Genomic DNA, 56,211 nt, shown 5'->3' on the forward strand with positions numbered 1-56,211 from the left:
CGCTTGGACTGGTGTCGATACTGGATACGATCACTCGGCTTAGCCGTATGACCTGAACCGCCGTATACGGAACCGTACGTACGGTGGTGTGAGAGGACGGAGGCCGCGAGGCCTCCTCCTACTCGATGCTCAACGCCCGCCTTTCACACAGCCGTCCTCGTCGAATGCCACTAGTTGGCCGGCTCCTTTCTTCGCCTTGTAGTGGTACCGGACCTGGCCATTGGTCGCGCTGATGCGGTCGGGCCTGCCCAGCGCGCTTTCGACGTCGGCACGGGTCATGCCCTTGCGAACCTGCTTGCGAATGATCGCCCTGCGCCGTTCCTGCGGCGAAATCAGGTTGCCGCACACTTCTTCTCGCTCACCGACAACTACTATTTCCCTGGCGCGTTCAGGGCTTTCCCAGTTATGGCTCGGAAAGTACCGGCCGCCGATTTCTTCCGCTATCGGCTCGCTGCTCAACAGGTTCGGCGTCCTGGTGCGTTGATGCTCGACCTGGTTGTCCGGCGGGCAGCCATGCTGGTTGAAGCTGATGTTGCCGTCTGCATCGCTGCAGCGAAAGACGGACGCCGCATTCAGTGGGGTTTGCGGCAGGCAGGGCAGGGCAATGAGTGCGAGGATCGAGAGTCGTTTCATGGTGCCTTCTCCTTGGCATGGGCTCTCGAGCGTATCCGGTGATTTTCTTTGTGAGGGCGTGTCCTACAGAGGGTTGCCTTCGTCGCAGCAAAGCAAGGTGAGGGCAATCCCAGCTATGCGATGCAAGCGATTGTTCTTTCCACGATTTTGTAACGCGTGAGTCGAATGGCGGTGTTATCATTGCGCGGTCAGCCCCGCCGGGGCATTCGGACAACCATCATGGACTTACCCAGTAGTTACTCAGAATCCCGATTGCACAATCGCGAAATGACTGTCTGATCCCTTTCGGCGCGCCCCGCCGCTGGGGGTGGAGCGCGCTATATGACTGAAGTAGAAGCCAAAAAGCCGCAAGAGAGCCTGCAGGACCGCCTGGCCCAGGTAATCGATCTGCTGCATCGCCACAAGCTGGTGGAAGACCTGACCCACCGTCAGGAAGGCCAGCATCGCGACCTCGTTGAAGACCTCGTCCACCGGCAGAACCTTGCCGAGCTTCAGCGCAAGCTGGACGAGTTGCACCCTGCCGACATTGCCCACATCCTCGAAGCCCTGCCGCTGGATGACCGCCTGACGGTCTGGCAGCTGGTCAAGGCAGAGCGCGACGGCGACATTCTCCTCGAAGTATCCGACGCCGTCCGGGAGTCGCTGATCGCCGACATGGACGATCACGAGCTGCTTGCCGCGGCCAAGGAGATGGACGCCGACGAGCTGGCCGATCTCGCGCCGGAGTTGCCGCGGGACGTGATCCACGAGTTGATGGAATCCCTCGATGCGCAGCAGCGCGAGCGTGTTCGCTCGGTGCTGTCCTATGAGGAAGACCAGGTCGGCGCGCTGATGGACTTCGAGATGGTCACCATCCGCGATGACGTGGCCCTGGAAGTGGTGTTGCGCTACCTGCGTCGCCTCAAGGAACTGCCCGGCCACACCGACAAGCTCTTCGTGGTGGATTACGACGGCATCCTCAAGGGCGTCCTGCCCATCAAGCGTCTGCTGGTGAACGACCCGGAGAAGGAAGTGGCCGAAGTGATGGCCACCGACCCGGTGAGCTTCCATCCGGATGAGGACGCCTACGATGCCGCTCAGGCGTTCGAGCGTTACGACCTGGTTTCGGCGCCGGTGGTGGACAAGAACGGCAAGCTGATTGGCCGTCTGACCATCGACGAGATGGTCGACCTGATCCGTGAGGAGAGCGAGAACGAAGTCCTCAACATGGCTGGTCTGCGCGAAGAAGAAGACATCTTCGCCTCGGTCTGGAAATCCGTGGGTAACCGCTGGGCCTGGCTGGCGGTCAATCTGATCACCGCGTTCATCGCTTCGCGGGTCATCGGCCTGTTCGAAGGTTCCATCGAGAAGCTGGTGGCCCTTGCCGCGCTGATGCCTATCGTCGCCGGTATCGGCGGCAATTCCGGCAACCAGACCATCACCATGATCGTGCGCGCCATGGCCCTCGACCAGGTCGGTACGGGCAATACTTCGCGACTCCTGCGCAAGGAGCTGGGCGTGGCACTCATCAACGGCCTGGTCTGGGGTGGGGTGATTGGTCTGGTGGCCTACTACCTCTACGGCAGTTGGTCGCTGGGGGCGGTAATGACGGGCGCCATGACCTTGAACTTGTTGCTAGCGGCGCTCATGGGGGTGCTGATTCCCATGACCCTGACGCGCATGGGGCGCGACCCGGCGATGGGCTCCAGCGTGATGATCACGGCCATGACCGACAGTGGTGGCTTCTTCATCTTCCTCGGGCTTGCCACCCTGTTCCTGCTCTGATCAGCACACAAATGAAGAAGCCGCCTCACAAGGGCGGCTTCTTCGTTTCTGCATCAGCAGAGCATGCAGCCGCGGCTCCGAACCTTGAATCGGAGGCATGAAAAAACCGGCAATTGCCGGCTTCTTCAATCGATGCGGGACAAGCTTACGACTCCTCGGCAGCCAGTTCCGCATCGTGGGCGATCAGCGCAACCAGTGCGTTCTGCTGGCGCCGGGAGAGCTGACGGAAGCGCTGCAACAGCTCGCGTTCGTGCAGGCTCAGCTCCGGGCTGTCCAGGCGCATGGAAACGCCTTCGTCCAGGGCGCCTTCCTGGAGCATGCTCTGCTCGAGGCGGGCAATGATCTCGGAGTTCATGCTGCGGTGGTGGTTGCGAGCCACGACAGCAATGCGCTCGCGCATACCCTCGGGGAGACGAACGACGAATTTGTCAGCCGTACGACTGGAATAGATAGCCTGTTTCATAGGGCGCATACATTCAACCGGTTAGTTCAGGAAAGCGATGCTGGCAATTAGCTGCAAGATTGTCACCGGTTTGACTGTCCTCGGCAGCAATTGTTCAACCAGCTTCGCGATTCGATTCGGTATGACCCTGAGGTCAGTAGAACGGTTCCTTGACGTCAATTTGGTGTCGGATTGTGATTGCTATAGAGGCTTTTGGCCAGCACCAATTATCCGAATTGAGAGTGGCTGAACAATATTCAGACATTTCCTGCATGGGCCTCGGATAGCTCTAGCCTCTTCCTTCATCACGATCTGGCAGCTGCGGAGCAGCACTGCCTACCCGGGCAATGAAGGCGCCGTGATGCTGTGTTGCCATCATGTGCAAGGTTAGTCGCAGTTGTCTGACCACGCCCTTCGCAAAAGAATCCTTTGCGCTGTCATAAAAGCGGTTCAAAATTTTGAACCAGTCCCCACAACGCTCCGTCGTAACCATCGTTCGCAACCCATTTCCTTCAGGTGCATCCATGACAGGCAGGCTCATCTATCTCATCGGCCCGTCCGGTTCCGGCAAGGACAGCCTCCTGAATGCCGTGCGAGAGGGCCTGGGCGGGCAGGGCTGCCGTGTTGCACGCCGGGTCATCACCCGTTCCGCCGAGGCCAAGGGCGAACTGGCCGAAGCCGTCACTCCCGAAGCGTTCGCCGAACGCGAGGCCCGTGGCGATTTCGCCATGAGCTGGTACGCCAACGGACTGTCCTATGGCATCCCCCGAGTGATCGACGACTGGCTCGCTGCGGGCGACGACGTGTTGGTGAACGGCTCCCGTGGCTACCTGCCGGAAGCGCGCCGACGTTATCCACACCTGCTGGCCGTGCTGCTGACAGTGGAAGATGCCGTTCTGCGTAAGCGCCTGCATGTCCGCGGCCGGGAGTCGGCGGAAGAGATCGAAGCCCGCCTGGCGCGCAATGCCGGGTTTGCCGACACCCTGCTGGCGGGCGAGAACGCCGACCTTTGCCTGCTGGACAACTCCGGCTCCCTCGCCGAGACCTGCCAGCGCCTGCTGCAGCTCATGGAAGATCATCGTCCAGATGTGTGGCCGGATTCGGCCTGACTTGGCCTGACTCTCAGTCCAGCGGCAGCTCCGTGGTGCGCTTGACCTCACTCATGGCGATGTTCGAGTGCGCTTCCAGCACGTGGGGGCGCTGCAGCAACTGGTCCCGCAGGAAGCGCTCGTAGCCGGCGATGTCCTTGGCCACCACCTTCAGCAGGTAATCCGAGCCGCCGGCCATGGTGTAGCACTCCAGCACTTCCGGATAGCCGACGATCGCCTCCTCGAATTCCGTGAGGTTGTTGCGACCGTGGGCGGACAGCTTGATGTTGACGAAAACCGTGATCGAGAAACCCAGCAGCCTGGGATTGAGCAGGGCGACCTTGCGCTCGATCAGTCCATCCTCCTGCATGCGGTGAATGCGCCGCCAGCAGGGTGACTGGGACAGTTCCACCTTCTCGGCCACCTCGGCCGCGGACAGGTCGGCGTCGTGTTGCAGCAGGCGCAGGATCTTGCGGTCGATGGGGCTCAGCGGGTTCTGCATGAATCAGTCCGGAATCTTGTTTTTGTTGGAATGGTCATGCACAAGTCTGGCGTTGAAAGGCGAAAATAGAAAGAAAAAATCAGCACCGTCCGGTCATAGTCTTGGCATGTGTCCGGCGCAGCGATCCTGCGTCGGGCTGAACAAGAGATGGCATCCACCGTTGCCATCTAGGTCGCCATAAAAATAAAAGGAGCGCCCGAATGTCTCTGGCCGAGATCCGCCTGGATGACAAATACCGCCTCGAAACCGGTCACCTCTACCTCACCGGCACCCAGGCACTCACCCGCCTGCCGATGCTGCAGAAGCAGCGCGACAAGGCCCATGGTCTGAACACCGCGTGCTTCATATCAGGCTACCGCGGCTCGCCCCTCGGCAACCTCGACAAGAGCCTGTGGGAAGCCAAGGCCTTCCTCAAGGAAAACCACGTCCACTTCCAGCCCGGCGTCAACGAAGAACTGGCCGCCACCGCCTGTTGGGGCAGCCAGCAGACCAGCCTGTTCCCCGGTGCCCGCTACGACGGCGTGTTCTCCATGTGGTACGGCAAGGGCCCGGGTGTGGATCGCTGCGGCGACGTCTTCAAACACGGCAACTCCGCCGGCGTATCGCCCCACGGCGGCGTCCTGCTGCTGGCCGGTGACGACCACGGCTGCAAATCCTCCAGCATCGCCAACCAGAGCGAGCACGCCTTCATCGGCGCATCCATCCCGGTGCTGAACCCGGCCAACGTCCAGGAAATCCTCGACTACGGCATCATCGGTTGGGAGCTTTCGCGCTACAGCGGCTGCTGGGTCGCGCTCAAGACCATCGCCGAGAACGTCGATTCCTCGGCAGTGGTGGAAGTGGACCCGCTGCGGGTCGAGGTGAAGATCCCGGACGACTTCGTCCTGCCTGAAGACGGCGTGCACATCCGCTGGCCGGACCCGCCCCTGGCGCAGGAAAAGCGCCTGAACATGTACAAGATCTACGCCGCCCGTGCCTTCGCCCGCGCCAACAAGCTCAACCAGGTGATGCTGGATTCGCCCAACCCGCGCCTCGGCATTATCACCACCGGCAAGTCCTACCTCGACGTGCGCCAGGCCCTCAACGACCTGGGGCTGGACGAGGAACTCTGCGCCAAGGTCGGCCTGCGGGTGCTTAAGGTCGGCATGAGCTGGCCGCTGGAGCCCGTTTCCGTCCACGAATTCGCCGAAGGCCTGGATGAAATCCTGGTGGTGGAAGAGAAGCGCAGCATCATCGAGGACCAGGTCACCGGCCAGCTCTACAACTGGCCCGTGGACAAGCGCCCGCGCGTCGTCGGCGAGTTCGACGAGAACGGCGAGTCGCTGCTGCCCAACCTCAGCGAACTGACCCCGGCGATGATCGCCCGCGTCATCGCCAAGCGCCTGGCGCCCATCTACTCCAGCGAGCAGATCGAGTCCCGCCTGGCCTTCCTCGCCGCCAAGGAAAAGGCCCTGGCCGCGCCCAAGCACACCACTACCCGCACGCCGCACTTCTGCTCCGGCTGCCCGCACAACAGCTCCACCAAACTGCCCGAGGGCAGCCGCGCCCAAGGCGGCATCGGCTGCCATTACATGACCCAGTGGATGGACCGCAACACCGACACCTACACCCAGATGGGCGGGGAGGGCGCCACCTGGATCGGCCAGGCCCCCTTCACCGATACCCCGCACATCTTCCAGAACCTGGGTGACGGCACCTACTTCCACTCCGGCCAGCTGGCCCTGCGTGCCGCCGTGGCCGCCGGGGTCAACATCACTTACAAGATCCTCTACAACGACGCCGTAGCCATGACCGGCGGCCAGCCCATCGACGGTGAGCTGCGCGTCGACCAGCTCAGTCATCAGGTCTTCGCCGAAGGCGTGAAACGCATCGCCCTGGTCACTGACGAGCCGGAGAAATACCCGACCCGCGATACCTTCGCGCCCATCGTCACCTTCCACCATCGCCGCGAACTGGATGCCGTGCAGCGTGAACTGCGCGAGTTCAAGGGCGTGTCGGTGCTGATCTACGACCAGACCTGCGCCACCGAAAAGCGTCGCCGCCGCAAGCGCGGCAAGCTGGTGGACCCGGCCAAGCGTGCGTTCATCAACCCGGCCGTGTGCGAAGGCTGCGGCGACTGCAGCGTCAAATCCAACTGCCTGTCCGTGCTGCCGCTGGAAACCGAGCTGGGGCGCAAGCGCCAGATCGACCAGAACGCCTGCAACAAGGACTTCTCCTGCGTCGAAGGCTTCTGCCCGAGCTTCGTCACCGTGCATGGAGGCAGCCTGCGCAAGCCCGAGGCCGCCGGTGCCAAGGCGCTCTTCGTGGCCTTGCCGGAACCCTCCCAGCCGAGCCTGGAGCGTCCCTGGAACATCCTCCTGCCGGGCGTAGGCGGCAGCGGCGTGACCACCGTCGGCGCGTTGCTCGGCATGGCCGCCCACCTCGAAGGCAAGGGCTGCACCGTGCTCGACCAGGCCGGCCTGGCGCAAAAGTTCGGCCCGGTGATCACCCACATCCGTATCGCCGCCAAACAGGACGACATCTACGCCGTGCGCATCGCCGCCGGCGAAACCGACCTGTTGCTGGGTTGCGACCTGGTAGTGGCCGCCAGCGAGGAAGCCTTGGCCAAGCTCAACGACCACATCGCCCACGCCGTGGTCAACAGCCATGAGGCCGCCACCGCCGAGTTCACCCGCAACCCCGACGCCCAAGTGCCCGGCGCCGCCATGCGTGAAGCCCTGGTGGAAGCGGTGGGCGAGGCCAAGACCCACTTCGTCGACGCCACCCGCCTGGCCACCCGCCTGCTGGGCGACAGCATCGCCACCAACCTGTTCATGCTCGGCTACGCCTACCAGAAGGGCCTGGTGCCCATCTCCGCCGCCGCCATCGACAAGGCCATCGAACTCAACGGCGTGGCCGTCACCCTCAACCAGCAGGCGTTCCTCTGGGGCCGCCGCGCCGCCCACGACCTGCCGGCGGTGGAGAAACTCGCCCGCCCGGCCGAGATCGAAGCGCCGCGCTGCGAAACCCTGGAAGAGATCGTCCAGCACCGCGCCGATCACCTGCGTACCTACCAGAGCGCCGACTACGCCGAGCGCTACCGTGCCCTGGTGGAGCGCGTGCGCCAGGTCGACAGCGGTGAAGACAAGGCGCTGAGCCGCGCCGTTGCCCGCTACTACGCCAAGCTGCTGGCCTACAAGGACGAGTATGAAGTGGCGCGCCTCTACAGCGACGACGCTTTCCGCAAGCAGCTCGAAGCCCAGTTCGAGGGTGATTACCACCTGGAGTTCTACCTGGCGCCGTCCTGGCTGGCCAAGCCCGACCCGGTCACCGGCGAACCGCGCAAGCGCCGCTTCGGACCCTGGATGCTCAAGGCCTTCGGCGTGCTGGCGCGCTTCAAGTTCCTGCGTGGCACCGCCTTCGACCCCTTCGGCCATAGCGAAGAGCGCAAGCTCGAACGCGAACTGATCGCCGAGTACGAAGCCACGGTCGACCTGCTCATCAAGGAACTGAAGCCGAGCAACTACGCCACTGCCGTCGCCCTGGCCGAACTGCCAGAGCAGATCCGTGGCTACGGCCCGGTGAAGGAGCGCGCCCTGGCCAAGGTCCGCGAGCAGGAGAAGCAGCTGCGTAACCGCCTCACCGGCGGCGAAATCAAGGTCCTGAACCTGTTCGACCCGGCTGCCTGAACACAATCACGCCCTCAGACCTCGCCCCTCTCGCGCTTGCGGGAGAGGGGCCGGAGGAGGGCGCTCTTCGACTTGAAACACGCCATCACCGAATCAGAGGAACGTCCATGTCCGTCTTCACCCATGTCGAGTTCGATCATCACGAGCAAGTGGTCTTCGGCCACGACAAGGCCACTGGCCTCAAGGCCATTATCGCCATCCACAACAGCAACCTCGGCCCGGCCCTGGGCGGCTGCCGCATGTGGCCCTACCTGAATGACGAGCAGGCCCTGCGCGACGTGCTGCGCCTGTCCCGTGGCATGACCTACAAATCCGCCCTGGCCAACCTGCCGCTGGGCGGCGGTAAGGCAGTGATCATCGGCGACCCGCATCGCGACAAGAGCGAGGCACTGTTCCAGGCCATGGGCGACTTCGTCGACAGCCTGGGTGGCCGCTACATCACCGCCGCCGACTCCGGCACCGGCGTCACCGAGATGCGCATCATGGCCGAGCGAAGCCGCCATGTGGCTGGCGCCGGTACCCGCGAAGCCCTGGGCGGCGGCGTGCGAGACGGCAACCCGTCGCCGTCCACCGCCTACGGCACCTTCGTCGGCATCCGCGTGGCAGCCAAGCATCGCCTCGGCCGTGACGACCTGAGCGGCCTGCGCGTGGCCATCCAGGGCGTCGGCCAGGTGGGCTTCAGCCTGGCGCAGTACCTCAAGGAAGCCGGCGCGCAGCTGTGGGTCTGCGATATCCACGAAGCCAACGCCCGCCGCGCCGCCGAGCAACTGGGCGCCCAGGTCGTGGGGCAGAACGAGATCTACGGCCTGGACGTGGACGTTTTCGCGCCCTGCGCCATGGGTGGCATCATCAACCCGCAGACGCTGGAAGCCCTGCGTGCGCCCATCATCGCCGGCGCCGCCAACAACCAGCTGGCCGACGCCGGCCTGGCCGAGGAACTGCGTCGTCGCGGTACCCTCTATGCACCGGACTACGCCATCAACGCCGGCGGTATCATCGACGTCTGGTACGAGCGCAGCGGCGGCAGCGAGTCCGAACTGCGCAAGCACGTGGAAGGCATCGGCGAGACCCTGCGGGAAATCTTCGTCCGCGCCGACAGCGAAGGTCGCACCACTACCGCCGTGGCGGACCGCCTGGCCGAAGAGCGCTTCGGACGCTGACGGGAGTGCCTCGCGGGATAACTGTCCCGCGAGGCATGACAAATCGCGCGGACGTCGCTAACATGCCGGCCGTCCTCCGGACCTCGCCATCTCCGGCGAGCCCTCCGCGTCCCAGTAGCTCAATTGGATAGAGCATCCCCCTCCTAAGGGGAAGGTTGGTGGTTCGAACCCACTCTGGGACGCCATTTTTCCTGCATCTTCACCACTCCCCGTCGCTCCATACCGCTTGCCGCCTGTGCTTGCGACGCCTTGTGCCGCGCGCTTGACTGAAAGATGGGGGCTCACCTCACGGGAGAACTCAGATGCTCAAGCGCTTGATCCCCTTGGTAATGGTGGCGTTGTTCATCGCGATCAGCGGTTCGTCTTGCGATGGCGGCAGCGGTGGTAGCGGTGGCTCGCAACAGAGCGAGCCCATGGGCGGCGGCGGAGGCGGCGGCTACTAGTACGAACGAGCCCCGCCTGGTGCGGGGCTTTCGGCTTCAATCCAGCCGCTTGTGCACCCGCATCACTGCCACGCTGAGCATCACCAGGGTGAACACCGCCAGCACCACCAGTTCCAGCCAGAGGTCGGCCAGGCCCGCGCCGCGCAGCATGATGCCGCGGGTCAGGCGCAGGAAGTGGGTCAGCGGCAGAGTTTCGGCGATCCACTGTGCCGCCACGGGCATGCCGGCGAAGGGGAACATGAAGCCCGACAGGAGTATCTGTGGCAGGAAGGTGAAGAAGGCCATCTGCATGGCCTGGAACTGACTGCGCGCGAGGGTGGAGATGAACACGCCCAGGGTCAGGCTGGCGAAGATGAACACCAGCGACGCGCCGTAGAGTTCCAGCAGCGAACCGCGCACCGGTACCTCGAACAGCCACAGCCCCACCAGCAGGATCACCGTCACCTGCACCAGGCCGATGCCGACGAAGGGCAGCACCTTGCCCAGGGTCAGTTCCCAGGGGGAAACCGGCGTGGTGATCAGGAGTTCCATGTTGCCGCGCTCGCGTTCGCGCACCAGGGCGATGGCGGTGAACAGCACCATGGTCATGGTCAGGATCACGCCGATCAGCCCCGGCACCGTGTTCAGCGGCGCCAGGCGTTCCGGGTTGTAGAAATTCACCACCTGCACGCCGGTCAGGTTGGGCCAGCCGGGCAGGGGATAGGCTGCCAGCTGCCGGGCCGAGGCTTGCACCACCTGATCGGAGCCATCCACCACCAGTTGCAGGGGCGGGCGGTCCTTGTGTTGCAGGCGCGCCTCGAAGTCCGGCGGCACCACCAGGGCGGCGCTGATGCTGCCTTCGCGCAGCAGCTTGTCCAGTTGCTGCGGGGTGGCCAGCCGGTAGCGGTAGTCCAGCACCTGGCTGGCGCCGAACTCCGCCACCACTTCGCGGGAGCGGGCGGTATTGGCCTGGTCCAGCACGGCGGCGTGCAGGCCGCGCACGTCCATGTTGATGGCGTAGCCGAAGAGCACCAGTTGCATGATCGGGATGCCGACGATCATGGCGAAGGTCAGGCGGTCGCGGCGCAGCTGGCGGAGTTCCTTGAGGACGATGGCCCCCAGGCGGCGCAGGTTCATGACGAGGCTCCGACCTGCTTCAGCGGGCGGTGGGTGACGGCGACGAAAACGTCTTCGAGGTTGGCGTCGGTGGGTTTCACCTCGGCTTCGATGCCTTGTTCGGCCAGTTGCCGGGCGATGCGCTCGCGGGCGTCGTCGACGGCGCTGAGCACCCGCAACGTGGCGCCGATCTGCGCCATGGCGATAACTTCCCCGGCACCTTGCAGGGCGCGCTGGGCCTGGCGCGGCTGGGCGCACTCGACCAGCAGCGGGCGGCCGGGCAGGGCGGCCATCAGTTCGGCGGGGCTGCCGTCGGCCACCAAGCGGCCGGCGTCGAGGATGCCGAGGCGGGTGCAGCGCTCGGCTTCGTCCATGTAGTGGGTGGACACCAGCAGGGTGGTGCCGGCTTCGGCCAGTTCGAACAGCGAATCCCAGAATTCCCGGCGCGACTGCGGGTCCACGGCGCTGGTGGGTTCGTCGAGCAGGAGCAGATCGGGTTTGTGCAGCACCGCGCCGGCCAGCGCCAGGCGCTGCTTCTGGCCGCCGCTCATGGTGCCGGCGAGCTGCTTGCGGCGGTCCGCCAGCCAGTAGCGTTCCAGCAGTTCGTCGATGCGCTGGCGCGCCTGGCGGCGGTCCAGGCCCTGGACGGTGGCGAGGAATTCCAGGTTCTCGCCCACCGTGAGGTCTTCGTAGAGGGAGAACTTCTGGGTCATGTAGCCGATGCGCCGTTTCAGCGCTTCGGCGTCCTGGGGGATGCGGCAGCCGAGCACTTCGATCTCGCCGGCACTGGGCAGCAGCAGGCCGCAGAGCATGCGGATGGTGGTGGACTTGCCGCAGCCATTGGGGCCGAGGAAGCCGAATACCTCGGCACGGTTGACGTGCAGGTTCAGCCCGTCGACTGCGGTGAGCTGGCCGAAACGCTTGGTCAGGCCGCTTGCCCGGATCACCGCCTCATTGCTGTTCATGGCTCACTCGCTCCGCCTGCACTGGCAGGCCGGCGGGCAGCTTGCGCGCCGCCTCGCCCTTGAGCACCAGCTCGGCGCGATACACCAGGCGGCTGGCGTCTTCGCCGGTCAGGGCGAAATAGGGGGTGAAGCTGGACTCGCTGGCGATGCTGCGCACGGTCGCGTCGAAGGGCTCTTCCACACCTTCCACTTTCACCTTGAGGGCATCGCCGATGGCGATGTTCGGCCGCACGGAGGCCGGCACGTAAACCCGCGCGTAAGGCGCATCGCCCACCAGCAGGCTGACCAGCTCGGCATTCAGCGGCGGCTGGTCGCCGGGCTTGAAGGGCAGGGCGTCGACCCGGCCGGCGCGGGGCGCGCGCAGACTGAGGTGTTCGCGGGTGACCTTCAACTGCGCCAGGCGGCCTTGGGCGGCTTGGAGCAGCGCGGTGGCCTGCTCGATCTGCTCCGGGCGGGTGCCGTTGGTGAGTTCGCGCAACTGGGCATCGGCGTTGTTCACCGCGGCGCTGGCCTGGTCGCGGGTGGCGCGGGCGCGGTCCAGTTCGGCGATGGCCACCTGGCGGCGCTGGTAGAGGGCCGCGATGCGCTGGAAGTTGCGTTCGGCGTCGGTCAGCTCCGCGCGGTTGCGCTTGAGGATGGCGCGGGCGGCATCGACTGTCTCGCTGCGGGCGCCGTTGCTGAGTTCGTCGAGCCGCGCCCGGGCCTGGCCGACATCGCCTTCGGCTTCCGTGACGCGGGCGTCGAGGCGGCGCGGGTCCAGTTCCAGCAACAGCTGGCCTTCCTCCACCAGGTCGCCTTCGGCCACATGCCAGGCGAGGATGGTTTCCGAGGCTTCGGCGGGCAGGCCGATGCGGTCCCATTCCAGGGTGCCGAGCAGCGCCTGCCGGGCGGGGTCTTCGCAGCCGGCGAGCAGGGTGCAGGCCAGCAGGCAGGGGAGCAGATGTTTCATGGCTTCACCTCCAGGCCCCGTTCGAGCAGCGCCAGAATGTGTTTCACCATGGCTTCGTCGCCCAGCTCCGGGCTGGTGAAGATGCCACGCCAGATCGGGCCGGCGGCGTAGGGCAGCATCACCATTCCCACCAGCGAGACCACCAGCAGGCGTGGGTCGATATCGGGATTCAGGCGGCCGCCGGCCTGGGCCCTGGCGAAGCGCTCGGCCAGCAGCACCGGTACCATCGGCGCGAAGCGGTTGGTGAGCATGTCGCGCAGGGCGCCGCCTTCGCAGAGCACTTCACGCACCCACAGCGGCGGCAGCCAGGGATTGCGGCTGAGGTTGGCACTCAGGCCGCGGACGAAAGCGCCGACCAGTTCCAGCGGATCGTCGCCGACCTGTTGCAGGCGCTCGGCCATGCCCTGGAACAGCGGGAGCAGGCGCTCTTCCACCAGCGCATCCACCAGGCGTTCCTTGTTGCCGAAGTAGTAGTTGACCAGGGCTGGGGTCACACCGGCCTGCTGGGCGATGCCGCGCAGGCTGGCGGCGTGGATGCCGATGCGGGCGAAGGCGTCGGTGGCGGCGTCCAGCAGGCGTTCGCGCTGGAGCTGGGACTCGCCCGTGGGGCGGCCTGGGGAGCGGGGGCGGGTCACGGTAACTATCTCCGGACAGCTGGGGATGATTTATTTAAATATCCATTTAATTAATTAACAACCGGAAGCCGACGAACGCAAAAGCTGCCTCTGGACGGAATAATGTTAGCGAGCTAATAATAAGCCTTATGTATGGCCTGCCGACTCCGGCGGGCTATCTTCAAATCCACACTCACTCTGCCTGGACCTTGCCTGTGCGCGATACCCTGCGTGCTTTCGTGGCGCCCGATATCCCGGCGCTGCAGTTCGCGATCAAGACCCTGCTGGGCGGCGCCCTCGCGCTCTGGTGCGCGTTCCGCTTCGACCTCCAGCAACCTCAATGGGCACTGATGACGGCATTCATCGTGGCCCAGCCGCTGTCCGGCATGGTGGTGCAGAAGGGGCTGGCGCGGCTGTTCGGCACCCTGGTGGGGACGGTCATGTCGGTGGCCATCGTCGGCCTCTTCGCCCAGACGCCCTGGCTGTTCCTGCTGGCGCTGGCCACCTGGCTGGGCCTCTGCACCGCCGCGTCCACCATGATGCGCAGCGCCTGGTCCTATGCCTTCGTGCTGGCCGGCTACACGGTCGCCATCATCGGCCTGCCGGCCATCGCCCATCCGCTGACGGTGTTCGACCAGGCGGTGGCGCGCTCCACGGAAATCTGCCTCGGTATCATCTGCGCCACCTTCACCAGCGCGCTGCTCTGGCCGCAGCGGGTGGAACGCCAGCTGGCCCGCCAGGCGCGGGATGCCTGGCAATGCGGCATCCAGGCGTCGCTCTCCGCGCTGAAAGGGGAGCGCCAGGAGCGTCAGGGCCTGCTCGGCGTGCTTGGGCGCATAGTCGCCGTGGACGCCCAGCGCGAGCACGCCTGGTTCGAAGGCAACACTGGCCGCCAGCGCGCGGCGGCGTTGCAGGTGCTCAGCCGCGATCTGCTCAGCCTGTTGCGCCTGGCCCGTGGCGTGGCGCGCCAGTGGCGCCAGTTGGGGGAGGGCGAGACCGGGCGATTGAGGCCCTGGCTGGAGGAAGTGGAACTGGCCCTGGCCGAGCCCGACGTGGCTCGCCTGGACGATCTGCGCGACCGCTTGCTGGCGGCTTCCGAAGACGAGGCGCTGTCCACCGTCCAGCAGTACTGCCTGGGCCGCATGGCGATGGTGATGCACCAGGCCTCTGCTGCCGTGGCCGCGATGCACGCGGTGGAACAGGGGCAGGCCCCGGCGGATGCGCCACCGCCGCTGTCTACCCACCGTGACCTGCAGACCGCCGCCATCTACGGCCTGCGCAGCGCACTGGCCTTTCTCGGCCTGTCGGCCTTCTGGCTGGCCACCGCCTGGACCTCCGCTGTCGGTGCGCTGACCCTGACCTGCGTGATCTGCGGCATGTTCGCCAGTCGCGAGAATGCCGAGAAGATCGGCATGATGTTCCTGCGCGGCATCCTTTATGCGCTGCCGGTGGCCTTCATCGTTGGCCAGGTGTTCCTGCCCCAGCTCAGTGGTTTCCCGATGCTCTGCATGGCCCTCGGGGTGCCGCTGTTCATCGGCGCTCTGGGCATGGCCAAGCCGGCCCTGGGGGCGACGGCCACCTCGTTCTGCCTGCATTTCATCGTGCTCTGCGCACCGCAGAACCTGATGCGTTTCGATGTCGGGCTGTTCTTCAACGAGGCCATCTCGATGCTGCTGGGGGTTGGCTTCGCGGTATTCACCTTCCGCCTGATTCCCCTGCGCAATCCGGCGTGGCACGGCCGGCGCCTGCTCAAGGCATCGCTTGCCGACCTGGCGCGCCTCACTGGCGTGCGGCTGGCCGGTGCGGAGAACTGGTTCGGCGGCCGCATGGCCGATCGCCTGCTGCAACTGGCGCGGCTGTATCCGGTGTTGCCGGAACAGAGCCGCAGCCGCTGGGACGACGGCATCGCCAGCCTGGACCTGGGCGACGAACTGCTGCACCTGCGCCGTTGCCTGGCAGCGGCGGACCGCTCACTGGGCGTCTCCGAGGACCGTTTCCTGCGCAACCTGGAGCGCGTCCTGATGCAGGGGCCGGCGCCCGGTCGCGCCCAGGCCCTCGACGAACCCGTCGGCGAATTGCTGGAGGCCCTGCGTGGTGCGGGGCGCAGCATCGACCGCCGCCTGGCCCAGGCGGCGCTGTTGCAGTTGCAGCAGAGCTGGCGGCAATGGTGTGAACGACAGGAGGCGAGCCATGGGCTTGCGTGAATGGTCCCTGGGCGGCGTGTTGCTCAGCCCCTTTCTGCTTTATGCGCTGCTGGCACTGCTGGTGACCGGCGTGCTGCGCCTTGGCCTGGCGCGAGTCGGGCTGACGCGCTGGATCTGGCACGAGGCGCTGTTCGATTGTGCCCTGTATGTCTGTGTACTGGCCGCGCTGGTGGCGCTGGCCGGGCACTGGTGAAGGAGAGAAAGATGCGTTCGATGTTGCGTGTGCTGGTCACCCTCAGCCTGGTGGTGGTGGCCCTGGTGGCCGGCTATGGTCTCTGGCAGCACTACATGCTGGCCCCCTGGACCCGTGATGCGCGGGTGCGCGCCGATGTGGTGGTGATATCGCCGGACGTGTCCGGCTGGGTCATGCAGCTCAAGGTCCGCGACAACCAGCAGGTGAAGGCCGGCGACCTGTTGCTGAGCATTGATCGCGAGCGCTACCAGGCGGCTCTGGAGAAGGCCCGCGCGGTGGCCGACACGCGCCTGCACCAGTTGCGCCTGCGTGAACACGAAGCGTCGCGCCGCGCGCACCTGGGGCCCCAGGCCATCAGTGCGGAACTGCGCGAGAACGCCCAGATCACCGCCGAGGTGGCCCGCGCCGAATTTCGCGAAGCCCAGGCGGAAGTGAAGGTGGCCGAGCTGAACCTGGCCCGCAGCGAACTGCGCGCGCCCCGCAATGGCCAGGTCACCAACCTGCGCCTGGCCCAGGGCAACTACGTCGGCGCCGGCCAGCCGGTGATGGCGTTGGTGGACGACGGCTCCTTCTACGTCCAGGCCTATTTCGAGGAAACCAAGCTGCCGCGCATCAAGGTCGGCGCGCCGGTGAAGGTCTGGCTGATGGGCGCGGGCGAACCGCTCGCCGGCACGGTGGAAAGCATCAGTCGCGGCATCACCGACCGCAACGCGATTCCGGATACCCAGTTGCTGGCCAATGTCGAGCCGACCTTCAATTGGGTGCGCCTGGCCCAGCGGATTCCGGTGCGGATCAAGCTGGACAAGGTGCCGGAGGATGTCCAGCTCAGCGCCGGCATGACGGCCAGCGTGACGGTGGAGGAGTAGGGGGGATTCGCGGAATTGGTTCGCTCCCACAGGGAACGTGCAAAGCCTGTTGGGTTTCGTTCCTCTACCCAACCTACGAGGCTGCTATCCGGAACACGACGTGCCCGGCGTGATTCACCGCTCACCCTTTGGAAGAGGGGCTGGGGGAGAGGGCAGTGTCGGGCCAGCTCGGTGCTCACCCATTTAGCGAATGAATTCGCAGGAAAAACAGTCACCCACAAAAAAGCCCGGATTCGCTCCGGGCTTTTGCGTATCAGCCAATGGTGATCGGCGGCAGTTCCGGCAGTTCCACGGAGAGCTGCTGCTTGGGCGCCAGCACTTCGGCTTCGCCGTCCACCACCTGCTCCGAGTTCTGGTTGAACACACGGGTGGCGATGCGCACGCGGTTCTTCGGCAGCTTCTCGAGGATTTCCAGCTCCACGGTCAGGGTGTCGCCCAGCTTCACCGGACGGGTGAACTTGAGCTGCTGGCCGAGGTAGATGCTGCCCGGGCCGGGCATTTCGCAGGCGATGGCGGCGCTGATCAGGGCGCCGGTGAACATGCCATGGGCGATGCGTTCCTTGAACATGGTGGTCGCGGCATATTCAGCATCCAGATGCACCGGGTTGCGGTCGCCGGAGACGGCGGCGAACAGCTGGATGTGACGCTCTTCGACGGCGGTGGAGAAGGTGGCTTTCTGGCCGACTTCCAGGGCGTCGTAAGTGAAGTTGGTTACCTGGCTCATGCGGTCTCCTTGGCTTGCGTTGGATGGTGCCGGCTGTGGGCAAGGGCCTGTTCCAGCCAGTCGATCAGGTCTTTGGTCACCTCGTCGCGGTTGCTCTCGTTGAGCAGTTCGTGGCGGGCGTCGGGGTAGATGTTCAGTCGCACGTCCCTGATGCCGGCCCGGCGCAATGCCTGGGCCAGATCCTGCAGGCGCCGGCCTTCGCTGACCGGGTCGCGCTCGCCGCCGATCACCAGCAGCGGCAGGTCGGGGTCGATCTGCGCCAGGTGCCTGGGCGGGGTGATGTTCTGAAGCCCGCCGAGCAGGTCGAGCCACAATTGGTTGGTGCAGCGGAAGCCGCACAGCGGGTCGTTCAGGTACTTGTCCACTTCCGCCGGGTCGCGGCTCAGCCAGTCGAAGGCCGTGCGGTTGGGCTTGAAGGCCTTGTTGAAGGAGCCGAACGAGAGGAACTCGATCAGCGCGCTGCGGCCTTCCTTGCCCTGGCGCCAGAGCTCGAAGCGGGCCACCAGTGCGGCCAGCTTGTACAGCGCCACGGGCTGGTAGTTGGAGCCGGACAGGATGGCGCCCTGCAGGCTGCAGCTGTGCTGCATCAGGTAGGCCTGGCTGATGTAGCTGCCCATGCTGTGGCCCAGCAGGAAGATGGGGGCATGCGGGTGCTGCTGGCGGATGTGATGGTTGAGGCTGGCCAGGTCGCCGATGACCTTGTTCCAGCCGTCCTCCGCGGCGTACAGGCCGAGGATGCCATGCTCGGCGCTGCGGCCGTGGCCGCGCTGGTCCAGTGCGTAGAGCTCGAAGCCGGCGGCCACCAGCGCCTCGCCCAGCCGCGCATAGCGGCCGCCATGCTCGGCCATGCCGTGGGAGAGCATGACCACCGCCCTCGGCGGGGCTTCGCCGGACCAGTGGTTGACGTACAAGGGCACTGCGTCGCTGGCTTCGAGCCAGAAGGCATCGTGGCGCATGGCCGATCCTTTTGCCGGGGAGTCGGCGCATTGTGCACGGGCGCGGGGGTGGCGCAAAGCCTGCTCAGTCGGGCGCGACGTTATGGCGTTCGAGGATGCGCCGGTACTCGCCGCTGGCCAACAGATCGCGAAGGCCGCGCTCATAGATCTGCGCCCAGTCCGGTTGTCCGGGGCGCGGTGCGGTGAAGCCCACCAACAGGGGCAGGCGCTCCAGGGCCGGCGGCTGCCATTGGAGCTTGCCGCGCAGCTGCTCGTCCGTGGCGATCAGGTACTGGCCCACCGCGCGCTCCAGCAGCACCAGGTCGAAACGCCGGGCATACAGCTTACGCAGGTTGGAGATGTCGTCCACCGCCTCTTCGGCGGCGAAGCCCGAGCGCAGCACACGGGCCGGATAGCCATAGCCCCTGACCACGCCCACCTTGCGCCCCTTGAGTTCGGTCAGGTCGGTGAAAGCGATCGGCGTGGCCTTGCGCACGAAGAATCCCAATTCGCTATAGAACAGCGGGCGTGAGGCACGGAGATTTTCCTCCACCACTTCCCGCGGCCAGAGGGCCAGGGCGCCCTGGTAGTGGCCGCTGTGCAGGGCGGCGCGCACCCGCGCCCAGGGCATGAAATCCACCTGGACCTTGTAGCCCTGGGTGGCGAAGGCGCGGGTGGTGAGTTCGACGATGCTGCCGCCTTGCGGCAGGGCCTGCGAGCAATAGGGCGGATACTCCAGGGTGGCCAGGCGCAGGTCGGCGCGCACGCCACAGCTGAGGAGCAGGCAGGACAGCAGTGCCCACAGGGGCAGGGGGAGGCGCATGGGTGATAGATGATCCGGATGTCGTGTTCTTGTTCTGATGCTACGCGAATCTAGCTGGACTATCGGCGAGATTCACGCGGTCAATGACACCCGCTGGCATATTTGCGCTGTGCCACGGAGCTGCTAAGTTCCGGGCAGTCCCGCAGCGCGGGCCAGACAATTTCAGGGCTATGAGGATAAGAACAATGCAACCTGATTTCTGGAGCGACAAACGCCCGGCCGGCGTGCCCAACCAAATCGATCTGGCCGCCTACAAGTCAGTGATCGAAGTGTTCGAGCGATCCTGCAAGAAATTCGCCGACCGCCCCGCCTTCAGCAACCTGGGCGTGACCCTGACCTATGCCGAGCTGGATCGCCTGTCCGCCGCCTTCGCCGCCTACCTGCAGAAGCACACCGATCTGGCGCCCGGCGACCGCATCGCCGTGCAGATGCCCAACGTCCTGCAATACCCCATCGCCGTGTTCGGCGCCCTGCGCGCCGGGCTCATCGTGGTCAACACCAACCCGCTGTACACCGCCCGCGAGATGCGTCACCAGTTCAAGGACGCCGGGGTGCGCGCGCTGGTCTACATCAACCTGTTCGGCAGCCTGGTCGAAGAGGTGCTGCCCGAAACCGGGATCGAGTACCTGATCGAGGCGCGCATGGGGGACCTGCTGCCGAGCCTGAAGGGCTGGCTGGTGAATACCGTAGTGAAGACGGTGAAGAAGATGGTCCCGGACTACCACCTGCCCCAGGCGGTCCACTTCAAGGAGGTGTTGAAGCAGGGCCAGGGCCATGCGCTGAAACCGGTGCGGGTCGGCCTGGAGGACATCGCCGTGCTGCAGTACACCGGTGGCACCACGGGAGTGGCCAAGGGCGCGATGCTGACCCACGGCAACCTGGTGGCCAACATGCAGCAGGTGGACGCCTGCCTGTCGCAGCTCGGCCCGGATGGCGCGCCGCTGATGAAGCAGGGCCAGGAGATCATGATCGCGCCGCTGCCGCTGTACCACATCTATGCCTTCACCGCGAACTGCATGTGCATGATGGTCAACGGCAACCACAACATCCTCATCACCAACCCCCGCGACATCGGCGGCTTCATCAAGGAACTGAAGAAGTGGCGCTTCTCCGCGCTGCTGGGCCTGAACACCCTGTTCGTGGCGCTGATGGACCACCCCGAGTTCAAGAACCTCGACTTCTCCAACCTCAAGGTCACCAACTCCGGCGGCACCGCGCTGGTCAAGGCCACCGCCGAGCGCTGGCAAGCCCTCACCGGCTGCGCGGTGGTGGAAGGCTACGGCCTGACCGAAACCTCGCCCGTGGCCAGCACCAACCCCTACGGCAGCCAGGCGCGCCTGGGCACCGTGGGCATCCCGGTACCGGGCACCGCCTTCAAGACCATCGACGACGCCGGCAACGAGCTGCCCCTGGGGGAACGCGGCGAGCTGTGCATCAAGGGGCCACAGGTCATGAAGGGCTACTGGAATCGTCCAGAGGCGACGGCCGAAGTCCTGGATGCCGAAGGCTGGCTGAAGACCGGCGACATCGCCGTGATCGACCCCGACGGCTACGTGCGCATCGTCGACCGCAAGAAGGACCTGATCATCGTTTCCGGCTTCAACGTCTACCCGAACGAGATCGAAGACGTGGTCATGGCCCACCCGAAGGTCGCCAACTGCGCGGCCGTCGGCGTGCCGGACGAGAAATCCGGCGAGGCGGTGAAGCTCTTCGTGGTGCCGCGCGAAGGCGGCGTCAGCGTCGAGGAGCTGAAGGCCTACTGCAAGGAAAACTTCACCGGCTACAAGGTGCCCAAGCACATCGTTCTGAAGGACGCCCTGCCGATGACCCCGGTGGGCAAGATCCTGCGTCGCGAGTTGCGCGACATCGCCTGAGCGGACAGGGCAGGGCGGTCCGCCGTCCTGCCCTCGCGCTTTCCCCTCCGCGACTCAAAACCCCTCCCCGCATCACCCTCGGCACCCGTGAAAGCCCCGGTCTACGCCGTTTGTCAGTATTTTAGAGTTCCAACTCGAAAAGTGACCAATCGCTAGTGTTCTGGTCATTATTTTTACTGGTCAGGGCTGGTCTGGTGCTGGTGAGACTCTTTTAAAGCTGCTACTCTCGGCGCGTTTTTTTGCCCGTTCGGGCGCACAATCGCACAAAACACAACAAACAACTGTCCCTCGGAGGACAGTGAAATCAGCTGTTGCTTAGGAGTGGGCCTCCATGACCGAAAACTTCTGGAAGGACAAATATCCGGCAGGCGTTCCTGCCGAGATCAACGCCGACCAATACCCCAACGTCCAGGCGGTATTGAAGGAGTCCTGCCAACGCTTTGCCGACAAGCCCGCATTCAGCAACCTGGGCAAGACCCTCACCTACGGCGAGCTCTACGAACTTTCCGGCGCCTTCGCCGCCTACCTGCAGAACCACACCGACCTTGTGCCTGGCGACCGCATCGCCGTGCAGCTGCCGAACATCCTGCAGTACCCGGTGGTGGTCTTCGGCGCCATGCGCGCCGGCCTGATCGTGGTCAACACCAACCCGCTGTACACCGCGCGGGAAATGGAACACCAGTTCAACGACGCCGGCGCCAAGGCGCTGGTCTGCCTGGCCAACATGGCCCACCTGGCCGAGGAAGTGCTGCCCCGGACCGGCGTGAAGCACGTCATCGTCACCGAAGTCGGCGACCTGCTGCCGACCTTCAAGCGCCTCTTGGTCAATGCCGTGATCAAGCACGTGAAGAAGATGGTGCCGCCGTTCAGCCTGCCCCAGGCGGTCAAGCTCAACGATGCCCTGGCCAGGGGCCGCGGCCGTGCCGTCCGCGAGGTCAGCCCGCAGAGCGGCGACATCGCCGTGCTGCAGTACACCGGCGGCACCACAGGCGTGGCCAAGGGCGCGATGCTGACCCACCGCAACCTGATCGCCAACATGCTGCAGTGCAAGGCGCTGATGGGCGCCAACCTGAACGACGGTTGCGAGATCCTCATCACCCCGCTGCCGCTCTATCACATCTACGCCTTCACCTTCCATTGCATGGCGATGATGCTGACCGGCAACCACAACATCCTCATTTCCAACCCGCGCGACCTGCCGGCCATGGTCAAGGAACTGTCGAAGTACCGGTTCACGGGCTTCGTCGGCCTGAACACCCTCTTCGTCGCCCTGTGCAACAACGAGGACTTCCGCAAGCTGGACTTCTCCGCCCTGAAGCTGACCCTGTCCGGCGGCATGGCCTTGCAGCTGGCCACCGCCGAGCGCTGGAAGCAGGTCACCGGCTGCGCCATCAGCGAGGGCTACGGCATGACCGAGACCAGCCCGGTGGTATCGGTGAACCCCTTCCAGAGCATCCAGGTCGGCACCATCGGCATCCCGGTCCCCTCGACCCAGTGCAAGGTGGTGGACGAAGAGGGCAGGGACGTCGGCCTGGGCGTGCCCGGCGAACTGTGCGTGAAGGGCCCGCAGGTGATGAAGGGCTACTGGCAGCGCCAGGACGCCACCGACGAAATCCTCGACGCCGACGGCTGGCTGAAGACCGGCGACGTTGCGGTGATCCAGGACGACGGCTACATGCGCATCGTCGACCGCAAGAAGGACATGATCCTGGTGTCGGGCTTCAACGTGTACCCGAACGAACTGGAAGACGTGCTGGCGACCCTGCCGGGCGTGTTGCAGTGCGCCGCCATCGGCGTGCCGGACGAGAAGTCCGGCGAGGCGATCAAGATGTTCGTGGTCGCCAAGCCGGGTGTCAGCCTGACCAAGGAACAGGTGATGGAGCACATGCGCAGCAACGTCACCGGCTACAAGGTGCCGCGCGCCATCGAGTTCCGCGATGCGCTGCCGACCACCAACGTCGGCAAGATCCTGCGCCGCGAACTGCGTGACGAAGAGTTGAAGAAGCTCAAGGCGAAGCAGGAAAAGGCCCAGGCCTGATCCCGCCGAACCACCGGACAAGGCCCCGCACTCGCGGGGCCTTGTCGTTTCCGGGCTGCGATACAGTGAGGGGGATTCGGATTCGTAGGATGGGTAGCGCTTGCGAAACCCATCAACCGCGGTCCGCACGGGTTTCGTACCTCAACCCATCCTGCGGGCCTGGCGAATGAATTCACCCCCACAGGTCCAAGCCCGCGCCGGGGGAAATCTGCGACAATTCCGCCCTTGCCGAAAACGACAGCAGAATCAGCGGAACCGATGAGCGAGCAATCCCCCAGCCCCGAACAACTCCTGCAACGCCTCGATCAGGCCATGGGCGCCGACCGGCATCGCCTGCGCCGGCAGCTCCACGAGCTGAGAAAGCAGCCGGATGCCGCCAAGCTGGCGCAATGGGCCGAGCGCTTCCAGGCCTCCGTGGCGCGGGTGGAGGCGCGGCGCGCCAGCGTGCCGCTGATGCGCTACGACGATGCCCTGCCCATCGCCGCCAAGCGCGACGAAATCAAGGCGGCCCTGGCCAAGCACCAGGTGCTGGTGATCGCCGGCGAAACCGGCTCGGGCAAGACCACCCAGCTGCCGAAGATCTGCCTGGAGATCGGCCGCGGCATCCACGGCCTGATCGGCCATACCCAGCCGCGCCGGCTGGCGGCACGCAGCGTGGCCACGCGGGTCGCGGAAGAGATCGGCAGCCCCTTGGGTGAACTGGTGGGCTACCAGGTGCGTTTCGAGGACCAGTCCAACGAACGCAGCCTGATCAAGCTGATGACCGACGGCATCCTGCTGGCCGAAACCCAGCACGACCGCTTCCTCGAACGCTACGACACCATCATTGTCGACGAGGCTCACGAGCGCAGCCTGAACATCGACTTCCTCCTCGGCTACCTGAAAACCCTGCTGCCGCGCCGGCCCGACCTCAAGCTGATCATCACCTCGGCCACCATCGACCTGGAGCGCTTCTCCAAACATTTCGGTGAAGCCCCGATCATCGAAGTGTCCGGCCGCACCTACCCGGTGGAAACCTGGTACCGGCCGCTGGCCGCCGAGGTGGACGAGGACGGCGAGGCGCTGTTCGACGACCTGTCCGTGGACCAGGGCATCCTCCGCGCCCTGGACGAGATCGCCGCGCACGAACGCGAAGTGGGCAAGCGCCCCGGCGACGTACTGGTGTTCCTCCCCGGCGAGCGGGAAATCCGCGACTGCGCCGAAGTGCTGCGCAAGGCCAACCTCAAACACACCGAAGTGCTGCCGCTGTATGCGCGCCTGACGCCCGCCGAGCAGCAGAAAATCTTCCAGCCCATGCCGGGCCGCAAGATCGTCCTGTCCACCAACGTCGCGGAGACCTCGCTGACGGTGCCGGGCATCCGCTATGTGATCGACAGCGGCACCGCGCGCATCAGCCGCTACAGCTACCGCGCCAAGGTCCAGCGCCTGCCGGTGGAAGCGGTGTCCCAGGCCAGCGCCAACCAGCGCAAGGGCCGTTGCGGCCGGGTCGAGCCGGGCATCTGCGTGCGCCTCTACAGCGAGGAAGATTTCCTTTCCCGCCCGACCTTCACCGACCCGGAAATCCTGCGCACCAACCTGGCGGCGGTGATCCTGCAGATGCTCCACCTGCGCCTGGGGGATATCGAAGCCTTCCCCTTCATCGAGCCGCCGGACGGCAAGGCGATCAAGGACGGCTTCACCCTGTTGCAGGAACTCTCGGCGGTGAACCGCGACGGCCAGCTCACCCCCATCGGCCGCCAGTTGGCGCGCCTGCCCATCGACCCGCGCCTGGGCCGCATGGTGCTGGAAGGCGCCCGCCAGGGCAGCCTCGACGAAGTGCTGGTGATCGCCGCCGCGCTGTCGGTGCAGGACCCGCGCGAGCGGCCGATCGAGCGCCAGCAGGCCGCCGACCAGGCTCATGCGCAATGGAAGGATGTGGACTCCGATTTCGCCGCGCTGATCAACCTCTGGCGCGGCTTCGAGGAACAGCGCCAGGCGCTGGGCTCCAACGCCTTGCGCAACTGGTGCCGGAAGAACTTCCTCAATTACCTGCGGCTGCGCGAATGGCGCGACGCCCACCGCCAACTGGTGCTGATCTGCCGCGAGCTGAAGCTCTTTCCCGAACGGGGCGATACCCATGCTGCCCGCAACGATGGGCATCGCTCCGCTCAGCACCATCCTGTGAAAAGCGGCCCTGCCAACGTTCCGCGTGATGCCGTTGCCAAGGCCGAACAGCAGCAGCGCAGCATCGACTACGCCAAGGTGCACAAGGCGATTCTCTGCGGCCTGTTGAGCCAGATCGGCCAGAAGACCGAGGACGGCGATTACCTCGGCGCCCGCCAGCGACGCTTCTGGATCCATCCGGGCACCGCCATCGCGAAAAAGCGCCCGCAGTGGGTGATGACCGCCGAACTGGTGGAAACCACCAAGCTGTTCGCGCGGATGGTGGCGAAGATCGAGCCGGACTGGCTGGAGCCCCTGGCCGCTCACCTGGTGAAGAAGAATCACCTGGAACCCCACTGGGAGAAGCGTCGCGGCCAGGTCGTGGCTTATGAGCAGGTCACCCTCTACGGCCTGATCATCGTTGGCCGCCGCGCCGTGCATTACGGCCCGGTGGACCCGGAAGTCTCTCGCGAGCTGTTCATCCGCGAGGGCCTGGTGCGTGGCGAAATCCACAGCAAGGCCAAATGCCTCGCCGCCAACCGCCAGTTGCTGGAGAAGCTCGACGAACTGGAAGCCAAGGCGCGCCGCCGCGACATCCTGGCCGACGAGGAAACCCTGTTCGCCTACTACGCGGCGCGCCTGCCGGCGGACATCTACCAGACCGCCAGCTTCGAGAAATGGTACGAGCGCGAAAGGGCGAACAACCCGAACCTGCTGATCATGCGCGAGGAAGACGTGCTGGCCCGCGAGGCCAGCGAAGTCACCGCCGCGCAGTACCCGGACAAACTGTGCCTGGGCGAGCTGCAGCTGCCCCTGAGCTACCACTTCGAACCCGGCCACCCGCGTGACGGCGTGACCCTGCGGGTGCCGGCGCCGCTGCTGCCGCAATTGCCGGCCGAGCGCCTGGAATGGCTGGTGCCGGGCCTGCTGGAAGCCAAGTGCGTGGCCCTGGTGCGCAACCTGCCCAAGGCGATGCGCAAGAACTTCGTACCGGTGCCGGACTTCGTCAGGGCGGCACTGGACAAGATCGTCTTCGGCCAGGGTTCGCTGCCTGAATCCCTGGGCCGTGAACTCACCCGCATGACCGGCGCCCGCGTGCCGGAAGAGGCCTGGGTCGAGGCCGCCGCGCAACTGGAAAACCACCTGAAGATGAACCTGGAGGTGGTGGACGCCCGCGGCAAGTTCCTCGGTGAAGGCCGTGACCTGGCCGAGATCACCGCGCGCTTCGCCGAAGCCAGCCAGGCCGCCCTGGCCATTCCGCAGGCGCAGCAGGCGCAGAAACCGGTAGAGGCCAAGGGTTTCGCCCAGGTAGCTGAGAAGACCCAGCAAAAGGTCGCCGGCCTTTCCATGACCGTCTACCCGGCGTTGGTGGAGGAGGGTGGAAGCGTCAAGGAAAGCCGCTTCCCGACCCAGGCCGAGGCCGACTGGCAACACCGCCGCGCCCTGCAGCGCCTCTTGCTGCAGCAACTGGCGGAAACCGCCAAGTTCCTCCGTGGCAAGCTGCCGGGCCTGACCGAACTGGGCCTGCTGTATCGCGACATGGGCCGCGTCGATGCGCTGGTGGAGGACATTCTTCTCGCCAGCCTGGACAGCTGCATCCTTGACGGCGAAGCCAGCCTGCCCCGCGACGGCGCCGCCCTGGCCTCGCTCGCCGAGAAGAAGCGCGGCGCCTGGGCCGAGCATGCCGAGCGCCTGGCGCGCCTGACCCTGGAAATCCTCAAGCTCTGGCATGGCCTGCAGAAGCGCTTCAAGGGGCGCATCGACCTGGCCCAGGCGGTGGCCCTGAACGACATCAAGGCGCAGCTGGGCAATCTGGTGTATCCGGGCTTCGTCCGCGAAACGCCGGCGGAATGGCTGAAGGAACTGCCGCGCTATCTCAAGGCCATCGAGCAGCGCTTCGACAAGATCGCCGCCCAGCTGCAGCGCGACCGCGTCTGGTCCGGCGAGCTGGCCGGTTACTGGGAGCAGTACCAGGCGCGCCTGGCCAAGCACACCCAGGAAGGCAAGCGCGACCCGGAGCTGGTGCTCTATCGCTGGATGCTGGAGGAATACCGCGTCTCGCTGTTCGCCCAGCAGCTGGGCACGAAGATGGCGGTGTCCGACAAGCGCCTGAACAAACAGTGGAGCCAGGTAGAAGCCTGATGAGCGAGCCCTTCGAAATCCGTCCCATGAGCCCCGAGCTCTACCGCAAGCAGACCCGCCGCATCACTCTGATGATCGCGGCGATCTTCATCGCCCTGGCGCTGCTGATGTCCACCTTCTGCGTGCAGCTGTTCGGCACGCCCGGTGGCGATAATTTCCGCTGGAATCTGATCGGTGTGCTGGCCGGGCTGGCGATTACCGTCGCCCTGGTGCGCCTCCAGCTCTGGCCGCGCCCCTGGATGGCCCCGGCCGTCTACGGCTGGCAGCTCAAGCGCAGCCTGATGCGCGTGACCAACGTCATGCACAAGGTCAAGGCCGGGGTGGCGACGGGCGATCCGGCGGCCATGAAGCTGCTGCGCTTCTACCACCTGGGCCTGACCCAGATGCACCAGCTGGACGGCAACAGCGCCGACCTCAGCCACCACGTGCGCGAGATCGACCAGCACCGCGAAGCCATGGAAGCCCAGGGGCTGGCGGTGGAGCAGAACCGCCTGGACCCGGCCTGGCTGGACGCGGTGAAGGGATACGGCAAGTAGTTCCGCAACCTACGGCAGGACTGGGTTCTGCTGCGCGAATGAGTTCGCCCCCACAGGGAGGGAGTGCACAGGCCTGAACGCCTGCACGGACCAGCCCCCTCTCCCTCTGGGAGAGGGTTGGGGTGAGGGCAGCTGGATCTGGCAGGAACTCCCAAGGGCAGACCTTCGGCCTTCCTGGCGAATGAATTTGCCTACAGGGTCGATGCCTGGGCAGGCCGCACGGAAGCGGGGAAGGACGCCTCTATCGCGTCCCCAGCCTCAGGCTGTACTCCGCCACCGCCGTTTCATCCGCCGCGACCCGCTCCGGCAGGAAGTCGCGGAGGAATTCCACCCAGGTGCGGATCTTCGCGTCGAGGAACTGCCGCGACGGGTAGAGGGCATAAATGCCCAGGGGAAAGAGGCTGTGGTTGGGCAGCACCCGTACCAGGCTGCCGTCCGTCAGGCCGCTGATGGCCGAGTACACCGGCAGCACGCCCACGCCGAGCCCCGCCTTGATGGCTTCGGTCAGGGCATCGGCGGTGTTCACCTGGAAGGGCGTCTGGTTGATGCTGACCATTTCCTGGCCGTCCGGCCCCTCGAACAGCCATTTGTCCAGGGACATCACGTTGTTCACCAGGCGCAGGCAGCGGTGCTTCGACAGCTCGGCGGGCTGGCGGGGCGCGCCGTGCTTCTCGATGTAGCCGGGCGAGGCGCAGAGCACGCTGTAGGTGGTGCCGAGCTGCTTGGAAATGAACCCCGAGTCCGGCAGTTCCTGGGCGATCACCACCGAGATGTCGTAACCCTCTTCGAGGATGTCGGTGGTGCGGTTGGCCAGGGTCAGGTCGAAGCTCACGTCCGGGTACTTCTCGCTGTACGCGGCAATGGCCTTGATCAGGTAGTGCTGGCCGATGCCGGTCATGGCATGCACCTTGAGATTGCCCACTGGCCGTGCATGGGCCTCGCTGGCCTCGGCCTCGGCTTCTTCGATATAGCCAAGGATCTGCTCGCAGCGCAGCAGGTAGCGCTGGCCGGCTTCGGTCAGGGCGATGCGGCGGGTGGTGCGGTGCAGCAGACGGGTGCGCAGATGGGTTTCGAGGGTCGCTACCGCGCGGGAGATGTAGGAGGTGGTGAGGTCCATGCGCTGGGCAGCGGCGGTGAAGCTGCCGGTTTCCGCCACGCAGACGAAGGCGCGCATGTTGAAAAGGATGTCCATGTAGGGTCCTGGCCCAGGATCGGGGTGCGAATTCTGTCACGAAGCATGCCGGTGGATTATGGCTGATTCAGTCAATAATCCTTTATCTATCCGTCGCCTTATTCTTCGCCCTGCCCATCTCTAGAATCATTGCCGTTCCAGGCATCAGCCCTGGTTATCCAGCAATCAGGATATGCCGCAGTGCACCGCAATCCTTGGCCTGGCGTCGCCCGTGCCAGTCTGTTCGCCGTCGTTTCGCTCCTTTCCGCATGTATCGATAGTCAGGGTCTGGCCCCCCAGGCCGAGCGCCTGGACGCCAGTCGCCTGGACCCCGGTTCGGCCATTCGCCGCGCCGAGCGCGATGCCGCCTGGCCCAGCGCCCAGTGGTGGCGCGCCTATGGCGACCCGCAGCTGGATGCCTGGATGGAACAGGCGCTGGCCGGCAGTCCCAGCCTGGCCATGGCCGCCGCCCGTGTACGCCGGGCCCGCGCCCTGGCCGGGGTGGTGGAGTCGGCCGAGCAGCCCCAGGTCAACCTCGATGCCAACCTGCAGCGCAAGCGCTGGCCCGACGATTACTTCTACGGCCCCGGCGAACTTGGCCGCACCACCAGCTGGAACAACACCAGCCTGCTGGGCTTTTCCTACGACCTCGATCTCTGGGGACGTGAGCGCAGCCGCAGCCACCAGGCCCTGGACCAGGCCCGCGTAGCCGTGGCCGAGGCGCGCCTGGCGGCCCTGGAGCTGCAGGGCAACCTGGTGCGCAGCTATATCCGGCTGGCGCTGTTGCACGCGGAGATGGATGTCGCCCGGGCCAATCTTTCCCAGCAGGAACAGGTCCTTCACCTGGCCGAGCGTCGTTTGCGCGACGGCATCGGTACGCGGCTGGAGGTCAGCCGCGCCGAAGCGCCCCTGCCGGAAAGCCATCGGCAGATCGACGCTCTGGACGAGTCCATCGCCCTGACCCGTAACCAGCTCGCCGCCTTGGCCGGCAAGGGACCGGGGGAGGGTGAACGCCTGCAGCGACCCGCGCTCGATCTGCAGAACCTGCCTGGTCTGCCAGCGCAATTGCCGCTGGAGCTGCTCGGGCGTCGGCCGGACCTGGTGGCCAGGCGCTGGCAGGTGGCGGCGCAGGCGCGTGGTATCGAAGTCGCCAAAGCGGGCTTCTATCCCAACGTCAACCTGTTGGGCGGCGTCGGCTCCAACGCTACCCAGGGCGGCGTGCTGGATTTCCTGCGCTACGACAAGCTGACCTACAACCTCGGCCCGGCCATCAGCCTGCCGATTTTCGATGGTGGCTTGCGCCGGGGCGAGCTCGGCGCTGCCGCTGCCGAATACGACCTGGCAGTGGAGCAGTACAACCAGACACTGGTCGCGGCACTGCAACAGGTGGCCGATGCCCTGGTGCGCATCAAATCATTGCATCAGCAGCAGGAGTTGGCCGCCGAAGCGGTGGCCGCCGCGCAGAAGACCTGTGACCTCGCCTTGCTGGCCCAGCAACGCGGCCTGACCGGCTTCGACGCGGTGCTGGAAACCCAGCCCGTACTGTTCCAGCGCCAGCTCCAGCAACAGCAGGTTCGTGCGGCACTGCTCGGCGCCCAGGCGGACCTCTTGCTGGCCCTCGGTGGTGGCGTGTTGCCCGAGCCGGGCGGCCCTTCCGATGCCGGCCTGGCACCGCAGGAACCGCGCCTGCGCTTTCTCCCGAAGTCCTGAGATCCCTTCATGGTTCAAACCCTCAACCGCGCACTGGCTGACTGGGCGCGCAGTGATGGCCTGACCTGGGCCTTCATCTTCAAGGCCCTGCTCACCGCCTTCCTCGCACTCTGGCTGGCCTATCGCCTGGAACTGCCACAGCCGGGCACCGTGCTGGTGACCGTGTTCATCGTCATGCAGCCGCAGAGCGGGCAGGTCCTGGCCAAGAGCTTCTACCGCATCATCGGCACCCTGCTGGGGCTGACGGTAATGGTGGTGCTGATCGCCCTGTTCAACCAGGAACGGGTGCTGTTCATGCTTTGCCTGGCGATCTGGATCGGCCTGTGTACCGCCGGCGCCGCGCGCTATCGCGACTTCCGCGGCTATGCCTGCGTGCTGGCCGGCTACACGGCGGTGATGATCGGCCTGCCGGCCACGACTCACCCCGATGATGCCTTCATGCTCGCGCTCTGGCGGGTGCTGGAAATCAGCCTGGGCATTCTCTGCACCGGCCTGGTCAATGGCCTGATCCTGCCGCAGACCACCAGTGCCGACCTGCGCAACACCCTGCACGGACGCTTCCGCGACTTCGCCGCCTTTGCCTGCGAAGGGCTGGCTGGCGGCCTGGATACCGCGCGCTTCGACGCCAGCACTGCGCGCTTCGCCGCCGCCGCGGTGAGTCTGGAGAACATGCGCAGCGCCACCGCCTTCGAAGATCCGCACATGCGCATGCGCAGCGGGCGTCTGGCGCGGCTGAACAACGAGTTCATGGTGCTCTCCACCCGTTTCCACGCCCTGCACCAGTTGCTGCAGCGACTGGTGGTAGGAGCGAGCTCTGCTGGCGAAAGCTCGGAGTCGGCGGCGTTCGCCAGCAGAGCTGGCTCCTACGATAGTCCGGAGGAGGGCGGCGCGGTTCTGCAGGCCCTGCAGCCGTGCCTGGCCGAGGTGTCCGGCCTGCTCGCGCCCCTGCGTGACCGCCTCAGCAGCGAAGCCGATGCCGCGCAGCTGGTCATCCGCCTGGAGGCCTGCAAGCAGGAGCTGATGCAGCTGATCCGCAGCGGTCGGGCACAGCTCGCCATGCAACACCCCAGCGAAGCCCAGAGCCTGGACTACGACACTGCCGCCGAACTGCTCTATCGCTTCGCCGACGACCTGCACAACTACGCCCAGACCCACGCATCCCTGCTGGACGACCACCACGCCCGCGAGCAGTGGAAGGAGAACTTCCGCCCCCGCGCCAATGCCGTGGCCGCCGCCGTGGCGGGGGTGCGCAGCAGCCTGCTGATCCTGCTGCTCAGTGTGTTCTGGATGGCCACCGCCTGGCCCAGTGGCGGGACCTTCGCCATGACCATCGGCATGGTTTCGGCCCTGGCGTCGTCCTCGTCCAATCCCCGGCGCCTGTCATTGCAGATCACCCTGGGCGCTTCCGCCGGTGCCTGCCTCGGCATCTTCATGACCTTCCGCGTGTTGCCCGTAATCGACGGCTTCGCGCTGCTCTGCTGTGCACTGGCGCCTGTGGTAGCCCTGGGCGCCTGGATGCTCGCGCGGCCGCAATTGGCCGGTGCCGGCCTGGGAATGCTGGTGTGGTTCGCCATGACCTCCATGCCGGCCAACCAGACCCTGTTCGATCCCCATCGGGTGCTCAACGAGTACCTCGCCTCGGTGCTGTCCATGGCGCTGGCCACCGCGGCGGCTGCGGTGCTGCTGCCGCCCAACCGGCCCTGGCTCTGGCGCCGCCTGGAACATGACCTGCGCATGTGCGTGGTACGCACGGTGAGCGGCCGGATGAAGGGGCTGGTCTCCGGCTTCGAAAGCGGTACCCGCGACCTGCTGAACCAGGCCTACCTGTATTCCGTCGGCCGTCCGGATGTGCAGCGCCAGCTGTTGCGCTGGATGTTCCTGGTGCAGGAAGTGGGGCATGCGGTGATCGAGCTGCGCCTGGAGCAGGCGCGCCTGCCGGCGCTGTCCTGCTACGCCGAGTCCATGCCCTGGCGCAATGCCATCCGCGCCATGGGGCGTGCGCTGGTGCGGCTGTTCATCCAGCCTTCGGAAGCCAACCGCCAGCGCGCCCTGGCCGCCGTGGAACAGGCCATCGACAGCGTTCGCACTACCGCCGAGCCCTGCGCACCGCAGTTCGAGACATCCCCGCTGCGCAGGCTGCAGAGCTACCTGCACTTCATCCGCACATCCCTGCTGGACCCGCAGATCCCGCTGGCCGGCGACGCCGTGCCGGTACGCCTGCAAGGAGCCGCCCATGCCGCGTGAAATCGTCCTGCACGGTGTCTATATGCCGAGCCTGACCCTGCTGTTCCTGATGGCTTTCCTGCTTGGCTGGGGGCTGGACCGCCTGTTCGCCTGGTGCGGCCTGTACCGCCACGCCTGGCACCCGGCGCTGCTGCGCGTCGGCCTGTTCACCTGCCTGTACTGCGCCCTGGCGCTGACCATCTACCGTTGAGGCCCCCATGTCCCTGAAACGCATCATCAGTGTTGGCGCGACCCTGCTCATCCTCACCCTGGCGGTCGTGCTGGTGCGCAGTCTCTGGCTGCATTACATGGAGTCCCCCTGGACCCGCGACGGTCGCGTGCGCGCCGACGTGATCAACATCGCCCCGGACGTGGCCGGGCTGGTGGCCGATGTGATGGTGCGGGACAACCAGAAGGTGGAAGCCGGGGACCTGCTGCTGCGCATCGACCCCGAGCACTACCGGGTGGCGGTGAAACAGGCCGAAGCCCTGGTGGCGGCGCGCAAGGCCGCACTGGACATGCGCAAGGTGAATGCCGATCGGCGTGCCGACATGGACGACCTGGTGGTCTCCCGCGAGAGCCGCGAGGATGCCGGTCACCTGGCCGATTCCGCCCTGGCTGAATACCAGGAGGCGGTCGCCGCCCTGGATGCCGCGAAACTCAACCTGTCCCGCACCGAAGTCCGCGCGCCGGTGTCCGGCCACATCACCAACCTCAACGTCTACAAGGGCGACTTCGCCGAACGCGGCGAGGCGAGCATGGCGCTGGTGGATGACCGCTCCTTCTACGTCAACGGCTACTTCGAGGAAACGCGCCTGCCACGCATCGGTGTGGGCGACCGTGCCGAGCTGCGCCTGATGAGCGGCCAGCGCCTCACCGGCCATGTGGACAGCATCGCTCGCGGCATCTACGACCGCGACAACCCGGAAAGCCGCGAGCTGATCGCTGACGTGAACCCCACCTTCAACTGGGTGCGTCTGGCCCAGCGAGTACCTGTGCGCATCCATCTGGACGAGGTACCGGAAGGCGTGCTGCTGGCCGCCGGCATGACCTGCACCGTGGTGATCGGCGAAGCGGGCCGGGAACCGGATACTTCGGGCCTGCTCAACCGATTGTTGTTCGCCCAGTAAATAGTCCTTGTTGTATCTGGCGCTGTTTGCAGAGTTACTCCCGCAATAAAATAGTCCCGCCTCCCACGACGAGGCGCTTGCTACCGTAAACAGCATCGAAAGGTGTTGCGCTGTACCTTCGACCAGTTCGTGGAGAGCTGGTCGAAGTTCTAACTTCCAAGCACTCGGAAAACTATCCAATGAAAGCTCTCGCCTTGCTGGCACTTGTCGGCATGTCTGCCTTCGCCTTTGCCGAAGAATCGGTGGAAGCGGCTGATGCCGAGGAACCTGTTGTCGAGCGGTACCACTATGGAATGAAACTTGATATCGCCAGGGTCATTTCCCGCAGTGAAATTCCCAATGTCTGTGGCGTAGTTCCGGCCTATATGACTTACGTAGATCACCAGGGCAAAGTTCATCGCCTGGAATATGTTGTTTTCGGCCAGGGTTGCAGTAACGGCTGATATATATGTGAAGTTGTTTTAAACGCCCGGCCTGAAGAGTCGGGCGTTGTCGTTTCAGGCCAGATGCCGATGCACTGGCTGCAGAAGACCGGGCATCGCCCGATCCGGCTGATTGAGGACTCCATCACGCGCATCTACGGCCCCGGCTTCCGCGATGAAAACCGGCCCAAGGCCAACTGCAGAGCGCATCCTGCGAAACATCGACAGCATCATCGGTTGCTTCTCGTACTACGTGGCGCCGATCAGGTGTGGACTGGTCGACAGGTTCGCCCACAGGACCTTGGGCGGGTCATGTTTTTTTCGTTAAACTCTTCACGAATAACCCCTGACCTGCCCGATCATGCCAAGTCCAAGACCTTCCCTGACCCTGACCCTGCTCCAGGCCCGTGAAGCGGCCATGAGCTTCTTCCGCCCGCTGCTCAACCAGCACGACCTGACCGAGCAGCAATGGCGGGTGATTCGCCTGCTGCGCCAGCACGGCGAGTTGGAGAGTTACCAACTGGCGGAGCTCGCCTGCATCCTCAAGCCGAGCATGACCGGCGTGCTGTCGCGCCTGGAGCGCGATGGCGTCGTGGTGCGCCGCAAGGCGCCGCAGGACCAGCGCCGCGTGCTGGTTAACCTGACTGAAAAGGGCCATCAGTGCTTCCTTTCCATGAGCGAGGGCATGGAAGCCAACTACCAGAAGATCCAGGAGCAGTTCGGCGAGGACAAGCTCAAGCAATTGATCGAGCTGCTCAACGAGCTGAAGCAGATCAAGCCCTGATCGCACCCGTCTTGCAGGAGCGAGCTTGCTCGCGGAATCGACTTCTCCCCACATGCTTCGCCATCGGGCTGGCTCCTGCAGAAATGCCATGAAAAGTGCAATCAAGACTCCGTAACGTCCATTCTTGGGGGGATGCCCCCGTCCCATAATCGCCCTGCACCCACTTGGGGTATCCGCTTCAGGCTCTGGCTTCCCGCGGCATTATCTGTTGCAGCGAGCTACCAGCCTGGCCTTTTCCAAGTACTAACAATAAGCAGGGCCTCGACATGAAAAAGCCAAACCACCTTCTCGACGACCTGAAGGCCATCCTCCCGGCCATTGCTGCCAATGCCTCGCAAGCCGAGCAAATCCGCCAGGTGCCGGAGCAGAACATCGCCCTGCTCAAGGGCATCGGCCTGCATCGCGCGCTGCAACCGAAGAAGTTCGGCGGCATGGAGATTTCCCTGCCCGAGTTCGCCGATTGTGTCGTCGCCCTGGCCGGCGCTTGTGCCAGCACCGCCTGGGCGTTCAGCTTGCTGTGCACCCACAGTCATCAGCTAGCGATGTTCTCGGCACGTCTGCAGGAAGAGGTCTGGGGTGAGAACCCGGACGCCACCGCCAGCAGTTCCATCGCGCCCTTCGGCAAGGTGGAAGAAGTGGAAGGCGGGGTAATCTTCAACGGCGAGATGGGCTGGAGCAGTGGCAGCGACCATGCCGAATGGGCCATCGTCGGCTGCCGTCGGAAGAACGCCGAAGGTGAGCTTGTCTATTGCTTTGCTGTGCTGCCGCGCAGCGACTACGAAATCCGCGACGACTGGTACGCGGCCGGCATGAAGGGCAGCGGCACCAAGACCCTGATCATCAAGGACGCCTTCGTCCCCAACCACCGCATCCAGGCGGCCAAGGACATGATGGAAGGCAAGTCCGCCGGATTCGGCCTGTACCCGGACAGCAAGATCTTCTACGCACCTTACCGCCCGTACTTCGCCAGCGGTTTCGCCGCCATAAGCCTGGGCATCGCCGAGCGCATGCTTGAAGCCTTCAAGGAGAAGACAAAGAACCGCGTGCGCGCCTACACCGGTGTCAGCGTCGGCACCGCCACCCCGGCGCTGATGCGCCTGGCCGAATCCACCCACCAGGTGGCCGCCGCCCGCGCCTTCCTCGAGAAGACCTGGCAGGAGCACGCCGAGCACGGCGAACGCCACCAGTACCCCAGCCGCGAAACCCTGGCTTTCTGGCGCACCAACCAGGCCTATGCAGTGAAGATGTGCATCCAGGCGGTGGACCGCCTGTTCGAAGCCGCCGGCGGCACCGCCTGGTTCGAGAACAACGAGATGCAGCGGCTGTTCCGCGATTCCCACATGACCGGCGCCCATGCCTATACCGACTACGACGTCTGCGCGCAGATTCTCGGGCGCGAGCTGATGGGCCTGGAGCCCGACCCGAGCATGGTGTAACGCCTGCATCCCTCACCTGCGTGCCGGGCGGCTCCGCGCCGCCCCTATTGAATGATCGCGCGGCCGTCCCACGAGGCGGCCGCCAGGAGCTGCGCCATGTCCTCTCAAGAAACTCTCTTCGATTCCCGCGCCTTCCGCCGTGCCCTGGGCAATTTCGCCACTGGCGTCACCATAGCCACCGCCACAGCGCCCGATGGCTCCCGTGCGGGCGTCACCGCCAACAGCTTCAACTCGGTCTCCCTGGAGCCGCCGCTGATCCTCTGGAGCATTGACAAGCGTTCCAGCAGCCTGGCGGTGTTCCAGCAGGCCAGCCACTTCGCGGTGAACATCCTCGCTGCCGACCAGATCGACCTCTCCAATCAGTTCGCCCGCCCGCGCGACGACAAGTTCGAGGGGGTGAGTTACGAGCCCGGTATCGGCGGTGCGCCGCTGTTCCCCGACTGCGCGGCGCGTTTCCAGTGCGAGATGCACCAGCAGGTGGATGGCGGCGACCACGTGATACTGATCGGCAAGGTGCTGGCCTTCGACGATCTTGGCCGCTCGCCGCTGCTCTATCACCAGGGCGTCTATTCCATGGTCCTGCCGCATACCCGCATGACCCGGAAAGCCGAAGACCAGCCGGCCTCCAGCGCCTTCCAGGGGCGCTTGGCGCACAACCTCTACTACCTGATGACTCAGGCGGTACGTGGCTACCAGGCCGACTACCAGCCCAGGCAGCTTTCCACCGGCCTGCGCACCAGCGAAGCGCGCATGCTGATGGTGCTGGAGAACGATGCGGGCCTTGGCCTGTGCGATCTGCAACGTGAGGTAGCGATGCCCATGCGTGAAATCGAGGAGGCCGTGGCCATCCTCAAACGCAAGGGCATGGTGGCCGATGTGGACGATCGCTACGTGCTGACGCCCGCTGGCGTGGAACGGGCTGACGCGCTCTGGCGCATTGCTCGAGAACAGCAGGAGAAGGTGTTCGCTCAGTTTGGTGAGGAGCAGGTGGAAACCTTCAAGCAGATGCTCAAGGCGGTGATTGCATTGGGCTGAACCGCCCGAGCAGCCATGGGAATGGCGCCCCGGTGGCGCTGTTCCGGTTCTTTGCGAGACTGCGGATGCAAAAAACCGGCCCGAGGGCCGGTTTCTTCCATTGCCTGCGGCAATCAATAGACCCCGCCACTGCCATTCACCGGAGCGGCCGTGCCCTTGAACGCGCCTGCCAGGCTCTGCAGGCCACGCATCAGCACCGTGGTATCCACCCCCACCGCGACGAAGGCCGCGCCCAGTTCGATGTAGCGACGCGCCAAGGCCTGGTCGGCGGAGAGGATGCCGGCGGCCTTGCCGGCTGATCGGATGCGAACAATGGCATCTTCGATGGCAGTCTGGACTTCCGGATGCCCAGGATTGCCGCGATGGCCCATCGCGGCGGAGAGGTCGGCCGGCCCGATGAATACGCCGTCGACACCTTCTACGCCGGCAATCGCGTCCAGGTTGGCCAGGCCTTCGAGGTTTTCGATCTGCACCAGCAGGCACATTTGCTCGTCAGCCTGGTCGAGGTAGCCGGGGATGCTGTTCCAGCGCGAGGCGCGGGCCAGGGCGCTGCCGACGCCGCGGATACCGAAGGGCGGATAGCGAATGGCGCGTACCAGTTCGGCGGCCTGCTTGGCAGATTCCACCATGGGCACCAGCAGGGTCTGGGCACCGATGTCCAGCAGTTGCTTGATCAGCACCGCGTCGCCAATGGGTGGGCGGATGATCGGCTGGGACGGGTAAGGCGCGATGGCCTGAAGCTGGGCCAGCAGGGTGCGCAGATCGTTGGGCGCATGCTCGCCGTCGAGCAGCAGCCAGTCGAAGCCCGCATTGGCCGCCAGCTCTGCGCAGTAGGCATCGGCAAGACCGAGCCAGAGGCCAATCTGCGGCTGGCCGGAGTGGAGGCGGGCCTTGAACGTGTTGATGGGCAGGTCCATGGAGGACTCCTTGGCAGGCATTGAATATAGGAGCCAGCGCTGCTGGCCAAACGCTTCGCAAGCAAGCTCGCTCCTACAGGGGCGCGTCAGACGAAACGGCAGGCAATGGAGCCCAACTGGTCGTAGTCGACGTGGAAGGTGTCGCCGGGGGCGGCCGCCACCGGGCGGGTGAAGGAGCCTCCGAGAATGATCTGGCCGGCTTCCAGGGTGACGTCGTAGGGCGCCAGCTTGTTGGCCAGCCAGGCCACGCCCTTGGCCGGGTGGTTGAGTACCGCGGCGGAGACGCCGGATTCCTCGATCACGCCATTGCGGTAGAGGATGGCCGGTACGCGCCGCAGATCGATCTCGGTGGGGCGCACGGCACGGCCACCCATCACCACGCCGGCGTTGGCGGCGTTGTCGGAGATGGTGTCGAAGACCTTGCGGGTGACCTTGGTGTCCGGGTCCACCTGCTGGATGCGCGCATCGATGATCTCCAGTGCCGGGATCACCCATTCCGTTGCGTCCAGCACGTCGAAGATCGTGCAGTTCGGGCCGCGCAGGGGCTTGCCGAGAATAAAGGCCAACTCCACTTCCACGCGCGGGACGATGAATCGGTCGAAAGGAATATCACTGCCTTCATCGAACAGCATGTTGTCCAGCAGCGCGCCGTAATCCGGCTCGGTGATGTTGGACGACACCTGCATGGCGCGGGAGGTCAGGCCGATCTTGTGGCCGACCAGCTTGCGGCCGTCACGGATCTTCCGGGCGACCCAGGCACGCTGGATGGCGTAGGCGTCGTCGATGGTGATCTCTGGATGATCCAGGGAGAACTGGCGCACTTGCTCGCGGGAACGCTCGGCGGCGTCGAGGCGGGCGGCGGCTTGCTGGATGATGCTGGCGTCGAGCATGGAAACCTCAGGAATGCTTCGTGAACAGGGGGTGCAGGCTGCTGTGCTTGGCATCGAAGACCTGGCCGGGGCTTTCGTCGATCTGCAACGTGATGCCGATTGGACGCTGCTCCAGCAGACTATCGAGGCGGCTGCGCAGCACCGTCAGCAGGCTGTCGCCCACCTGCTTGTGCACCGCCGGGCTGCGCCCGGCACCCATGCGCAGGTTGGCGTAGAGGAAGCCGTAATCACCCTTGCCGTCGGCCACGGCGGAGTGGGCCGCCGGGTAGGCCAGCACGCGGGTGCCGCCGGTGGGGAACACCTGGCGGCCGGTTTCGTCGCGCTGTTCCAGCATGCAGTCGGCCAGGGCGCGGCACAGGCCGCCGATGTCCGCTTCGCGTTCCAGGTCGGAGGTGTAGAGCAGGACCAGATGGGGCATTTCGCTGCTCCTTCTACAGCCGACTGGTGGAGGTGACGCCGGCCGGGTTCGAGGCCTGGGCAGCGGGAATGGCGGAACCGTCCTGCGGGGTGACCGGGAACACGGCGTTGATCTGGCCGGTGCCCGAGGAGCCGAAGTAGGGCGTGATGACTTCGGCCTTGCCGTCGTACTTCGACCAGCCCAGGGCACCCAGCAGCATCGCGGTGTCGTGCATGAAGCCTTCGCCGTGGCCCTTCACCGCGTATTCCGGGAGCATGGTGCAGAAGTCGTCCCACTCGCCGTCTTCCCACATCTGCACGACCCGGTTATCGAGGATTTCCAGGAAGGGACTCCACACCCTGGTGGCGAAATCCGGCGCCTGCCCGTTCTGGGCGAAACGGTGGGACAGCGAGCCGCTGGCGAGGAAGGCCACAGTGCCGTCGTAGTGCTCTTCCACGGCCTTGCGCATGGCCCAGCCGAGGCGGGCGCTGTCGTTCAGGTAATGGGAAGTGCACAGCGCCGAGACCGAGATCACCTTGAAGTGCTGGTCGGCGTTCATGTAGCGCATGGGCACCAGGGTGCCGTATTCCGGGCCAAGGGTGGTGGCGTCATGGGCCATGGTTTCCACGCCATAGCGGTTGCACACCTCAGACAGCAGGCGACCCAGTTCCGGGTTGCCGGGGAACTCGTACTCCATGTTGCTGATGAAGTGCGGCAGTTCGTTGCTGGTGTAGAGCCCCTGGAAATGCGGACCGCAGTTGATGTGGTAGTTGGCGTTGACCAGCCAGTGGGTGTCGAACACCACGATGGTGTCGACGTTCAGCTCACGGCAGCGGCGGCCGATTTCGATGTGTCCGTCGATGGCGGCCTGACGGAAGCCCTGGCGAGGGCCCGGCAGCTCGGACAGGTACATGGACGGGACGTGGGTGATCTTGGCAGCCAGAGCAAGTTTGCCCATGACGGTTCTCCTAGCGGCGGGCGCCCGCTCTCAAGGGGCGTCCTGGTTGTTGTGGTGTTTGCACGCCAGCGAAAGTGGCCGCTCGCGCAGGGCTTGCCTGCGCAGCGGCTCTATGCGGACGAGCCTTACACGCCCCAACGCGGGATGTGGTGGCTGCCCATGGAAATGCACACGTTCTTGATCTCGGCGAACACCTCGAAGCTGTACTGGCCGCCCTCGCGGCCGGTGCCCGAGCCCTTCACGCCGCCGAACGGCTGGCGCAGGTCGCGCACGTTCTGGCTATTGATGAAGACCATGCCAGCCTCGATGCCGCGGGCCAAGCGGTGAGCCTTGCCGATGTCCTGGGTCCAGATGTACGAGGCCAGGCCGTATTCGGTGTCATTGGCCAGGCGCAGGGCTTCAGCCTCGTCCTTGAACTTCATCAGGCAGACCACCGGGCCGAAGATTTCCTCCTGGGCGATGCGCATGCGGTTGTCGACGTCGGCGAATACCGTCGGCTGGATGAACTGGCCACGGGCAAGGTGCGCCGGCAGGTTTGCCGGACGCTCCAGGCCGCCGGCCAGCAGGGTGGCGCCTTCCTCGATGCCGATGCGGATGTAGCCGGTGACCTTGTCGTAGTGGGCCTGGGTGATCATCGAGCCGACCTGGGTTTTCGGGTCCTGCGGATCACCGACGATCAGGCGTTTGGCACGGGCGGCGAACTCGGCGACGAACTGGTCGTAGACGCTTTCCTGGATGAAGATCCGCGAACCTGCGGTGCAGCGCTCGCCGTTCAGGGAGAAGATGGTGAACAGCGCAGCATCGAGGGCGCGGTCCAGATCGGCGTCGTCGAAGATCAGCACCGGCGACTTGCCGCCCAGCTCCATGGAGTACTTCTTCAGGCCGGCGGTCTGCATGATCTTGCGGCCGGTGGCGGTGCCGCCGGTGAAGGAGATGGCGCGCACGTCCGGGTGGCGCACCAAGGCGTCGCCAGCGGTGGCGCCGTAACCCTGCACCACGTTCAGCACGCCTTTGGGAATGCCGGCTTCCAGGGCCAGGCGGCCCAGTTCGTTGGCGGTCAGCGGCGACAGCTCGCTCATCTTCAGTACCGCGGTGTTGCCCAGCGCCAGGCACGGCGCGGTCTTCCAGGTGGCGGTCATGAACGGCACGTTCCACGGCGAAACCAAGCCACAGACACCCACCGGTTGGTACAGGGTGTAGTTGAGCATCTGGTCGTCCACCGGGTAGCTGTGGCCGTCCATGCGGGTGCAGACCTCGGCGAAGAACTCGAAGTTGTGCGAGGCGCGGGGGATCAGCACGTTCTTGGTTTGGTGGATCGGCAGGCCGGTGTCCAGGGTTTCCAGCTCGGCCAGGTGCGGTACGTTCTGATCGATCAGTTCACCCAGCTTGCGCATCAGCTTGGCGCGCTCCTTGGCCGGGGTATTGGCCCACTTGGGGAAGGCGTCCTTGGCGGCGGCCACGGCGGCGGCGATTTCCTCGGCGCCACCGCTGGCAACTTCACCGATGGCGTCCATGGTGGCCGGGTTGTAGTTGACGAAAACCTCTTGGCTTTCGACTTCCTGGCCGTTGATCCAGTGCTTGATCATGCGGTTCTTACCTCTTGTTGCTTGCGGGCGAAGAAGGCCTCTTCGCTGACGATGCGGTTGACCAGGCGGCCTACGCCTTCCACTTCCACCACCACTTCATCGCCCGGCACCACGTCGGCCAGGCCCTCCGGCGTGCCGGTGGCGATCATGTCGCCCGGCTGCAGGGTCATGAAGCTGGAGAAGTATTCGATCAGGTAGGGGATGTCGAAGATCATGTCCGCGGTGGTGCCTTCCTGCTTCAGCTCGCCGTTCACCCAGGTGCGCAGCTTCAGCTTCATCGGGTCGGCCACATCGGCGGCGTCGACGATCCAGGGGCCGACCGGGGTGGTGGCGTCGCGGTTCTTCACCCGCAGGTTGGGCCGGTAGTAGTTCTCGAGAAAATCGCGGATGGCGTAGTCGTTGCAGACGGTGTAGCCGGCCAGGTAGGCGAGGGCGTCTTCGCGTTTCACGTTGCGCGCCGGCTTGCCGATCACTGCCACCAGCTCGCACTCGTAGTGCATGTAGGCGACGTTGTCGGGGCGCCAGGTGACCTGGTTGTGGCCGGTGTAGGTGCCCGGCGACTTGATGAAGGCCAGCGGTTCGGTAGGCGCCTTGAAGGCCAGCTCGGCGGCGTGGTCGGCGTAGTTCAGCCCCAGGGCGAACATGCTGCCGGTGGCGGGCGGCAGCCACTGGACCTGGTCTTCGGCCAGCAGGCGGCCATCGGCGAGGCGGACGGCGTTGCCTTCTTCCACGGTCACGGCGTGGACGTCGCCCTGGTAACGGATGCGTGCGTGTTTCATCTCGGGCTCCTTATTCCGCAACCACGGTGTTGGCGAGGCGGCCGAGGCCACTGATCTCTACTTCCACCAGGTCGCCCGGCAGCACGTCGACGCGGCCTTCCGGGGTGCCGGTGATCAGCACGTCGCCCTCGTGCAGGGTCATGAATTCGCTGATCTCCTCGATCAGCTGGGGGATGCCGCGCACCAGGTTGGCGGTGCTGTTCTCCTGGCGCAGCTCGCCGTTGACGAAGAGCTTGAGAGTCAGCGCGTGCGGGTCCTGCACATCGGCGGCGGGGACGAATTCCGGGCCGAGGGGGCAGAAGCCGTCGCGGCATTTGGCTTTCACCGCCGGGCGGTAATAGCTCTCTTCCGGCAGGCTGAATTCGTTGACGATCACGTAGCCGGCCACATGGTCAAGGGCGTCAGCAGCGCTGACGCAGCTGGCGCTCTTGCCGATCACCACGCCCAGGGCCGGACCCGGCTGCAGGCGCTCGACGCCTTGCGGGAAGACCACCGGCTGGCCATGGCCATTGCGGGTGTTGGGGGTCTTGATGAACAGCACCGGCTTGACCGGCGGCTTCTGGTAGGGCGGCTGCTGGAATTCCTCCAGGCGGCTTTCCAGCAGGCCTCGATAGTTCAGCGCAACGCCGAACAAGGTGCCGGTGGCGACTTGGTCGAGTGCTGGGCGCATGGTCGTCTCCTGTGAATAAAAAGCGGGTGGTGTCATGACCGGACCATCACCCGTAACGAGGATTTCGTTAATGTATTAACGTTATATTTAACATGTTAACTATCGTCAAGCCTTGCGTCCTGCCACTTCGTCATCGAAGGTGTGCGAAGGAAGCGGAGAAAGGTCGCCATGCCGGAGCGCCAGCCCATACCCAACATCAACATCGGCCAGGTCTACGACCAGCGGTACGCCGATGCCGAAGTGCACTACGAGGCTCTTGGCAAGCTCGCGGACTTCTTCGGCCGCAATATGCCGGTTCATCGTCATGACCGATTCTTCCAGGTGCATTACGTGAAGAGCGGCGCGGTGAGGGTCTATCTCGACGAGCAGCAGTACCGCCAGGAGGGGCCGTTGTTCTTCCTCACTCCGCCCACCATTCCCCATGCCTTCGTCACCGAGCAGGATGCTGATGGCCATGTGCTCACGGTGCGCCAGCAGCTGGTCTGGTCCTTGCTGGAGGCGGGGCAGGGCCTGGCCGATGGGCAGCAGGTATCGCCGGTGTGTGTGGCTTTCGCCGAACTGGGGGAGGAACTGCGCGAGGAGGTTCGGCGCCTGGACCTGTTGTTCGACCAGTTGCGCAGCGAATCCGCCGCCAATCGGCCGGGGCGCGAGGAAGCACTTTCGGCGCTGACCCGCCTGATCTTCATCAGCCTGCTGCGCCTGTCGGCCCGTTCGCTGAAGGCCCAGCCGGCGCGACATGAGGACCTGCAGGTGTTCCACCGCTTCAATGGCCTGATCGAGCAGCACTACCGTGAGCACTGGTCGCTGGCGCGATACGCCGGGCTGATGGGGGTGACCGAGGCGCGGCTCAACGACATCTGCCGACGCATCGCCGACCTGCCTTCCAAGCGCCTGATCCACGACCGGGTGATGCAGGAAGCCAAACGTCTCCTGCTGTTCACCGGCAGCTCTGCCAACGAGATCTGCTACCTGCTGGGTTTCAAGGACCCCGCTTACTTCAGTCGCTTCTTTGCCCGCAATGCCGGTATGACCCCGGGCGAATATCGCCAGCGCAAGGCCGAAGACAAGGAAGAGGCCTGGCGCTGAGGGGCAGGTGGGTTCGGATTCATTTGCCCGAGCCAGCAGGTTGAAGCCGATCCCTGCACTCGTGTGGGTTCGAATTCATTCGAAAAAGGGCCGCGAAGCGGCCCCCCCAAAGCTGATCTGATGGTTACCATAGCGGCAGCGTGTACCCCAGGATGATGCGGTTCTCGTCGAGATCCTGGGTCAGGCCATCTCCAGAGCGGAAGGTGACGTTGCGCAGGCGGATGTTGAAGCCGCGCAGGCTTCCGTTCTGTACGACGTAGGCCAGATCAGTGTCGCGCTCCCACTCGCGGCCGTCGCGCACGGCGCCCTGTTCCACGCCATCGCCGCTGATGTAGCGGGTCATGAAGCTCAATCCCGGAATCCCCAGGCTGGCGAAGTCGTAGTCGTAGCGCACCTGCCAGGAGTCTTCCTCGGGCTTGGTGAAAGTGTTGAACGTGACGAGGTTGACCACGTAGGGATCGCCACCGGTAAGGAAGGGGAAGGCGCTGTCGCCAGACAGGTTCTGCCAGGCCACCGAAAAGCGTTGGGCGCCGGCGGTGAGGCTGAGCATGCCGTTGAAGTTGCGGTTATCCACACGGCCTGCCTTACCGGCGCCGCTGTCCCGGCTGTCGAAGTAGCGCAGGTCGCTCTTCAGGCTCATGCCCTCGCCCAGGGGCAGGGTATGCACCAGGCCGGCGAAGTGCTGGCGGTAGATGTCTTCCAGTTCCGAGGTGTAGGCGGTCAGGGCGAGGTTCTGGTTCGGCGTCCAGGTGCCTCCGGCGAAGTCGAAGTGGTCGCTGGTCTGGCCGGCAAAGCCGATGTCGTCGCGGCCGGAGGAATCCCGCGGGTTGGTTTCGGTGAGGCGTCCGGCGTTCAGGGTCAGGCCATCGAATTCCTGGCTGGTGAGCATGCCGCCGGTGAAGGTGGAGGGCAGCAGGCGGGTGTCGTTGTACATGGCCACTGGCAGGGTGGGCATCAGTGTGCCCAGGCGCAGGGTGCTCTTTGAGGCTCGCAGCTTGGCGGTCAGGCCCAGTTCACTGTAGTCGTCCACCGGCTCCTTGCCGGTGGGGCCGAAGGGCAGCAGGCCGGTGCCGCGGCGGTCGCGGCTGGAGTCCAGCTTGATCCCCATCTCTCCCAGGGCGTCCAGGCCGACGCCGATGGTGCCATCGGTGAATCCGGACTCGAAGCGGGCGATGAAGCCCTGCCCCCATTCGGCAGCCTTGGACTGGGGCGCCCCATCCTGGCGGAAGTCGCGGTTTATGTAGAAGTTGCGCAGTTCGAGGCTGGCTTTGCTGTCACTGGCGAAATCGGCCGAGGCGTTAGCGCTGCAGGTGAGCGCCAGCGCGACGGCGGCGTGGTGGGAAAGGGCGTGGAACGGATAGGGCCGTTGCATTGTTCTTATCTCCTTTTGGCCGTTGTATGGGCACCAGGCCGCTTCAGCGACCATCGGCGGAGCGGATTGTTAGCATTTTATTAACATTTTAACAATGTTGTTCATGGCTATTCCTACTGCGCATGCCTTTCCTTTTTCGCCCAAACGATTTTTCTGATTGAATTTAACTTGTTGAAATAAAAAGATTTATCTGTTCGATATGACAAATCTTCGACTGGCAAGGCAAACGGTCGGTGGTTGACAGGAGCGTTTTAAAGATTAATGTGTTAACGAGATGTTGAATGTGTTAATGAAATAGCCGCCGCCGATGCCGCATCGCGGGTTGGCAGGCACACATGAGTACAAGAACAACGAGGCTCACTACCCATGAAGATGCCCAAGCTCGCCGTCCTTTTCGCAGCCGCCTGTACTTCCGCCGCGGCCTTCGCGGAAACCACCTGGACCCTCAAGGTCGCTCACTTCCTTCCCGCCAATTCCAATGCCCAGCGCAACATCATCGAGCCCTGGTGCCAGCAGCTTGGCGAGGAATCCGCCGGACGCATCAAGTGCCAGCTCTATCCATCGATGCAGTTGGGAGGAACGCCAGCCAAGCTGGCTGACATGGTCCGCAACGGTGTCGCCGATATCGTCTGGACAGCCCCGGCCTATTCGGCGGGCAAGTTCCCCCGGATCGAAGCCATGGAGCTGCCGTTCATGCTTCCCCCCGGAGCAAGGGCGAGCAACCCGATCATCTGGCAGTACTACGAGCAGTTCGCCCGCGACGACTTCAAGGGCTACAAGGTGCTGTCGGTACACGGTGACGGCGGCATGGACATCCACACCCGCGGCAAGGGCGTGGCTACCCTGGAAGATCTGAAGAACCTCAAGCTGCGCGCTTCCAGCCGCACGGCCGCGAAGCTGGTCGAAGCCCTCGGCGCTACTCCAGTGAGCATGCCGCCGGCACAGATGACCGAATCCATCTCCAAGGGGGTTGTCGATGGCGCGCTGGCCTCCTGGGAGGTGGTGCCGCCGACCAAGCTGGATGAAGTCACCGATCGCCACTCGGCCATTCCTGCCGGTCAGCCGGCGTTCTCCTACACCGTGCTGGCGATGCTGATGAACGAGCGCAAGTTCAACAGCCTGCCCGAGGACCTGCGCGCAATCATCGAGCGCAACAGTGGCCCGGCCCTGAACGAGCGTTTTGCCGTCGCCTGGGACAAGGCCCTGGACGAAGCCCGCAACCGTACGCCGTCCGGGCAGATGGTCGCCATCAATGCGGCCGCCTACGGCGCCATGCGCCAGGCTGTGGCACCGGTGGCCGACGACTGGGCCGCTGCCGCCTCCGGGAAGGGGCTCGACGGCAAGGCGCTGCTGGAAGGTGCCCGGCAGCTCTCCAGCAGTGCCCGGTGATCGCTCATGAACGAGTCCCTGTCCTTCGAGTCCTCCCCCGCCGAGGGGGCGGGCCTGGCCAGCCGCGTGCTGCAGCGTACCGCCCAGGGATTGGCCCTGGGCGGTGGCTGCATCCTGCTGGCCCTGGTGGCCATGTCGCTGGTTTCCATCATTGGCCGCAAGCTGTTCGCCACGCCCATTCAGGGTGATATCGAGCTGATGGAGATCGGCGCGGCGGTTGCCATTGCGGCTTTCCTGCCGCTCTGCGAACTGCGGGGTCAGCACATCAAGGTGGATGCCTTCACCCTGAAGCTGCCGGTTCGGGTTCAGGCCTGGCTGGACGCGGGTGCCCACTTCCTGTGCCTGCTGGCTGCACTGGTGCTGGCCTGGCGCACCAGCCTGCAGGTACTGGAAAGCCGCGAATACGGCGAAGTTTCCACGCTGCTCTCGGTGCCTTTGTGGATACCGCTGCTGGGCATCGTGCCGAGCCTGCTGCTGCTGGCGGTCACCGCTGGCGCCCGAATCTGTCAATGTCTCGCCCGGGAGCAACGTCAATGAGTGGTCTCAGTCTCGGCCTGCTGGCGCTGGCCGCCACCTTCATCCTGCTGGTGCTTCGGGTGCACATCGGCCTGACCATGATGGTGGGCGGCGCCCTGTGCTTCCTCGCGGTGAACGATGGCGACTTCTCCGCTCTGTTGTTCAGCCTCAACAACCTGGCCTGGTCGCGCCTTTCCAACTACGACCTGGCGGTGATCCCGCTATTCGTGCTGATGGGCCAGTTCGCCACCCATGGCGGCCTCTCCAAGGCGATATTCCGTTGCGCTGCAGCCTTCGTCGGTCATCTGCGAGGCGGCATCGGCATGTCTGCCATCGGTGCCTGCGCCGGTTTCGGTGCCATCTGCGGCTCGTCTCTGGCCACCTCGGCCACCATGAGCCAGGTGGCGCTGCCGGAGCTGCGCCGGCACAACTATTCCGGACGCCTGGCCACCGCCACCGTGGCGGCGGGAGGCACCCTGGGTATCCTCATCCCGCCGTCGGTGCCGTTGATCATTTACGCGGTGCTGACCCAGGAATCCATTGCCAAGCTGTTCGTCGCCGCCGTGGTGCCGGGCTTGCTGGCGGCGGCGGGCTACCTGGTTGTCGTGCGCCTGATGGTAGCGCGGGAGCCGGAAGGCCATAGCCGCAGCGAACCGGCCAGTGCCGCCGAACGATTTTCGGCATTCCTCCAGGTGATGCCCGTACTGGGCGTATTCCTGGTGGTGATCGTCGGCATCTACGGCGGTTGGGCCAACCCCACCGAGGCGGCCTCCATCGGTGCCGCGGCCTGCGGGCTGCTGGCATTCTTCCAGGGCGGCATGCGGGGGGCCGGATTGCGCCAGAGCCTGCTGGGCACTGCCGAAACCACGGCGATGATCTTCCTCGTGCTGCTGGGGGCCGACCTGCTGAATTCCGGCCTGGCGCTGACCCAGATGCCCACCGAACTGGCCGAATGGGTAAAGCAGAGCGGACTTGCGCCGGTGATGGTGCTCTGCGCCATCCTGCTCCTGTACCTGTTGCTGGGCTGCGTAATGGATTCCCTGGCGATGATCCTGCTGACCATCCCGATCTTCTACCCGGTGATCATGGGCCTGGACTTCTACGGCCTCAGCGAAGTCCAGAAGTCTATCTGGTTCGGCATCCTTGCGCTGATGGTGGTGGAGATCGGCCTGATTCACCCGCCTTTGGGCATGAACCTGTTCATCGTCAACAAGGTGGCGCGCGACGTGCCCTACCTCGAAACCGCCAAGGGTGTGCTGCCTTTCCTTGCCTCTGACCTGGTGCGCATCGTCCTGCTGGTCGCCTTCCCGGGCATCTGCCTCTGGCTGCTGAGCCTGTGATCCTCGCGGGCCGCCCTGCGGCCCGTGCCTTTCCTGCCGTTGCGGAGTCCGTGATGACCCAGCTCTCCTCACAGACCGGCCGAGGCCTGATCGTTCTTCTGGCGGCCCTGGTGGCCTTTGCTCCCCTGTCCATCGACATGTACCTGCCCAGCCTGCCGGTCCTGGCGCGGGAGCTGGCGGCCACCGATGCCCAGGTCCAGCACAGCATCAGCGTGTTCCTGGCGGGGTTGTGCATCGGCATGCTGTTCTATGGCCCCCTGTCGGACCGTTTCGGCCGGCGCCCGTTGCTGCTGGGCGGAATCGTCCTGTACGTGGCCGCCAGCGCCGGCTGTTCGTGGGTGGCCAGTGCCGATCAGTTGCTCATCTGGCGCGGGTTGCAGGCCCTTGGCGGCGCTGCTGCTGCGGTGCTGGCGCGGGCCATCGTGCGTGATCTGTTTCCCTTGCAGCAGGCTGCCCGGGTGCTGTCGCTGATGCACCTGGTGACCATGCTTGCCACGCTGGTGGCGCCCCTGCTTGGCAGCTATCTGATGGAGATGGCCGGCTGGCGATCGATTTTCATTGGTCTGATGGGCTTTGCCACGCTCTGTGGCCTGGCGGTCTGGCTAAGGGTGCCGGAGAGCCATCGTGGCGAGTCCCGTGGGCACTCCCTGGGCAGTGCGTTCGCCACGTATTTCTCGATCCTCGGCAACCCGCGCGCGGTGGGACTGATGCTGTGCATGGAACTGTCTTTCGCCGGCATGTTCGCCTACATCACCGGTTCGCCCTTCGTATTCATCGAGCACTTCGGCTTCAGCCCGCAGCAGTACGCACTGTTATTCGGCGCCAACATCGCCGGGGTGATAGTCGTCACTTTCCTCAACGCCCGGCTGGTCGGGCGGCTGGGGCCGGAAACCATGTTGCGCCGGGGTTCCCTGGTCTCGGCCCTGGCGGGCGTGGGGCTATTGCTGGCAAGCAGCCTGCCGGCCTCCGGCTGGCCGGCCATGGCACTGGCGCTGCTGCTGTTCGTCAGCGTTACCGGAATGCTGGGTGCCAATTCCATCGCCAGTCTGATGGCGCTTTTCCCACAACGTGCTGGCGCCGCCGCAGCCCTGGCGGTTGCCGGGCAATTCGGCCTCGGTGCCCTGGCCAGCTTCCTGGTGGGCGTGCTGCATGACGGCTCGCCAATGCCCATGAGCCTGATGGTCGCCAGCTGTGGTGTCGGTGCCTTCGCGTCCTTGCGCCTGACCGTACGCGCCGAGCCTTCCACGGCCTGACTGCATTTTTCCCGGTGTACCCGCCAACGATAAGGAGATTCACCATGTCACTGAAGAAACTGTCCCGACTACGCCTGGCAGCTGCCGTGGCGGCCTTTGCCCTGGGCCTGGGAGCACAAGCGGCGGAAAAGCCCGATGTGCGCCTGCTGCTGCTTGGTACCAAGGGCGGCCCCTCGATGCTGCAGGCAAATAGCCTGCCCCAGTCCAGCGTGCTGATGGTGGGGGATGACGCCTACCTGCTCGATGCCGGCTATGGCGCCAGTCTGCGCCTGGTGCAGGCCGGCATCCCGCTGCGCAACATCAAGGGCGTATTCATCACGCACCTGCACAGTGACCACGTGCTGGACTATCCCTCTCTGCTGATGAACAGCTGGGCCAGTGGCCTCAGGCATCCGTTGAAGGTTTTCGGTCCGCAAGGTACCCGGGACATGACCGAGAACGCCTGGAAGACCTTCGCGGTGGATATCGAAGAGCGCATCGTCGATGAAGGCAAGCCTGATCCGCGGCCCCTGGTGACTGCGAAGGACATCGACGAGGGGCTGGTCTACCAGGACGACCAGCTCAGGGTCACCGCCCTGCGGGTACCTCATCCTCCCTTCGATGCGGGGCAGGCGCTGGCCTTCAAGTTCGAAGCCGGGGGCAAGGTCATCGTGTTGTCCGGCGACATGACCTACTTCCCGCCATTCGCGGAGTTCGCCAAAGACGCCGATGTGCTGGTCAACGAAGTGGTGCACGTGGATGCGGTGCAGCGTCTGGCGGAGCGCATCGGCAATGGCTCGACTCTGGCCAGGGCGATCATCTCCCACCACATCACCGCTGAGGATGTGGGACGCACCGCCAGCGCCGCCAAGGTGAAGAAGCTGGTGCTCAGCCATTTCGTCCCCGCCGACGACCCGGCCCTGACCGACGACGTCTGGCGTACTTCGGTGGCCAAGACTTTTGACGGTGAGATAGTCGTCGGCAAAGACGGCATGGAAATCGACCTGGGACGCTAACGGCGCCCCTGCCGCACGGCGCAGCGCAGCCCAGGTCGACTCCGTCGTTGGGCTGCGCTGCGCCTGGCCACAACCTGCGTGCCCGGAACACCTCGCAGGTTGGGCTGCGCGCGGCGAAGTCCAATGCAAACCGCAACTGGGGACCAGAATTTCTGGGGGCGACTTTCAGATGCGAGATAGGGTCAGCGCAGGCTCTCGCTGCTCGCGGCTATATCCCGGCCCAGCAGGCGCTGGCGCGGAAGCAGCCAGGCACAGTAACCGAGCAGTAGCACGCCGGCGCAGGTCATGGCGGCAGGAGCGCCGAAGCGTTCGGCAAGTACGCCTGCCAGTAGCCCGCCGATGGCGTCGAAGCCAAACCGTGTCGAGGTGTAGAGCGAGACCACGCGGCCCCGCAGGCGCTCCGGGGCCAGGCTCTGCAAGAGGATGTTGGTGCCGACGTTGCAGTTGGTGATGGCGAAGCCGAGCACGGCCATGGCCAACAGAGAGAGGGCCAACTGCTCGCTGACGGCGAAGGCGAGCAAGCCCGCGCCTCCGGCCAGGGCGCAGGCCATGATGCTCGTGACCAGGCTGTGCAGTGCGTGGCGATTGGCGAGGAACAGTGTGCCCAGCAATGAGCCCAGGCCTGCCGCCCCCCAGAGCCAGCCGAGTGTCCGTGCGTCACCATTGAAGATGTCCTTGGCGAAGACCGGCAGCAGAACGGCATAGCTGGAGGCGGTGAGGTTGACCACCAGTACGCTGAGTATCATCAGGCGGATGGCCGGCTTGCCGGCGACATAGGCCAGCCCTTCCCGGAACACGTCCCCGGTGGAGCCCGCAGCTCGGGGCGTGGGCGCCATGCGAATCACCAGCAGCCCCGCAGCCAGCCCCAGATAGGAGAGGGCATTGAGGGCGAAGCAGGCCGCTTCGCTGGTGAGTCCCAGCAGCAGGCCGGCCAGGGGTGGTCCCACGAAGCGCGAACTGTTGAACAGCATGGCATTGAGCGCCAGGGCGTTGGGCAGGTCCTCCTTGCCGCTGACGAACTGGCTCAACAGTGACTGTCGCAGCGGGGTATCGAAAGCGTTGAGGATGCCCAGCAGTGCGGCCATGGTCACGATCAGCGACGGGCCGATCAGGTCGCTGAACGTGAGTGCGGCCAAGGTAATGGCCTGCAGGCCGAGCAGCCCTTGTACGCCGATCAGCAGGCGGCGCTTGTCATGCCGGTCAATCCAGGCGCCCGCCAGCGGTCCCACCAGTAACTGCGGAAGCAGCGACGCAAACGTGGTGACGCCGAGCAGTGCCGCCGAGCCGCTGAGGCGGTAGATCAGCCAGGCGAGGGCGACCTGTTGCAGCCAGCTACCCAGGGTGGATACCGCCTGGCCGGCAAAGTAGAGACGGAAGTTGGGGTGACGCAGGGCGCGGAGGGAGGAGGGCCAGCGGCGGGACGATGGATGGGATGGCATCAGGAGATCGCTGAGGGACGAAAGTTAATATATTAACGCAGGCCAGGGGCGTGGAATCGCCCATTGCACCGGGATGATGTCCAGCCCCTTCACTTCCCCAGTCAGCTCTGGGGCGAGCCTGCCATCTCGGGTTCCTGCTGCTGGAGTAGCCACATCTGCGCGTAGGTGCCGCCGGCTTCGAGCAATTCGCGGTGGGTGCCTTTTTCGAGCACGCGGCCGGCGTCGAGCACGAGGATCTGGTCGGCGTCCATCACGGTGGACAGGCGATGGGCGATGACCAGGGTGGTGCGGCCGACCTGGATGCGGTCCAGGGCAGTCTGGATGGCCTTCTCCGACTTGGAGTCCAGCGCCGAGGTGGCTTCGTCGAAGATCAGGATGGCCGGGTTCTTCAGCAGGGCGCGGGCGATGGCCACGCGCTGCTTCTCGCCGCCGGAGAGTTTGAGGCCGCGCTCGCCAACCTGGGTTTCGTAGCCATCGGGCAGGCGCAGGATGAAGTCGTGGATATGCGCGGCGCGGGCGGCGGCTTCCACCTCCTCGCGGCTGGCCTCGGGGCGGCCGTAGCTGATGTTGTAGTAGATGGTGTCGTTGAACAGCACGGTGTCCTGGGGAACGATGCCGATGGCGCTGCGCACTGAATTCTGGGTCAGCTCGCGCAGGTCCTTGCCGTCGATGCGGATGTGCCCGGCGTCGACGTCGTAGAAGCGGTAGAGCAGGCGGGCGAGGGTGGATTTGCCCGAGCCGGAATGGCCGACCACTGCCACCGTGCCCCCCGGGGGGATCTCGAAGTCCACGCCGTGGAGGATTTCCCGGCGCGGGTCATAGCCGAAGTGCACGTTTTCGAAGCGCACGCGCGGGCGGCTGGTCTGCAGCGCGATGGCGCCGGGAGCGTCCTGTACGTCCTGGCGTTCGTCCAGCAGGCCGAACAGCCGCTCCATGTTGGTCAGCGCCTGTTTCACCTCGCGGTACATCATCCCCAGCATGAACAGCGGCGCGGAGAGTTGCAGCAGGTAGGTGTTCACCAGCACCAGGTCGCCGATGGTCAGCTCGCCGGCCACCACGCCGGCAGCCGCGCGCCACATCATCGCGGTGACGCCGATGGCGACGATGGCGGTCTGGCCCAGGTTCAGCAGCGCCAGGGACTTGGTGGCCTTGACCCGCGCGTTCTCCAGGAAGCGCAGGTTCTCGTCGTAGCGCGCCGCCTCGTGGGCTTCGTTGTTGAAGTACTTCACCGTCTCGTAGTTGAGCAGTGAGTCCACCGCGCGCTCGTTGGCGCGGGTGTCCGCTTCCACCGCCGCGCGGTAGTAGCGGGTACGCCATTCGGTAACGGCGAAGGTCCAGAGGCCGTAGGCCGCCAGGGTGCCGAGGGTGATGAAGGCGAAGCCCCAGTCATAGGCCCAGACCAGCACGATGGTGACCAGCAGCACCTCCAGTAGGGTCGGCACTATGGTGTAGAGGGTCCAGTCCAGGAGGTCGGAGATGGCGCTGCCGCCGCGCTCCACGTCCCGCGCGACACCGCCGGTGCGGCGGCCGAGGTGGAACTTCAGGCTCAACCCGTGCAGGTGCTGGAACACCTTCAAGGTGATCTGTCGTGAGGCGCGTGCCATCACGCGGGCGAATACCACCTGGCGCAGTTCGGTGAACAGGGTGACGCCGATGCGCGAAGCGCCATAGGCCAGCAGCAGGGCGACCGGCAGCACCAGCAGGCTGGGCTCGACGTTGAGCTGGTCGACGATCTGCTTGAGGGCAATGGGTACGTAGAGGTTGGCCAGCTTGGCCGCGACTATCAGCCCAAGGGCCAGGGCGATGCGGCCCACGTAGGGCCGCAAGTACGGCAGCAGGGTGGCGATCACCGCGGCATCGCCACGGGAGCCAGCCTTGCGCGCGATGGGCGCGGAGCCGTCGTTCTTGCTGTTGGCCGCGTCCTGCGGCGTGGGGTTGTTGTCCAGGGCTGCCATCGCCCACCTGCCTTCTGTTATCGGGATGGGGCGACCTTACTCCAGAGCCGGCTGCACCGCGACGTTTCCTGGCTGATACCGTTCATCGGCGCGGGTGATATCAGGGGCACGCAGGCCGGCTGCTCACGCCATCGGCGGCAGGCGGCGCTTCACCGGCGTCTTCTTGACGATGGCGGTGCTGGTTTCGGCATGGACGTTGATGCGGTCGAGCAGGGTGTCCAGTTGCTCCATGGAGCGTACGCACAGACGGGCGATGAAGCAGTCGTCGCCGGTCACCTTGTCGCATTCGGTGAACTCCGGAATGTCCTGGATCTTGCGTTCCACCACCTGCAGCTGGCCGGGCAGGGGGCGGATGCGGACGATGGCCTGGAATTGGTAGCCGAATGCCTTCGGGTCCACTTCCACCGTATAGCCGGTGAGCACGCCGCGCTCCTCCAGCTTGCGCAAGCGTTCCGCCACGCTGGGGGAGGAGAGGCCGCTGATCTGCGCCAGGGCCTTGAGGGAGCGGCGGGAGTCTTCCATCAGCGCGGAAATCAGCAACTGGTCGATATCGTCGGTCATGGCTGTCACGTTAGGTGAATGGATGAAAATGCCTTGATAGTAAAGGTAGTTGAGGTTGGTCGCCTTCGCTTTCGCATGGAATCGGCCTGATCTGGCTCGTCATACTGTGCCCCATGCAGAGGAGCCCAATCATGAACAAATCGATTCATCGCGGTTCGTTGGAAATGGTCGCCGCCATGCTCATCTCCGGCACCATCGGCTGGCTGGTGATGCTCTGCGGGCAATCGGTGCTGGACGTGGTGTTCTGGCGCTGCCTGTTCGGTGCGGCGACCCTCTTGGTCATCTGCGCTTTCATGGGCTTCCTGCGCCCCGGCATCCTGACCCGCACCACCTTCCTCCTGGCGGTACTCAGTGGCGTGGCCATCGTCGGCAACTGGGTGCTGCTGTTCGCCTCCTA

General features: G+C 65.1%; 49 protein-coding genes and 1 tRNA gene (1 of these 50 only partly in view). 28 read left to right on the plus strand and 22 right to left on the minus strand.

From position 1 onward, the window contains the following. Positions 1-129: 129 nt before the first annotated feature. Positions 130-633, minus strand: coding sequence for an outer membrane protein assembly factor BamE domain-containing protein (gene bamE / locus ACFW0B_RS02105; protein ID WP_449146302.1), 504 nt, complete (start codon positions 631-633; stop codon positions 130-132). Positions 634-954: 321 nt separating this feature from the next. On the opposite strand from bamE, the gene mgtE reads away from it, so the two are divergent. Further along, positions 955-2,397, plus strand: coding sequence for a magnesium transporter (gene mgtE / locus ACFW0B_RS02110; protein ID WP_449146303.1), 1,443 nt, complete (start codon positions 955-957; stop codon positions 2,395-2,397). Between the two features lie 145 nt (positions 2,398-2,542). Here mgtE and ACFW0B_RS02115 read toward each other — a convergent pair whose 3' ends face one another. Next, positions 2,543-2,869, minus strand: a complete 327-nt coding sequence (locus ACFW0B_RS02115) for an Arc family DNA-binding protein (RefSeq protein ID WP_151135887.1) — start codon at positions 2,867-2,869, stop codon at positions 2,543-2,545. Between the two features lie 494 nt (positions 2,870-3,363). Between ACFW0B_RS02115 and phnN the strand changes: the two genes are divergently transcribed. Then, complete coding sequence (gene phnN, locus ACFW0B_RS02120; RefSeq protein ID WP_449146304.1) at positions 3,364-3,948, plus strand: phosphonate metabolism protein/1,5-bisphosphokinase (PRPP-forming) PhnN; 585 nt, start codon at positions 3,364-3,366, stop codon at positions 3,946-3,948. A gap of 13 nt (positions 3,949-3,961) precedes the next feature. Here the strand turns inward: phnN and ACFW0B_RS02125 are convergent, their stop codons facing one another. Continuing rightward, positions 3,962-4,429 (minus strand): Lrp/AsnC family transcriptional regulator, encoded by a 468-nt coding sequence (locus ACFW0B_RS02125; RefSeq protein ID WP_449146305.1) that lies wholly within the window; start codon positions 4,427-4,429, stop codon positions 3,962-3,964. A gap of 200 nt (positions 4,430-4,629) precedes the next feature. Between ACFW0B_RS02125 and ACFW0B_RS02130 the strand changes: the two genes are divergently transcribed. The 4 genes from ACFW0B_RS02130 (at position 4,630) to ACFW0B_RS02145 (ending at position 9,700) form a co-directional block, all read left to right on the plus strand. Beyond that, positions 4,630-8,097, plus strand: a complete 3,468-nt coding sequence (locus tag ACFW0B_RS02130; RefSeq protein ID WP_449146306.1) for an indolepyruvate ferredoxin oxidoreductase family protein — start codon at positions 4,630-4,632, stop codon at positions 8,095-8,097. 107 nt (positions 8,098-8,204) lie between these two features. Continuing rightward, entirely contained in the window at positions 8,205-9,257 is a 1,053-nt protein-coding gene (locus tag ACFW0B_RS02135; protein ID WP_449146307.1) for a Glu/Leu/Phe/Val dehydrogenase dimerization domain-containing protein, read from the plus strand. A 108-nt stretch (positions 9,258-9,365) separates the two neighbouring features. Beyond that, positions 9,366-9,442, plus strand: a tRNA-Arg gene (locus ACFW0B_RS02140). A gap of 117 nt (positions 9,443-9,559) precedes the next feature. Then, positions 9,560-9,700, plus strand: coding sequence for a hypothetical protein (locus tag ACFW0B_RS02145; protein ID WP_449146308.1), 141 nt, complete (start codon positions 9,560-9,562; stop codon positions 9,698-9,700). A gap of 36 nt (positions 9,701-9,736) precedes the next feature. Here the strand turns inward: ACFW0B_RS02145 and ACFW0B_RS02150 are convergent, their stop codons facing one another. From ACFW0B_RS02150 to ACFW0B_RS02165, 4 genes are read right to left on the minus strand one after another with little or no spacing between them, the layout of a single operon-like run. Beyond that, the gene (locus ACFW0B_RS02150) at positions 9,737-10,816 is read right to left on the minus strand and encodes an ABC transporter permease (RefSeq protein WP_449146309.1); all 1,080 of its coding nucleotides are present in this window, start codon (positions 10,814-10,816) and stop codon (positions 9,737-9,739) included. Continuing rightward, positions 10,813-11,760, minus strand: coding sequence for an ABC transporter ATP-binding protein (locus ACFW0B_RS02155; protein ID WP_449146310.1), 948 nt, complete (start codon positions 11,758-11,760; stop codon positions 10,813-10,815). The genes ACFW0B_RS02150 and ACFW0B_RS02155 overlap by 4 nt, the downstream gene beginning before the upstream one ends. After that, entirely contained in the window at positions 11,747-12,709 is a 963-nt protein-coding gene (locus tag ACFW0B_RS02160) for an HlyD family secretion protein (RefSeq protein ID WP_449146311.1), read from the minus strand. The genes ACFW0B_RS02155 and ACFW0B_RS02160 overlap by 14 nt, the downstream gene beginning before the upstream one ends. Beyond that, the gene (locus ACFW0B_RS02165) at positions 12,706-13,344 is read right to left on the minus strand and encodes a TetR/AcrR family transcriptional regulator (RefSeq protein ID WP_449146312.1); all 639 of its coding nucleotides are present in this window, start codon (positions 13,342-13,344) and stop codon (positions 12,706-12,708) included. The genes ACFW0B_RS02160 and ACFW0B_RS02165 overlap by 4 nt, the downstream gene beginning before the upstream one ends. A 194-nt stretch (positions 13,345-13,538) precedes the next feature. Between ACFW0B_RS02165 and ACFW0B_RS02170 the strand changes: the two genes are divergently transcribed. The 3 genes from ACFW0B_RS02170 to ACFW0B_RS02180 are packed head-to-tail and all read left to right on the plus strand — an operon-like array spanning position 13,539 to position 16,586. Continuing rightward, entirely contained in the window at positions 13,539-15,527 is a 1,989-nt protein-coding gene (locus ACFW0B_RS02170) for an FUSC family protein (RefSeq protein WP_449146313.1), read from the plus strand. Further along, positions 15,514-15,720: a DUF1656 domain-containing protein gene (locus ACFW0B_RS02175; protein ID WP_449146314.1), complete on the plus strand. Its 207-nt coding sequence runs from the start codon at positions 15,514-15,516 to the stop codon at positions 15,718-15,720. Before ACFW0B_RS02170 ends, ACFW0B_RS02175 begins: the two co-directional genes overlap by 14 nt. Positions 15,721-15,731: 11 nt before the next feature. Further along, positions 15,732-16,586, plus strand: a complete 855-nt coding sequence (locus tag ACFW0B_RS02180; RefSeq protein WP_449146315.1) for an efflux RND transporter periplasmic adaptor subunit — start codon at positions 15,732-15,734, stop codon at positions 16,584-16,586. Between the two features lie 253 nt (positions 16,587-16,839). On the opposite strand, the gene ACFW0B_RS02185 is transcribed toward ACFW0B_RS02180, so the two are convergent. From ACFW0B_RS02185 to ACFW0B_RS02195, 3 genes are all read right to left on the minus strand, one after another. Next, complete coding sequence (locus ACFW0B_RS02185) at positions 16,840-17,310, minus strand: MaoC family dehydratase (RefSeq protein ID WP_449146316.1); 471 nt, start codon at positions 17,308-17,310, stop codon at positions 16,840-16,842. Then, the gene (locus ACFW0B_RS02190) at positions 17,307-18,266 is read right to left on the minus strand and encodes an alpha/beta hydrolase (protein ID WP_449146317.1); all 960 of its coding nucleotides are present in this window, start codon (positions 18,264-18,266) and stop codon (positions 17,307-17,309) included. Before ACFW0B_RS02190 ends, ACFW0B_RS02185 begins: the two co-directional genes overlap by 4 nt. 64 nt (positions 18,267-18,330) lie before the next feature. Then, positions 18,331-19,068, minus strand: coding sequence for a substrate-binding periplasmic protein (locus tag ACFW0B_RS02195; protein ID WP_449146318.1), 738 nt, complete (start codon positions 19,066-19,068; stop codon positions 18,331-18,333). Between the two features lie 185 nt (positions 19,069-19,253). Here ACFW0B_RS02195 and fadD2 point away from each other — a divergent pair, with 185 nt between their 5' ends. From fadD2 to ACFW0B_RS02215, 4 genes are all read left to right on the plus strand, one after another. Then, positions 19,254-20,942, plus strand: a complete 1,689-nt coding sequence (fadD2, locus tag ACFW0B_RS02200; protein ID WP_449146319.1) for a long-chain-fatty-acid--CoA ligase FadD2 — start codon at positions 19,254-19,256, stop codon at positions 20,940-20,942. Positions 20,943-21,273: 331 nt separating this feature from the next. After that, positions 21,274-22,980 (plus strand): long-chain-fatty-acid--CoA ligase FadD1, encoded by a 1,707-nt coding sequence (fadD1, locus tag ACFW0B_RS02205; RefSeq protein ID WP_449146320.1) that lies wholly within the window; start codon positions 21,274-21,276, stop codon positions 22,978-22,980. A 258-nt stretch (positions 22,981-23,238) separates the two neighbouring features. Beyond that, positions 23,239-27,264, plus strand: coding sequence for an ATP-dependent RNA helicase HrpA (gene hrpA / locus ACFW0B_RS02210; RefSeq protein ID WP_449146321.1), 4,026 nt, complete (start codon positions 23,239-23,241; stop codon positions 27,262-27,264). Then, a complete protein-coding gene (locus tag ACFW0B_RS02215) occupies positions 27,264-27,800 on the plus strand; it encodes a DUF3087 domain-containing protein (protein ID WP_449146322.1) in 537 nt (178 codons plus the stop codon). Before hrpA ends, ACFW0B_RS02215 begins: the two co-directional genes overlap by 1 nt. Before the next feature lie 241 nt (positions 27,801-28,041). Here ACFW0B_RS02215 and ACFW0B_RS02220 read toward each other — a convergent pair whose 3' ends face one another. Further along, the gene (locus ACFW0B_RS02220; protein WP_449146323.1) at positions 28,042-28,992 is read right to left on the minus strand and encodes a LysR family transcriptional regulator; all 951 of its coding nucleotides are present in this window, start codon (positions 28,990-28,992) and stop codon (positions 28,042-28,044) included. Positions 28,993-29,172: 180 nt separating this feature from the next. On the opposite strand from ACFW0B_RS02220, the gene ACFW0B_RS02225 reads away from it, so the two are divergent. The 8 genes from ACFW0B_RS02225 to ACFW0B_RS02260 all read left to right on the plus strand — a co-directional run bounded on the left by ACFW0B_RS02225 (position 29,173) and on the right by ACFW0B_RS02260 (position 37,711). Then, on the plus strand, positions 29,173-30,681 hold the full coding sequence (locus ACFW0B_RS02225; protein ID WP_449146324.1) for an efflux transporter outer membrane subunit: 1,509 nt from the start codon (positions 29,173-29,175) through the stop codon (positions 30,679-30,681). 9 nt (positions 30,682-30,690) lie between these two features. Further along, positions 30,691-32,925, plus strand: a complete 2,235-nt coding sequence (locus ACFW0B_RS02230; RefSeq protein ID WP_449146325.1) for an FUSC family protein — start codon at positions 30,691-30,693, stop codon at positions 32,923-32,925. Continuing rightward, positions 32,915-33,115 carry a DUF1656 domain-containing protein gene (locus tag ACFW0B_RS02235; RefSeq protein ID WP_449146326.1) on the plus strand — a complete coding sequence of 67 codons (201 nt, stop codon included), beginning with the start codon at positions 32,915-32,917 and terminating at the stop codon, positions 33,113-33,115. The genes ACFW0B_RS02230 and ACFW0B_RS02235 overlap by 11 nt, the downstream gene beginning before the upstream one ends. Before the next feature lie 7 nt (positions 33,116-33,122). Continuing rightward, complete coding sequence (locus tag ACFW0B_RS02240; protein ID WP_449146327.1) at positions 33,123-34,034, plus strand: efflux RND transporter periplasmic adaptor subunit; 912 nt, start codon at positions 33,123-33,125, stop codon at positions 34,032-34,034. 179 nt (positions 34,035-34,213) lie between these two features. Continuing rightward, positions 34,214-34,477: a DUF2790 domain-containing protein gene (locus tag ACFW0B_RS02245; RefSeq protein ID WP_449146328.1), complete on the plus strand. Its 264-nt coding sequence runs from the start codon at positions 34,214-34,216 to the stop codon at positions 34,475-34,477. Between the two features lie 340 nt (positions 34,478-34,817). After that, positions 34,818-35,240 (plus strand): homoprotocatechuate degradation operon regulator HpaR, encoded by a 423-nt coding sequence (gene hpaR / locus ACFW0B_RS02250; RefSeq protein WP_449146329.1) that lies wholly within the window; start codon positions 34,818-34,820, stop codon positions 35,238-35,240. 266 nt (positions 35,241-35,506) lie between these two features. Continuing rightward, entirely contained in the window at positions 35,507-36,676 is a 1,170-nt protein-coding gene (locus ACFW0B_RS02255; RefSeq protein WP_449146330.1) for a p-hydroxyphenylacetate 3-hydroxylase oxygenase component, read from the plus strand. A gap of 96 nt (positions 36,677-36,772) precedes the next feature. Next, positions 36,773-37,711, plus strand: coding sequence for a p-hydroxyphenylacetate 3-hydroxylase reductase component (locus ACFW0B_RS02260; RefSeq protein ID WP_449146331.1), 939 nt, complete (start codon positions 36,773-36,775; stop codon positions 37,709-37,711). 113 nt (positions 37,712-37,824) lie between these two features. Here the strand turns inward: ACFW0B_RS02260 and hpaI are convergent, their stop codons facing one another. The 7 genes from hpaI to ACFW0B_RS02295 all read right to left on the minus strand — a co-directional run bounded on the left by hpaI (position 37,825) and on the right by ACFW0B_RS02295 (position 43,908). Next, positions 37,825-38,628 carry a 4-hydroxy-2-oxoheptanedioate aldolase gene (gene hpaI / locus ACFW0B_RS02265; protein WP_449146332.1) on the minus strand — a complete coding sequence of 268 codons (804 nt, stop codon included), beginning with the start codon at positions 38,626-38,628 and terminating at the stop codon, positions 37,825-37,827. 86 nt (positions 38,629-38,714) lie between these two features. Continuing rightward, a complete protein-coding gene (hpaH, locus tag ACFW0B_RS02270) occupies positions 38,715-39,518 on the minus strand; it encodes a 2-oxo-hept-4-ene-1,7-dioate hydratase (protein WP_449146333.1) in 804 nt (267 codons plus the stop codon). A 7-nt stretch (positions 39,519-39,525) separates the two neighbouring features. Beyond that, positions 39,526-39,936, minus strand: coding sequence for a 5-carboxymethyl-2-hydroxymuconate isomerase (locus ACFW0B_RS02275; protein ID WP_449146334.1), 411 nt, complete (start codon positions 39,934-39,936; stop codon positions 39,526-39,528). 13 nt (positions 39,937-39,949) lie between these two features. Continuing rightward, positions 39,950-40,873: a 3,4-dihydroxyphenylacetate 2,3-dioxygenase gene (gene hpaD / locus ACFW0B_RS02280; protein WP_449146335.1), complete on the minus strand. Its 924-nt coding sequence runs from the start codon at positions 40,871-40,873 to the stop codon at positions 39,950-39,952. A 125-nt stretch (positions 40,874-40,998) separates the two neighbouring features. After that, positions 40,999-42,459: a 5-carboxymethyl-2-hydroxymuconate semialdehyde dehydrogenase gene (gene hpaE / locus ACFW0B_RS02285; protein ID WP_449146336.1), complete on the minus strand. Its 1,461-nt coding sequence runs from the start codon at positions 42,457-42,459 to the stop codon at positions 40,999-41,001. Beyond that, positions 42,456-43,238, minus strand: coding sequence for a fumarylacetoacetate hydrolase family protein (locus tag ACFW0B_RS02290; protein ID WP_449146337.1), 783 nt, complete (start codon positions 43,236-43,238; stop codon positions 42,456-42,458). Before ACFW0B_RS02290 ends, hpaE begins: the two co-directional genes overlap by 4 nt. A gap of 10 nt (positions 43,239-43,248) precedes the next feature. Then, positions 43,249-43,908 (minus strand): fumarylacetoacetate hydrolase family protein, encoded by a 660-nt coding sequence (locus ACFW0B_RS02295; RefSeq protein WP_449146338.1) that lies wholly within the window; start codon positions 43,906-43,908, stop codon positions 43,249-43,251. 168 nt (positions 43,909-44,076) lie between these two features. Here ACFW0B_RS02295 and hpaA point away from each other — a divergent pair, with 168 nt between their 5' ends. Further along, positions 44,077-44,994, plus strand: a complete 918-nt coding sequence (gene hpaA, locus ACFW0B_RS02300; RefSeq protein ID WP_449146339.1) for a 4-hydroxyphenylacetate catabolism regulatory protein HpaA — start codon at positions 44,077-44,079, stop codon at positions 44,992-44,994. 124 nt (positions 44,995-45,118) lie between these two features. Here the strand turns inward: hpaA and ACFW0B_RS02305 are convergent, their stop codons facing one another. Beyond that, positions 45,119-46,366 (minus strand): OprD family porin, encoded by a 1,248-nt coding sequence (locus tag ACFW0B_RS02305; protein WP_449146340.1) that lies wholly within the window; start codon positions 46,364-46,366, stop codon positions 45,119-45,121. Positions 46,367-46,732: 366 nt separating this feature from the next. On the opposite strand from ACFW0B_RS02305, the gene ACFW0B_RS02310 reads away from it, so the two are divergent. Genes ACFW0B_RS02310 through ACFW0B_RS02330 form a run of 5 tightly spaced genes read left to right on the plus strand, consistent with a single transcriptional unit; the run spans position 46,733 to position 51,859 of the window. Further along, positions 46,733-47,755, plus strand: coding sequence for a TRAP transporter substrate-binding protein (locus ACFW0B_RS02310; RefSeq protein WP_449146341.1), 1,023 nt, complete (start codon positions 46,733-46,735; stop codon positions 47,753-47,755). A 6-nt stretch (positions 47,756-47,761) separates the two neighbouring features. Then, a complete protein-coding gene (locus ACFW0B_RS02315) occupies positions 47,762-48,292 on the plus strand; it encodes a TRAP transporter small permease (protein WP_449146342.1) in 531 nt (176 codons plus the stop codon). Continuing rightward, positions 48,289-49,611, plus strand: coding sequence for a TRAP transporter large permease (locus tag ACFW0B_RS02320; RefSeq protein WP_449146343.1), 1,323 nt, complete (start codon positions 48,289-48,291; stop codon positions 49,609-49,611). The genes ACFW0B_RS02315 and ACFW0B_RS02320 overlap by 4 nt, the downstream gene beginning before the upstream one ends. A 53-nt stretch (positions 49,612-49,664) precedes the next feature. Then, complete coding sequence (locus ACFW0B_RS02325; RefSeq protein ID WP_449146344.1) at positions 49,665-50,864, plus strand: Bcr/CflA family multidrug efflux MFS transporter; 1,200 nt, start codon at positions 49,665-49,667, stop codon at positions 50,862-50,864. A gap of 44 nt (positions 50,865-50,908) precedes the next feature. Further along, positions 50,909-51,859, plus strand: coding sequence for an MBL fold metallo-hydrolase (locus ACFW0B_RS02330; RefSeq protein ID WP_449146345.1), 951 nt, complete (start codon positions 50,909-50,911; stop codon positions 51,857-51,859). A gap of 182 nt (positions 51,860-52,041) precedes the next feature. On the opposite strand, the gene ACFW0B_RS02335 is transcribed toward ACFW0B_RS02330, so the two are convergent. From ACFW0B_RS02335 to ACFW0B_RS02345, 3 genes are all read right to left on the minus strand, one after another. Continuing rightward, entirely contained in the window at positions 52,042-53,298 is a 1,257-nt protein-coding gene (locus tag ACFW0B_RS02335) for an MFS transporter (protein ID WP_449146346.1), read from the minus strand. A gap of 101 nt (positions 53,299-53,399) precedes the next feature. Then, positions 53,400-55,253: an ABCB family ABC transporter ATP-binding protein/permease gene (locus tag ACFW0B_RS02340; protein ID WP_449146347.1), complete on the minus strand. Its 1,854-nt coding sequence runs from the start codon at positions 55,251-55,253 to the stop codon at positions 53,400-53,402. 123 nt (positions 55,254-55,376) lie between these two features. Further along, positions 55,377-55,814: an Lrp/AsnC family transcriptional regulator gene (locus ACFW0B_RS02345; RefSeq protein ID WP_449146348.1), complete on the minus strand. Its 438-nt coding sequence runs from the start codon at positions 55,812-55,814 to the stop codon at positions 55,377-55,379. A gap of 131 nt (positions 55,815-55,945) precedes the next feature. On the opposite strand from ACFW0B_RS02345, the gene ACFW0B_RS02350 reads away from it, so the two are divergent. Continuing rightward, positions 55,946-56,211, plus strand: the 5' end (the start) of a protein-coding gene (locus ACFW0B_RS02350) for a DMT family transporter (RefSeq protein WP_449146349.1). It continues 634 nt past the right edge of the window; only the first 266 of its 900 coding nucleotides appear in the window; it begins with the start codon at positions 55,946-55,948; its stop codon lies beyond the right edge, outside the window.

Source organism: Metapseudomonas phytobenefica, assembly GCF_043392685.1.
GTDB lineage: Bacteria > Pseudomonadota > Gammaproteobacteria > Pseudomonadales > Pseudomonadaceae > Metapseudomonas.

Coding starts and splice junctions, on each gene's coding strand:
- bamE (WP_449146302.1), bottom strand. CDS start 633: ATGAAACGACTCTCGATCCTCGCACTCATTGCCCTGCCCTGCCTGCCG.
- mgtE (WP_449146303.1), top strand. CDS start 955: ATGACTGAAGTAGAAGCCAAAAAGCCGCAAGAGAGCCTGCAGGACCGC.
- ACFW0B_RS02115 (WP_151135887.1), bottom strand. CDS start 2,869: ATGCGCCCTATGAAACAGGCTATCTATTCCAGTCGTACGGCTGACAAA.
- phnN (WP_449146304.1), top strand. CDS start 3,364: ATGACAGGCAGGCTCATCTATCTCATCGGCCCGTCCGGTTCCGGCAAG.
- ACFW0B_RS02125 (WP_449146305.1), bottom strand. CDS start 4,429: ATGCAGAACCCGCTGAGCCCCATCGACCGCAAGATCCTGCGCCTGCTG.
- ACFW0B_RS02130 (WP_449146306.1), top strand. CDS start 4,630: ATGTCTCTGGCCGAGATCCGCCTGGATGACAAATACCGCCTCGAAACC.
- ACFW0B_RS02135 (WP_449146307.1), top strand. CDS start 8,205: ATGTCCGTCTTCACCCATGTCGAGTTCGATCATCACGAGCAAGTGGTC.
- ACFW0B_RS02145 (WP_449146308.1), top strand. CDS start 9,560: ATGCTCAAGCGCTTGATCCCCTTGGTAATGGTGGCGTTGTTCATCGCG.
- ACFW0B_RS02150 (WP_449146309.1), bottom strand. CDS start 10,816: ATGAACCTGCGCCGCCTGGGGGCCATCGTCCTCAAGGAACTCCGCCAG.
- ACFW0B_RS02155 (WP_449146310.1), bottom strand. CDS start 11,760: ATGAACAGCAATGAGGCGGTGATCCGGGCAAGCGGCCTGACCAAGCGT.
- ACFW0B_RS02160 (WP_449146311.1), bottom strand. CDS start 12,709: ATGAAACATCTGCTCCCCTGCCTGCTGGCCTGCACCCTGCTCGCCGGC.
- ACFW0B_RS02175 (WP_449146314.1), top strand. CDS start 15,514: ATGGGCTTGCGTGAATGGTCCCTGGGCGGCGTGTTGCTCAGCCCCTTT.
- ACFW0B_RS02180 (WP_449146315.1), top strand. CDS start 15,732: ATGCGTTCGATGTTGCGTGTGCTGGTCACCCTCAGCCTGGTGGTGGTG.
- ACFW0B_RS02185 (WP_449146316.1), bottom strand. CDS start 17,310: ATGAGCCAGGTAACCAACTTCACTTACGACGCCCTGGAAGTCGGCCAG.
- ACFW0B_RS02190 (WP_449146317.1), bottom strand. CDS start 18,266: ATGCGCCACGATGCCTTCTGGCTCGAAGCCAGCGACGCAGTGCCCTTG.
- ACFW0B_RS02195 (WP_449146318.1), bottom strand. CDS start 19,068: ATGCGCCTCCCCCTGCCCCTGTGGGCACTGCTGTCCTGCCTGCTCCTC.
- fadD2 (WP_449146319.1), top strand. CDS start 19,254: ATGCAACCTGATTTCTGGAGCGACAAACGCCCGGCCGGCGTGCCCAAC.
- fadD1 (WP_449146320.1), top strand. CDS start 21,274: ATGACCGAAAACTTCTGGAAGGACAAATATCCGGCAGGCGTTCCTGCC.
- hrpA (WP_449146321.1), top strand. CDS start 23,239: ATGAGCGAGCAATCCCCCAGCCCCGAACAACTCCTGCAACGCCTCGAT.
- ACFW0B_RS02215 (WP_449146322.1), top strand. CDS start 27,264: ATGAGCGAGCCCTTCGAAATCCGTCCCATGAGCCCCGAGCTCTACCGC.
- ACFW0B_RS02220 (WP_449146323.1), bottom strand. CDS start 28,992: ATGGACATCCTTTTCAACATGCGCGCCTTCGTCTGCGTGGCGGAAACC.
- ACFW0B_RS02230 (WP_449146325.1), top strand. CDS start 30,691: ATGGTTCAAACCCTCAACCGCGCACTGGCTGACTGGGCGCGCAGTGAT.
- ACFW0B_RS02235 (WP_449146326.1), top strand. CDS start 32,915: ATGCCGCGTGAAATCGTCCTGCACGGTGTCTATATGCCGAGCCTGACC.
- ACFW0B_RS02240 (WP_449146327.1), top strand. CDS start 33,123: ATGTCCCTGAAACGCATCATCAGTGTTGGCGCGACCCTGCTCATCCTC.
- ACFW0B_RS02245 (WP_449146328.1), top strand. CDS start 34,214: ATGAAAGCTCTCGCCTTGCTGGCACTTGTCGGCATGTCTGCCTTCGCC.
- hpaR (WP_449146329.1), top strand. CDS start 34,818: ATGCCAAGTCCAAGACCTTCCCTGACCCTGACCCTGCTCCAGGCCCGT.
- ACFW0B_RS02255 (WP_449146330.1), top strand. CDS start 35,507: ATGAAAAAGCCAAACCACCTTCTCGACGACCTGAAGGCCATCCTCCCG.
- ACFW0B_RS02260 (WP_449146331.1), top strand. CDS start 36,773: ATGTCCTCTCAAGAAACTCTCTTCGATTCCCGCGCCTTCCGCCGTGCC.
- hpaI (WP_449146332.1), bottom strand. CDS start 38,628: ATGGACCTGCCCATCAACACGTTCAAGGCCCGCCTCCACTCCGGCCAG.
- hpaH (WP_449146333.1), bottom strand. CDS start 39,518: ATGCTCGACGCCAGCATCATCCAGCAAGCCGCCGCCCGCCTCGACGCC.
- ACFW0B_RS02275 (WP_449146334.1), bottom strand. CDS start 39,936: ATGCCCCATCTGGTCCTGCTCTACACCTCCGACCTGGAACGCGAAGCG.
- hpaD (WP_449146335.1), bottom strand. CDS start 40,873: ATGGGCAAACTTGCTCTGGCTGCCAAGATCACCCACGTCCCGTCCATG.
- hpaE (WP_449146336.1), bottom strand. CDS start 42,459: ATGATCAAGCACTGGATCAACGGCCAGGAAGTCGAAAGCCAAGAGGTT.
- ACFW0B_RS02290 (WP_449146337.1), bottom strand. CDS start 43,238: ATGAAACACGCACGCATCCGTTACCAGGGCGACGTCCACGCCGTGACC.
- ACFW0B_RS02295 (WP_449146338.1), bottom strand. CDS start 43,908: ATGCGCCCAGCACTCGACCAAGTCGCCACCGGCACCTTGTTCGGCGTT.
- hpaA (WP_449146339.1), top strand. CDS start 44,077: ATGCCGGAGCGCCAGCCCATACCCAACATCAACATCGGCCAGGTCTAC.
- ACFW0B_RS02305 (WP_449146340.1), bottom strand. CDS start 46,366: ATGCAACGGCCCTATCCGTTCCACGCCCTTTCCCACCACGCCGCCGTC.
- ACFW0B_RS02310 (WP_449146341.1), top strand. CDS start 46,733: ATGAAGATGCCCAAGCTCGCCGTCCTTTTCGCAGCCGCCTGTACTTCC.
- ACFW0B_RS02315 (WP_449146342.1), top strand. CDS start 47,762: ATGAACGAGTCCCTGTCCTTCGAGTCCTCCCCCGCCGAGGGGGCGGGC.
- ACFW0B_RS02320 (WP_449146343.1), top strand. CDS start 48,289: ATGAGTGGTCTCAGTCTCGGCCTGCTGGCGCTGGCCGCCACCTTCATC.
- ACFW0B_RS02325 (WP_449146344.1), top strand. CDS start 49,665: ATGACCCAGCTCTCCTCACAGACCGGCCGAGGCCTGATCGTTCTTCTG.
- ACFW0B_RS02330 (WP_449146345.1), top strand. CDS start 50,909: ATGTCACTGAAGAAACTGTCCCGACTACGCCTGGCAGCTGCCGTGGCG.
- ACFW0B_RS02335 (WP_449146346.1), bottom strand. CDS start 53,298: ATGCCATCCCATCCATCGTCCCGCCGCTGGCCCTCCTCCCTCCGCGCC.
- ACFW0B_RS02340 (WP_449146347.1), bottom strand. CDS start 55,253: ATGGCAGCCCTGGACAACAACCCCACGCCGCAGGACGCGGCCAACAGC.
- ACFW0B_RS02345 (WP_449146348.1), bottom strand. CDS start 55,814: ATGACCGACGATATCGACCAGTTGCTGATTTCCGCGCTGATGGAAGAC.